Annotated in this window: 49 protein-coding genes (2 of these 49 only partly in view); 39 read left to right on the forward strand and 10 right to left on the reverse strand. The window is 57.6% G+C overall.

The window, feature by feature from the left end; genetic code table 11:
- From ybgF to ACWGXE_RS05710, 8 genes are all read left to right on the forward strand, one after another.
- On the forward strand, positions 1 to 89 hold the 3' portion of the coding sequence (gene ybgF / locus ACWGXE_RS05675; protein ID WP_447602011.1) for a tol-pal system protein YbgF. 694 nt of this gene lie to the left of the window's left edge; 89 of the gene's 783 nt are visible here — the last part of the coding sequence; its start codon lies off the left edge, out of view; the stop codon is at positions 87 to 89.
- A 67-nt stretch (positions 90 to 156) separates the two neighbouring features.
- The gene (gene mutL, locus ACWGXE_RS05680; protein WP_447602012.1) at positions 157 to 1,956 is read left to right on the forward strand and encodes a DNA mismatch repair endonuclease MutL; all 1,800 of its coding nucleotides are present in this window, start codon (positions 157 to 159) and stop codon (positions 1,954 to 1,956) included.
- A 22-nt stretch (positions 1,957 to 1,978) separates the two neighbouring features.
- Positions 1,979 to 3,016 carry a tRNA (adenosine(37)-N6)-dimethylallyltransferase MiaA gene (gene miaA, locus ACWGXE_RS05685; protein WP_447602013.1) on the forward strand — a complete coding sequence of 346 codons (1,038 nt, stop codon included), beginning with the start codon at positions 1,979 to 1,981 and terminating at the stop codon, positions 3,014 to 3,016.
- A complete protein-coding gene (gene mtnP / locus ACWGXE_RS05690; RefSeq protein ID WP_447602015.1) occupies positions 3,013 to 3,912 on the forward strand; it encodes an S-methyl-5'-thioadenosine phosphorylase in 900 nt (299 codons plus the stop codon). The genes miaA and mtnP overlap by 4 nt, the downstream gene beginning before the upstream one ends.
- Positions 3,913 to 3,917: 5 nt before the next feature.
- Positions 3,918 to 4,841: a PfkB family carbohydrate kinase gene (locus ACWGXE_RS05695; protein ID WP_447602017.1), complete on the forward strand. Its 924-nt coding sequence runs from the start codon at positions 3,918 to 3,920 to the stop codon at positions 4,839 to 4,841.
- A gap of 22 nt (positions 4,842 to 4,863) precedes the next feature.
- The gene (locus tag ACWGXE_RS05700) at positions 4,864 to 5,532 is read left to right on the forward strand and encodes a tetratricopeptide repeat protein (protein WP_447602019.1); all 669 of its coding nucleotides are present in this window, start codon (positions 4,864 to 4,866) and stop codon (positions 5,530 to 5,532) included.
- Between the two features lie 9 nt (positions 5,533 to 5,541).
- Entirely contained in the window at positions 5,542 to 6,465 is a 924-nt protein-coding gene (locus tag ACWGXE_RS05705) for a RodZ domain-containing protein (protein ID WP_447602021.1), read from the forward strand.
- A gap of 438 nt (positions 6,466 to 6,903) precedes the next feature.
- Entirely contained in the window at positions 6,904 to 7,356 is a 453-nt protein-coding gene (locus ACWGXE_RS05710; protein ID WP_447602023.1) for a c-type cytochrome, read from the forward strand.
- A 354-nt stretch (positions 7,357 to 7,710) separates the two neighbouring features.
- On the opposite strand, the gene ACWGXE_RS05715 is transcribed toward ACWGXE_RS05710, so the two are convergent.
- Positions 7,711 to 9,567: a caspase family protein gene (locus ACWGXE_RS05715; protein WP_447602025.1), complete on the reverse strand. Its 1,857-nt coding sequence runs from the start codon at positions 9,565 to 9,567 to the stop codon at positions 7,711 to 7,713.
- Positions 9,568 to 9,640: 73 nt separating this feature from the next.
- Here ACWGXE_RS05715 and ACWGXE_RS05720 point away from each other — a divergent pair, with 73 nt between their 5' ends.
- Entirely contained in the window at positions 9,641 to 11,422 is a 1,782-nt protein-coding gene (locus ACWGXE_RS05720) for a carbamoyltransferase family protein (RefSeq protein ID WP_447602027.1), read from the forward strand.
- On the forward strand, positions 11,422 to 12,957 hold the full coding sequence (locus ACWGXE_RS05725) for a hypothetical protein (RefSeq protein ID WP_447602029.1): 1,536 nt from the start codon (positions 11,422 to 11,424) through the stop codon (positions 12,955 to 12,957). Before ACWGXE_RS05720 ends, ACWGXE_RS05725 begins: the two co-directional genes overlap by 1 nt.
- Here the strand turns inward: ACWGXE_RS05725 and ACWGXE_RS05730 are convergent.
- The gene (locus ACWGXE_RS05730; RefSeq protein WP_447602030.1) at positions 12,938 to 13,780 is read right to left on the reverse strand and encodes a dolichyl-phosphate beta-glucosyltransferase; all 843 of its coding nucleotides are present in this window, start codon (positions 13,778 to 13,780) and stop codon (positions 12,938 to 12,940) included. The two genes, ACWGXE_RS05725 and ACWGXE_RS05730, sit on opposite strands and share 20 nt — an antisense overlap.
- 316 nt (positions 13,781 to 14,096) lie before the next feature.
- Here ACWGXE_RS05730 and ACWGXE_RS05735 point away from each other — a divergent pair, with 316 nt between their 5' ends.
- The 10 genes from ACWGXE_RS05735 to ACWGXE_RS05780 all read left to right on the forward strand — a co-directional run bounded on the left by ACWGXE_RS05735 (position 14,097) and on the right by ACWGXE_RS05780 (position 23,139).
- Positions 14,097 to 14,864, forward strand: coding sequence for a hypothetical protein (locus ACWGXE_RS05735; protein WP_447602031.1), 768 nt, complete (start codon positions 14,097 to 14,099; stop codon positions 14,862 to 14,864).
- A gap of 113 nt (positions 14,865 to 14,977) precedes the next feature.
- Positions 14,978 to 16,498 carry a Do family serine endopeptidase gene (locus ACWGXE_RS05740; RefSeq protein WP_447602033.1) on the forward strand — a complete coding sequence of 507 codons (1,521 nt, stop codon included), beginning with the start codon at positions 14,978 to 14,980 and terminating at the stop codon, positions 16,496 to 16,498.
- A gap of 82 nt (positions 16,499 to 16,580) precedes the next feature.
- The gene (tatC, locus tag ACWGXE_RS05745; protein ID WP_447602034.1) at positions 16,581 to 17,537 is read left to right on the forward strand and encodes a twin-arginine translocase subunit TatC; all 957 of its coding nucleotides are present in this window, start codon (positions 16,581 to 16,583) and stop codon (positions 17,535 to 17,537) included.
- 12 nt (positions 17,538 to 17,549) lie between these two features.
- Positions 17,550 to 18,047: a MogA/MoaB family molybdenum cofactor biosynthesis protein gene (locus ACWGXE_RS05750; protein ID WP_447602036.1), complete on the forward strand. Its 498-nt coding sequence runs from the start codon at positions 17,550 to 17,552 to the stop codon at positions 18,045 to 18,047.
- Positions 18,048 to 18,057: 10 nt separating this feature from the next.
- Positions 18,058 to 19,011, forward strand: a complete 954-nt coding sequence (locus tag ACWGXE_RS05755) for a P-loop NTPase (RefSeq protein WP_447602038.1) — start codon at positions 18,058 to 18,060, stop codon at positions 19,009 to 19,011.
- Between the two features lie 13 nt (positions 19,012 to 19,024).
- Complete coding sequence (locus ACWGXE_RS05760) at positions 19,025 to 20,323, forward strand: molybdopterin molybdotransferase MoeA (protein ID WP_447602040.1); 1,299 nt, start codon at positions 19,025 to 19,027, stop codon at positions 20,321 to 20,323.
- A 15-nt stretch (positions 20,324 to 20,338) separates the two neighbouring features.
- A complete protein-coding gene (gene mobB / locus ACWGXE_RS05765; RefSeq protein WP_447602041.1) occupies positions 20,339 to 20,848 on the forward strand; it encodes a molybdopterin-guanine dinucleotide biosynthesis protein B in 510 nt (169 codons plus the stop codon).
- Positions 20,838 to 21,545, forward strand: a complete 708-nt coding sequence (locus ACWGXE_RS05770) for a cytochrome c3 family protein (protein ID WP_447602043.1) — start codon at positions 20,838 to 20,840, stop codon at positions 21,543 to 21,545. Before mobB ends, ACWGXE_RS05770 begins: the two co-directional genes overlap by 11 nt.
- A 12-nt stretch (positions 21,546 to 21,557) precedes the next feature.
- Positions 21,558 to 22,286, forward strand: a complete 729-nt coding sequence (locus ACWGXE_RS05775) for an ABC transporter ATP-binding protein (RefSeq protein ID WP_447602045.1) — start codon at positions 21,558 to 21,560, stop codon at positions 22,284 to 22,286.
- 61 nt (positions 22,287 to 22,347) lie between these two features.
- Positions 22,348 to 23,139 (forward strand): ABC transporter permease, encoded by a 792-nt coding sequence (locus ACWGXE_RS05780; RefSeq protein ID WP_447602047.1) that lies wholly within the window; start codon positions 22,348 to 22,350, stop codon positions 23,137 to 23,139.
- 6 nt (positions 23,140 to 23,145) lie between these two features.
- Here ACWGXE_RS05780 and ACWGXE_RS05785 read toward each other — a convergent pair whose 3' ends face one another.
- The 4 genes from ACWGXE_RS05785 to ACWGXE_RS05800 all read right to left on the reverse strand — a co-directional run bounded on the left by ACWGXE_RS05785 (position 23,146) and on the right by ACWGXE_RS05800 (position 27,655).
- Positions 23,146 to 24,252 carry a DapH/DapD/GlmU-related protein gene (locus tag ACWGXE_RS05785; protein WP_447602049.1) on the reverse strand — a complete coding sequence of 369 codons (1,107 nt, stop codon included), beginning with the start codon at positions 24,250 to 24,252 and terminating at the stop codon, positions 23,146 to 23,148.
- Positions 24,253 to 24,411: 159 nt separating this feature from the next.
- Positions 24,412 to 25,815, reverse strand: coding sequence for an MFS transporter (locus ACWGXE_RS05790; RefSeq protein WP_447602051.1), 1,404 nt, complete (start codon positions 25,813 to 25,815; stop codon positions 24,412 to 24,414).
- Positions 25,781 to 26,515, reverse strand: a complete 735-nt coding sequence (locus ACWGXE_RS05795) for a hypothetical protein (RefSeq protein WP_447602053.1) — start codon at positions 26,513 to 26,515, stop codon at positions 25,781 to 25,783. Before ACWGXE_RS05795 ends, ACWGXE_RS05790 begins: the two co-directional genes overlap by 35 nt.
- 270 nt (positions 26,516 to 26,785) lie before the next feature.
- Positions 26,786 to 27,655, reverse strand: coding sequence for a tetratricopeptide repeat protein (locus ACWGXE_RS05800; protein ID WP_447602055.1), 870 nt, complete (start codon positions 27,653 to 27,655; stop codon positions 26,786 to 26,788).
- Positions 27,656 to 28,059: 404 nt separating this feature from the next.
- On the opposite strand from ACWGXE_RS05800, the gene ACWGXE_RS05805 reads away from it, so the two are divergent.
- The 3 genes from ACWGXE_RS05805 to ACWGXE_RS05815 all read left to right on the forward strand — a co-directional run bounded on the left by ACWGXE_RS05805 (position 28,060) and on the right by ACWGXE_RS05815 (position 32,205).
- The gene (locus tag ACWGXE_RS05805) at positions 28,060 to 29,535 is read left to right on the forward strand and encodes a molybdopterin-dependent oxidoreductase (RefSeq protein ID WP_447602057.1); all 1,476 of its coding nucleotides are present in this window, start codon (positions 28,060 to 28,062) and stop codon (positions 29,533 to 29,535) included.
- Positions 29,536 to 29,688: 153 nt separating this feature from the next.
- Positions 29,689 to 31,479, forward strand: coding sequence for a glycoside hydrolase family 15 protein (locus ACWGXE_RS05810; RefSeq protein WP_447602058.1), 1,791 nt, complete (start codon positions 29,689 to 29,691; stop codon positions 31,477 to 31,479).
- A gap of 357 nt (positions 31,480 to 31,836) precedes the next feature.
- The gene (locus ACWGXE_RS05815) at positions 31,837 to 32,205 is read left to right on the forward strand and encodes a PilZ domain-containing protein (protein WP_447602060.1); all 369 of its coding nucleotides are present in this window, start codon (positions 31,837 to 31,839) and stop codon (positions 32,203 to 32,205) included.
- Here the strand turns inward: ACWGXE_RS05815 and ACWGXE_RS05820 are convergent.
- Positions 32,202 to 33,647, reverse strand: a complete 1,446-nt coding sequence (locus ACWGXE_RS05820; protein WP_447602062.1) for an Rqc2 family fibronectin-binding protein — start codon at positions 33,645 to 33,647, stop codon at positions 32,202 to 32,204. The genes ACWGXE_RS05815 and ACWGXE_RS05820 overlap by 4 nt on opposite strands.
- Positions 33,648 to 33,845: 198 nt before the next feature.
- On the opposite strand from ACWGXE_RS05820, the gene ACWGXE_RS05825 reads away from it, so the two are divergent.
- Positions 33,846 to 35,441: an aKG-HExxH-type peptide beta-hydroxylase gene (locus tag ACWGXE_RS05825; RefSeq protein WP_447602064.1), complete on the forward strand. Its 1,596-nt coding sequence runs from the start codon at positions 33,846 to 33,848 to the stop codon at positions 35,439 to 35,441.
- Between the two features lies 1 nt (position 35,442).
- On the opposite strand, the gene ACWGXE_RS05830 is transcribed toward ACWGXE_RS05825, so the two are convergent.
- From ACWGXE_RS05830 to ACWGXE_RS05840, 3 genes are all read right to left on the reverse strand, one after another.
- A complete protein-coding gene (locus ACWGXE_RS05830; RefSeq protein WP_447602066.1) occupies positions 35,443 to 35,862 on the reverse strand; it encodes a hypothetical protein in 420 nt (139 codons plus the stop codon).
- 194 nt (positions 35,863 to 36,056) lie between these two features.
- Positions 36,057 to 37,157 (reverse strand): PKD domain-containing protein, encoded by a 1,101-nt coding sequence (locus tag ACWGXE_RS05835; RefSeq protein ID WP_447602067.1) that lies wholly within the window; start codon positions 37,155 to 37,157, stop codon positions 36,057 to 36,059.
- Between the two features lie 19 nt (positions 37,158 to 37,176).
- Positions 37,177 to 38,994: an APC family permease gene (locus tag ACWGXE_RS05840; protein ID WP_447602069.1), complete on the reverse strand. Its 1,818-nt coding sequence runs from the start codon at positions 38,992 to 38,994 to the stop codon at positions 37,177 to 37,179.
- Between the two features lie 308 nt (positions 38,995 to 39,302).
- Here ACWGXE_RS05840 and ACWGXE_RS05845 point away from each other — a divergent pair, with 308 nt between their 5' ends.
- From ACWGXE_RS05845 to ACWGXE_RS05915, 15 genes are all read left to right on the forward strand, one after another.
- The gene (locus ACWGXE_RS05845; protein ID WP_447602071.1) at positions 39,303 to 44,162 is read left to right on the forward strand and encodes a multicopper oxidase domain-containing protein; all 4,860 of its coding nucleotides are present in this window, start codon (positions 39,303 to 39,305) and stop codon (positions 44,160 to 44,162) included.
- Positions 44,163 to 44,297: 135 nt separating this feature from the next.
- Complete coding sequence (locus ACWGXE_RS05850) at positions 44,298 to 45,218, forward strand: carboxypeptidase-like regulatory domain-containing protein (protein WP_447602073.1); 921 nt, start codon at positions 44,298 to 44,300, stop codon at positions 45,216 to 45,218.
- Positions 45,219 to 45,239: 21 nt separating this feature from the next.
- Positions 45,240 to 46,193 (forward strand): carboxypeptidase regulatory-like domain-containing protein, encoded by a 954-nt coding sequence (locus ACWGXE_RS05855; protein WP_447602074.1) that lies wholly within the window; start codon positions 45,240 to 45,242, stop codon positions 46,191 to 46,193.
- Positions 46,194 to 46,224: 31 nt separating this feature from the next.
- Complete coding sequence (locus ACWGXE_RS05860) at positions 46,225 to 46,836, forward strand: hypothetical protein (protein ID WP_447602075.1); 612 nt, start codon at positions 46,225 to 46,227, stop codon at positions 46,834 to 46,836.
- Positions 46,837 to 46,848: 12 nt separating this feature from the next.
- On the forward strand, positions 46,849 to 48,276 hold the full coding sequence (locus ACWGXE_RS05865; RefSeq protein ID WP_447602077.1) for a HEAT repeat domain-containing protein: 1,428 nt from the start codon (positions 46,849 to 46,851) through the stop codon (positions 48,274 to 48,276).
- 203 nt (positions 48,277 to 48,479) lie between these two features.
- Positions 48,480 to 49,274: a hypothetical protein gene (locus tag ACWGXE_RS05870; RefSeq protein ID WP_447602078.1), complete on the forward strand. Its 795-nt coding sequence runs from the start codon at positions 48,480 to 48,482 to the stop codon at positions 49,272 to 49,274.
- A 239-nt stretch (positions 49,275 to 49,513) separates the two neighbouring features.
- Positions 49,514 to 50,503, forward strand: a complete 990-nt coding sequence (locus ACWGXE_RS05875; protein WP_447602079.1) for a methyltransferase — start codon at positions 49,514 to 49,516, stop codon at positions 50,501 to 50,503.
- 59 nt (positions 50,504 to 50,562) lie between these two features.
- Positions 50,563 to 51,276, forward strand: coding sequence for a DUF420 domain-containing protein (locus tag ACWGXE_RS05880; protein ID WP_447602081.1), 714 nt, complete (start codon positions 50,563 to 50,565; stop codon positions 51,274 to 51,276).
- A gap of 285 nt (positions 51,277 to 51,561) precedes the next feature.
- On the forward strand, positions 51,562 to 51,873 hold the full coding sequence (locus tag ACWGXE_RS05885) for a PCP reductase family protein (protein WP_447602083.1): 312 nt from the start codon (positions 51,562 to 51,564) through the stop codon (positions 51,871 to 51,873).
- A 110-nt stretch (positions 51,874 to 51,983) separates the two neighbouring features.
- Positions 51,984 to 53,063, forward strand: coding sequence for a hypothetical protein (locus tag ACWGXE_RS05890; protein WP_447602085.1), 1,080 nt, complete (start codon positions 51,984 to 51,986; stop codon positions 53,061 to 53,063).
- Positions 53,064 to 53,088: 25 nt separating this feature from the next.
- Entirely contained in the window at positions 53,089 to 54,948 is a 1,860-nt protein-coding gene (locus ACWGXE_RS05895; protein WP_447602087.1) for a cytochrome ubiquinol oxidase subunit I, read from the forward strand.
- 31 nt (positions 54,949 to 54,979) lie between these two features.
- Positions 54,980 to 55,624, forward strand: a complete 645-nt coding sequence (locus ACWGXE_RS05900) for a DUF3047 domain-containing protein (RefSeq protein WP_447602088.1) — start codon at positions 54,980 to 54,982, stop codon at positions 55,622 to 55,624.
- Between the two features lie 92 nt (positions 55,625 to 55,716).
- A complete protein-coding gene (locus tag ACWGXE_RS05905; RefSeq protein ID WP_447602090.1) occupies positions 55,717 to 56,043 on the forward strand; it encodes a hypothetical protein in 327 nt (108 codons plus the stop codon).
- Between the two features lie 18 nt (positions 56,044 to 56,061).
- Complete coding sequence (locus ACWGXE_RS05910) at positions 56,062 to 56,976, forward strand: formylglycine-generating enzyme family protein (RefSeq protein WP_447602091.1); 915 nt, start codon at positions 56,062 to 56,064, stop codon at positions 56,974 to 56,976.
- 12 nt (positions 56,977 to 56,988) lie between these two features.
- Positions 56,989 to 57,671: the 5' portion of a formylglycine-generating enzyme family protein gene (locus tag ACWGXE_RS05915; protein WP_447602092.1), read on the forward strand. The gene runs 217 nt beyond the window's last position; the window shows 683 of its 900 coding nt (coding positions 1–683); it begins with the start codon at positions 56,989 to 56,991; its stop codon lies beyond the right edge, outside the window.

The raw sequence follows: 57,671 nt of genomic DNA on the forward strand, positions 1-57,671 counted from the left end.
CGCGAAAATATCTCAAGCGCGTGATCGAAGAATACTCGACATCTGAAGAGGCGAAACTGGCCAAAGCGAAGATGGCCGAAATTCGATGACCCCGTCATTCTCCGCACCGCGCCACTCTCGCCGCGGGCCGCGCGTTTCAACAAGGATCGAAACGGTATGATGCTCGTCGGCGGGCCGAGCAAGATTCATGTCTTGCCTTCAGAGACCATCGGCCGGATTGCGGCCGGTGAAGTCGTCGAACGCCCCGCCGCGGTGGTCAAGGAATTGATCGAGAACAGCTTAGACGCCGGCAGCACCAGTATTGCGGTGGAAATTCAAGACGGCGGGCTCGGCCTCATTCGGGTCACCGACAACGGGGAAGGGATGAGCCGGCAGGATGCGGAGCTGGCGTTCGAGCGTCATGCCACCAGCAAATTACGGTCGGACGCCGATTTGGAGACCGTGCAGACCTTGGGATTCCGGGGCGAAGCCTTGCCGAGCATTGCCGCGGTCTCGCGTGTGAAAATCACGACGGCCGCTCCGGGCCAACAGGTGGGCACGAGGATGTCGATTGTCGGCGGTCGGGTGGAGGCGGTCGACGATGTGGCCGGCGTTCCCGGCACGCGTATCGACGTGCAGGCGCTGTTTTTCAATACCCCCGCGCGCAAGAAATTTCTCAAAACGGCCGCGACGGAATTCTCCCACATCAGTCAAGCCGTGCAACAGGCGTCGCTTGCGTGGCCCCAGGTGCATTTCAAGCTCATCCACAACGGATATGAAGTGCTGAACTGCCCGGCGGTGTCGCGCCATCGCGATCGTGTTTCTCAAATCTACCGCGAAGCCTTCGTGGATCGGACGTTAGAGATTGACGCCGAGCAACAGGGATTCGGCATCAAAGGCTACATTGTGGATCCCGTGCGGGCCCGCGCGACGAAAGCGCCTCAGGATTTATTTGTGAACCGGCGGCCCATCAGGAATCCGACCGTATTGCACGCGCTTTCGGACGGCTATAGCGCGTTTTTGGCGAAGGGCCATTACCCCGTGTTTGTGTTGTTCATGGACGTGGACAGCCGGCGCGTCGACGTCAATGTGCATCCGATGAAACGCGAAGTCCGCTTTGTCGATGCCGAGACCGTCCATCGCGTAGTCCGCTCGGCCGTGCGGGAGACGCTCGGAAGCCGGGGGACCGCGATATCGTCCCGCTCGTTCGATGTTCCGTTGGACGCCGGGAGCTTGCCGCAGGCCGGACGGCGGCCGGGCGGTGAACTCACGTCTGGGCTCGTCGATGTTGCGACCGAACGCCATGAGCGCCCCTCCATGCATGTTCCCGAAGGGGCCGATCTTCCTCGAATCCAACCCTCGTTGATTGCGGAAGCGTCCCCTGCTTATCAGCAATCTCACGATGCCGTTCTTCCCCTGGGACAAATGGCTCGGACGTTCCTCGTGGCGCAGGTCGGAGAGGAATTGCATGTTGTGGACCAGCACACCGCCCACGAGCGGGTTCTCTTCGAACGGTTGCGAAGGCAGTGGCGCGATCGATTGCTCGTCTCACAGCCGTTGCTATTGCCGCAACCTATTGAGGTCACGGCGCAGCAGGCGGAAATCATTCGGGCGCACGCGGCCGATCTTGATCAGCTGGGACTGTCCATCGAGCCCTTCGGTTCCGGAGCTTGCCTTGTCCGGGCGCTGCCCGCGATCCTCGCCCATGCGGATGCCGAAGCCCTGGTACATGATTTGGTCGAAGATTTGGCGCAATGGGATTCGCTGTCGTCCCTGGAACAGCGGGTGACGCCGATCATGGCGTCGCTTGCCTGCCATGGCGCCGTGCGAGCCGGCCGGTCGATGGCTCTTCCCGAGATCAAACGCCTGGTGGGAGAATGGGTCGAGGAAGGACGGATCATGACGTGCCCACATGGCCGGCGTGTGGCCTTCCGACTTTCAATGGATGAATTGGCTCGTATGTTCAACCGGACCTGACCGCCTTCCTCGTATAAACGCTATGCTGCGTCTTACAGATTATCATCTTGTCCATAGGCCGCTGGTGGCGTTGGTCGGACCGACCGCGGTAGGAAAAAGCGAGGTCGGCGTCATCCTTGCGCAGGCGCTTGGCACCGAGGTCTTGGCGGCCGACTCCCGACAGGTCTACCGGGGGATGGATATTGCCACCGACAAGCCGACGGTTGAACAGCGGCGGGCGGTGCCCCATCGGCTCATCGACCTGGTCGAGCCGGATCAGCGATTCAATGCGGGGATGTATCGAGAGGCCGCTTTGCGGGAGTTCGAACGCCTGTATGGAGAACGCAAGGTGCCTCTCGTGGTAGGAGGGACCGGACTGTATGTGCGGGCACTGGTCAGGGGATTGTGTGACGCACCGCCGAGCGACCCGGCCGTGCGCGCGGAACTGATCGATCACGCGCGCCGGTATGAGAAAGGGTTTCTGCATCGGGAGCTTGCCAAGGTGGATCCGGAACTGGCCCGGCTTCTTCATCCGCATGACGAAGTGAAGATCATCCGTGCGCTGGAGGTACAGCGCTTGTCGGGACGGCCGCTTTCCGACGTGCACCGGCGGCACCGGTCCGCCGCTCCGGCCCACTCACCATTGATCCTGGGGCTCATGCGAGATCGCCACGAGCTCTATAGGCGGATTGAACAACGAGTCGACACATTCTTCATGAACGGCCTGGTGGAGGAAACCATCGCGCTTCTTGCCCGGGGCTACGACCGGGAGTCTGCATCGATGAAGGGGCTTGGATATCGCCAAGTGACCGGATTTCTAGCCGGTGACTACGACCGGGCCGAGGCTGTCCGGCGTCTCAAGCGGGATACGCGGCATTTCGCGAAACGGCAGCTTACTTGGTTTCGGCGAGAGCCGGCGATTGTCTGGGTGGCCGTGCATGATGAAGAGCGACCGGAGACTGTGGCGGAGAAGCTTGGAGCACTCATTGAATCATTTCTTACCGAGTTGGCGGACCGACCGGTGCATGGGTCGGACGCAGCTTCAATTGAGGCTGGAAGGGGAGAGGTGACCGTCGGATGAGAAAGCAGCACCAAGCCGGGAAGCCCATGTTGGGCATCATCGGCGGAAGCGGCCTCTATGATATCGAAGGCATGGCGCAGATGCGCGAGACCGTGGTGCGAACGCCGTTCGGCCGGCCCTCGGATGCCGTCATCACCGGTATGGTGGGCGGGGTGCCGGTGGCATTTCTCTCACGGCACGGGCGCGGCCATCGTGTGAATCCGACCTCGATCAATTATCGGGCCAACTTATACGCCTTGAAATCTCTTGGCGTTCAGCGGGTGATTTCGGTCAGCGCGGTCGGCAGCATGAGAGAGGCGATCAAGCCGGGTGACGTGGTGTTGCCGGATCAATTCATCGATTTGACCAAACGCCGGGCTGCCACGTTTTTCGACGAAGGGATCGTGGCGCATGTGGCGTTTGCGGAACCGGTCTGCCGATCGCTCTCGGACTCGCTGGCCCAAGCCGCGCAGACGGTCGGGGCGACGTTGCATCGAGGGGGTACCTATATTTGTATCGAAGGCCCCCAATTCTCCACCAGAGCAGAGTCCCTGCTGTATCGCACGTGGGGAGTCGACGTCATCGGGATGACGAATATGCCGGAAGCGAAATTAGCGCGCGAGGCGGAACTCTGTTATGCCACGCTGGCCCTGGTCACCGATTATGACTGTTGGCATGAGACGGAAGGATGCGTCACGGTTGAGGCGATACTGGAAACTCTGCACCGAAACGTGACACTGGCCAAGCAGCTGTTGCGTAAGGTTATCCCGGAACTGGGAGAGCCGAGTCCCTGCGGCTGCAACGAAGCTTTGCGGAATGCGATGGTCACCCCGCCTAACCTGGTTTCCTCAACGGTCAGGAAGCGCGTCGGCCTGCTCATCGAGCGATATATCGCTAAACCTAAAAGGAGACGATGAACGTTATGGGCAAGTTATTGGTCGTGGGATCGGTCGCGCTAGATACGGTGAAAACTCCCTTCGGGGAGGTGGAGGAAGTGCTGGGCGGGTCCGCTACATATTTTTCCACGGCCGCCAGCTACTTTACGAGCGTCGATTTGATCGCGGTCGTCGGAGAGGATTTTCCGGACCGGCATGTGAAATTTCTCCAGAGCCGCGGAGTCGATCTGACGGGGCTCGAACGCCGTCCCGGGGCGACCTTTCGGTGGAAAGGCGAGTATTCGCATCAGCTCAATGAAGCGCGCACGCTGGACACCAGACTGAACGTATTTGAGACATTCCGGCCGAGCATTCCCGAGCAGTATCGCGCGCCGGAAGTGTTGTTTCTCGGCAATATCGATCCTGAGTTACAGTTGGACGTGCTCAACCAGGTGAAACGGCCGGCGCTTGTCGCCTGCGATACCATGAATTTCTGGATCAACGGCAAGCAAGACGCATTGTGGAAGGTGCTGGAACGAATCGATGTGTTGTTGATCAACGACGGCGAAGCGCGGGCATTGGGCGGTGATCCGAATCTCGTCAAGGTGGCCCGCACAATCCTTGCTCGGGGCCCGAAACATCTGATCATCAAACGCGGAGAATACGGCGTCTTGTTGTTCAACGACAAACAGGTGTTCGGCGCGCCCGCCTATCCGCTGGAGGAAGTCAGAGATCCGACCGGAGCCGGCGATACCTTTGCAGGAGGGTTTCTCGGGTATCTGGCGGCCACGGGCAATCGATCGCCGGAGGCGATTCGCCAGGCCATCATCTTCGGCAGCGTCATGGCGTCCTTTACCGTTGAAGCCTTTAGTCTTGACCGTTTGAAGATCCTGGATTACAAAGAAATAGAAGAGCGATTCCGCTCATTTAAGCAATTGACCCACTTTGAAGACATCAGCGGGCGCGAGTAACCTGACAGGCGGCGGCCGGAGCATGCTGGGGCGAGCGACCATACTCTCCCCAGTCTTTTGGGGTCTCGTGCCGGTCCTTATGCTGGCGGTTGGTTGCGCCAGCGAGGAAAATGTCCGCAAGTCCAAAGGCTATTATCAAGAGGGATTGGCACGGCTCGGGACGGATCAGCAACAGGCGTATGTTTCCTTTCAGAAGGCCGTCAAGCTGAACCCGGACAATAAAGAGGCGCACTACGGGCTCGGGCATGTGTATGCGACCCAGGGCAAATTCAAGCAGGCCGAAGACGAATTCCGGCAGGCTATTCGAATTGATCCTGATTATTCCGAAGCCCATACCTATCTTGGACAGGTCCTTGCCAACCAGGAAGAGTGGAAGGACGCGATTGCGTCGTTTCGTCGCGCGCTCAACAATCCGCTGTACGCGACGCCGGATTTAGCGCGATTTCATTTGGGCCGCGCCTTGCTTCACGAAGGGGATCCGCAAGAAGCCATGGAAGTCTTGGAAGATGCGCTGACGGTGAATCCTCCCAATATTCCCCAGGCCCGGCTTCAACTGGAACTGGGGCGCGTGTATCATCAGCTCGGCTTCGACGTGCGGGCTCGCGAGGCGCTCATGAAGGTGTCAACGCTCGATAAAGACGGCGAGTATGCAGCCGCGGCCAAAGAATTGCTCGCTCGAATCAAACCTTAGGCAGGATGTATGGAATCAGTCGGCGAATTTTTTCGACAAGTGCGGGAGACCAAGGGGCTGACGATCGACGAGGTTGCGTCGAAGACGAGGATCCGGTCCGATTTTGTTAAAGCGCTCGAAGACGGGAATTTTGCCAAACTCCCTGATCAGGTGTTTGCGCGCGGCTTTGTCCGCTCCTATGCGCGGTCGCTCGGATTGGATGAGGACGATGCCATTCATCGATTCGCAGAGTCGGCCGGCTCTTTCTACGACAAGCAGGGGGAGCGGGAACGGCTACGGCAACGGCAGATGGAGGAGGACCGGCGGCGCCGCGCTAATCGCAAAGCGGTGACGATCGCCATTATGGTCGCCGTGCTGACGTTGATCTTTCTCTTGAGCCGCGAACAGTCTTCTGTCGTCGTCCGCCGATCCGCACCGGACACGCCTTCGGCGAGTAAAAGGACCCAGCCGATAAAGGAAAGCCAAGGTCTCCAGCCGCGGTCCGAGCCGGAGAATCCACAAACGTCGGCCACAAGCAAACTGCCGGACCCGCCTCCGATCGCGATGAAGCCACCGGCCGAGAAGGCGCCGCCGGTCCCCACCCCGCAAGCGCCCCGTCCCGCTGACTCGACATCTGCTCCGGCTATTCCTGCCGCCGGCTTATCAGAGGGTCCCCTGGCGGGATTGTCCGTCGATGGGCCGGTCAATTCCGATGAGCCGCTCGTGCTTGACTTGGAAGCCACTGAATTGAGCTGGGTCGTCGTGCAAATCGATGCAGGCAGCCCACAAGAGACCCTTTTGCGACCGGGACAACGAGCGCAGTGGAAAGCTCAGGACCAGTTCATGGTGACGTTGGGCAATGCGGGCGGAGTCCGTGCGGAGCTCAACGGCAAGCCGCAACGACCCTTCGGCCCGAGCGGCAAGGTGGTGCGAGATGTGGTGCTGAAGCGCTGACCTTTTCTCTAGCTTTCCCGCCGTTCATTCTCCTCATCCTCATCAGCCGGTCCCTCGGTTCCTACGGCATTGTTCTTCTTGTGGCGAGTATGGAAAGATTGGGGCGCAAAGGTGTCGCTGTTTATCGGTCGGTGACATGTGAAGACATCATCAGCGTCGGTAACTATTTGGAAAATAAAAATGAGAGAGACTCGAGGCCGCTGGCACGAGGTTTGAGAGAAGCAGTTGTAGAAGAGAGCATTACGAGTCGGCTTCGCAGGATATTCCGGAGCGTCTACAGCAGTGAAGTGAGCGTGTTCCCTTGACAAAGTTGAAAAGTGATTGCTATAGTTCGCGCGTTTTGTTCGCTCTGTTCGGAAATTTTTTTGGCCATCGGACATCCGTCAGCCGTCATATTTTTTGTTCACGCAGTGGGTTCAACACAAAGGAGGAGTGGTGATGGGGTATCTTTCTAAGTCTTTGGGAGTTGCAGCGGCCCTCATGTTGTTGTCTGCGACGGTGGTTGGAGCCGAAGAGCGCGACCCGCTCAAGCCTCGCGTTGCTCCCGACCAGATTTCAGATGCCAAGGCGATGAAAAATCCGGTAGCTTCGACCCCGGAGAGTATTGCCAAAGGCAAGGCCTTGTACGAGGGCAAAGGCACCTGCTTTAACTGTCACGGAAAAGAGGGCAAAGGCGACGGACCTGCCGGCGCAATTCTAAATCCGAGCCCGCGCAACTTCACCAATTGCAAGTTCCACAAGAAGCGGAAAGACGGGGAACTGTTCTGGGTCATCAAGAACGGCAGCCCTGGCACGGGTATGGTGTCCTTGATTCCCGCCGCAATCACGGAAGAGGAAGCTTGGACCATCATCAATTATGAGCGGAGCTTCTGCAAGGGCGGGGAGGAATAGACCACTTCCCATCTGAGGGTCAGTAACGCGAAGGGGCGGAGAGGAAATCCTCTCCGCCCCTTCTTTTTTGCGCCGCGTCGGGAATGAGCACGGCTCGCCGTGCGCGGGGTGGATGGGTGAGATTGGGAAAAGGCAGCGTCTCGGCGCTGCCGGGGTGGGTGGGTGAGATTGGAAAAGGCAGCGTCTCGGCGCTGCCGGGGTGGGTGGGTGAGATTGGAAAAGGCAGCGTCTCGGCGCTGCCGCGGTGGGCGGGTGAGATTGGAAAAGGCGGCGTCTCGGGTAATCGGCTGCGGAGCAGCCGGTGCGCTGTGGAGGGTAAAAAAAGCTGCGCGGGTGAAATAACCCTCTCAATATCTATGGAAGGCTCGTTGCGGCACGGATCGGCGGCTTGGTCAGCACCGTGTCGGCGGATCGATCGCCGGCGCGCAGCGCAGGAATGACTTGAGGACGTTGGTCTTGATGAAACGAGGCACGTGCGGCGGGAAGGACCTTATCGTTCACATAGAGGGTCAACTCCCTGATCGTGACCTCCCCGTTGCGGTCGGTATCCGCTTCACCTCGGAGTCCCCGCAGGAGATAGTAGGTGTAGATGCCATGGCGCAGTTTGTCGGACTCAAAACTCTTGCCCGTTCCGGTTGTCCCGATCAGGCGGATAAGCGATCCGTTTGAGACCTGCCACTGCGGGGACGGACTTTTACCTTGACGGTCCGCCTCTGGTTTGAGCACCGATCCATCGAAAATAAACAATGTCTGTCTGACCTTGAGTCGCGTGAGGGCAGCCTCCAGATCTTTTAGTGAATACAATCGGGTCGTTGCGGTCAGACTGCCTTCATAGGGAATGAGAAATGTGTCTCCCGTCGGTGTGACTAACGCCTGTCCTGCAAAATAAAACATCACGGTGGAATCCCTGGTGACACGCGACGGCAGCCAATCGAGCAACGCTTCCTCGATGTCCGGTCGCAGCGCTTTCGAATCCTGCAGGACCCGGATGTTCGACGCCGGGACGCCTCCTAACGACTTAAAGTAAGTCGCCATCATCTCCGCATCCTGGGACGCGTACTTCCGCGCCGGCAGCCCCTGATCCCGGTAGGCGCTCAGGCCGACCGAGATCACATAATTGTGAGGTTGCCGGAATGCGGACGCCGCGGGAACGTCGTCGACGTCGCCCAGGACAAGGCCGGTTGAGCGTAATGTGACCGGCAGATTCTGTTCCGGCGATGCCGCTCGGGTCGTCCCGTCTACGACGGTCACCTTTAACTCGGCTTGTTGCGCCCGGATCGACTGCGGCAGGGTGGCGACAAAATCCAATGATTTGGACTCTCCCGGCTCGAGCCTGCCGACCGGCAATGTGGTGGCGGGAAATTGGGCGAGGAGCATCTCATGTCCCGTGAGAGACGCCGACACGTTGGAAAAAGCCTGGGTGCCACCGTTCACGATATCCAGATGGACACGCAGTCGCTCGCCGCCCTCGAACACCAGATCGCTGTTTTCATCAAGCACTGTTGCCTTGAAAGATAATCCGCTCGGCAGAGGCGACCTGTCGGCCGTCGTCGCCGGAGCGGGAACGGGGCTCGCCGCCGACACTGGTGGAGCGGCCTGAGCCGGAGACACGGCCTGATCCGACGGAACCAATGTGCTTCGTGTCTCAGCCGCGAACCGCAGTGCAAACTCCGTCATGGCGTTCGGCAGGAACGGATCCAAAATGTACTCGCAATTCCTCTGCATCGGCTCAATCCGCACCCGTTCCCGCCGGCTCACTTGAATTTCAGGTTCGCGCAGCAGTTTTCCTGTGGCATCGTAAATTTTTTCGACCCCGCTGAACCGCACCTCAGCCGGGGGCCGATCGTACTGGTTATCCATATGAATCTGAAAGGCCGAGTCGACAAGGTCAATACGGATCACCAGATCGGTCGGCGGCCCCTGTGTTACCGCGGTGCCGATATCGACCCTGGTGAATAATCGATGCGCGGCTTCGATTAGGACTTCTTCGAGATCCGCACCTACCCGGATAGGGCGGAAATGCCCGCAGTTGTCCATGTACTCGAACTTGGCGTCGGTCACGGACGGAGCCAGTTCGAGCTTTACGCTGTAGGGCAATGGCTGGCCCATATCCGGCAGGTCTACCCGCTTGGTGCATCCAACGGCAACCGTCGCTGCCAAGAGCCCGGCCAAGAGTAAGAAGGAGAGCGAGGTTTCGGCTGATCGGGTCATGCGGTGGTTCGTTCAGATGGATCGAATGCGGGTCGGCACTTGGGGAAGGCACCGTACCGGAATCAGGATGAGAATGCAACCGGCGCCGGCAATCTTGCCAGCCGGCGGAAGCTCATCTATTCTACGCCGCATGTTAGTGCTCGGTCTTTCCAACATGCGGGATGCTGCCGCGGCGCTCATGGAAAACGGCCGCATAGTCGCCGCAGCGGAAGAAGAGCGATTCGTCCGCCAGCGGCACGTGACGGCGTTGCCGGTCCAGGCCATGCGTTATTGTCTACGCCAGGCCGGTGTCTCCTTGGATCAGGTGCACGCGCTCGCGGTTCCTTGGAAATATTGGGTTGTCGGTAGGCGCGCGAGACTGGCGGTCGGGTCGATGGTTCGCTCGCCGCGCCTCTGCCTCGTGAAAGGCCGCCGGAGCGTGGAGCGGCTCGGGCAGGAGTGGAAGGAGCTGCTGTTCCTGCGCCGAGAGATTCGGCGCCGCATGGACAGCGCCGGCCCGCGGCCGGTTTTTCTCGATCATCATCTCTGCCACGCCGCCAGCGCGTTCTTGGTCTCGCCGTTCGAGCGGGCCGCGATCCTGGTGGTGGACGGCGCGTCCGAAGCCGATACCACGATGATGGCCATGGGCCACGATCAGGAATTGACGGTGCTCCAGCGCACGCCGCTCCCGCATTCGTTGGGGCAGTTCTACGCCTCGATCACGGCCTTTCTTGGTTTCAAGCCTGATCACGATGAATATATCGTCATGGGGTTGGCGGCGTACGGAAAGCCGGTCTATGCCGATCTTCTTCGGCGGCATGTGCTTCGGTTGATGCCGGCGGGGCGGTTTGAACTCAACACCACGCTGTGCGATTTCCATCTTGCCAGGGTCGGATTCTTTCCACGCGAATTCATCGGCTTGTTCGGCGGGCGCCGCGCTCCGGCCGATGAACTGACGCAGCGGCATCGTGACGTGGCGGCGAGCGCCCAGCTGGTGCTGGAAGAGACCCTGCTTCATCTAGGCCGCCATTTGCGGACGCTGACCGACGCGGATTCCCTTTGTTTGGCGGGCGGGGTAGCGTACAACTGCGTGGCCAATCGTCGGTTGCGTGATGAGCTTGGATTTCGGCATGTATTCATTCAGCCGGCGGCCGGCGATTCCGGCGCCGCGCTGGGCGCCGCCTTGCTGCTTGCGTCGCGCCGAGGGGATTTGCCGGAGCGCCGAGTGATGCGCCATGCCTATTGGGGTCCGGAGTTCAGCGAAGCGGATTGTCGCCGGGCCGTTGACCGTGCCGGGCTGACGGCCCGCAGGCTGGAGGACGCGGCGCTGTGCGAACAGGTCGCAGAAGAATTGGCCGCCGGCCGGCTCGTGTTCTGGTTCCAAGGCCGCATGGAATGGGGGCCGCGCGCGTTGGGTAACAGGAGTCTGCTCGCGGACCCGCGGAGGGAAGACATGCGGGCGATCATCAACACCAAGGTCAAACTGCGGGAACCCTTTCGCCCCTTTGCGCCGTCCGTAACCGAGGAACGGGCACAGGAATACTTCGACCTCACGGCGGAATCGCCGTTCATGGCATGCACGGCCTCGGTGCGCGCTTCGGCCAAAGGACTTCTTCCCGCCGTGACCCATATTGACGGCACCGCTCGAGTGCAAACGGTTGCGCAGGCGGTCAATCCGAAATTTCATCGATTATTGAACGCCTTTGGGGCTAGAACCGGGGCACCGGTGCTGTTGAATACCTCGTTCAATGTTCAGGAGCCGATCGTCTGTTCACCCGACGAGGCGGTGCGGTGTTTCCTCCGCACCCAAGTCGATTGGTTGGTGCTGGGTAATTTGCTTGTCTCGAGGCCGCAAGAGGGACAGAGCCATGAGTGATGCGCGCTGACGCTGCCGACATATCGGTTCCCCGCCGGGAAACCGATTCTCCTTCTGCTCTCGACCTTCTGTTGATCATTTTCATCGTCAATCTCACGCTGCAGCCGTTGGTGGAACCGGACTTCGGATGGCACTTGCGGGCCGGACTGGATTTTGTCGATCGCGGCGGCACCCTTCCGGCACAGGACCCCTATTCCCATACCATGCCGGACTGGCGGTGGGTCGAGCACGCATGGCTGACCGATGCGATTCTTGCCCTCGTCTACCGAGGCCTCGGAACGATCGGTGCGTTGGGAATCATGATGTTCTTTGCCGGACTGGCGATCGCGGCGTTTGTGATCAGCGCCGCCCGCGCGGAGGCGCCGCGGACCTCGCGGTTAGCGGCGATCATGGTGAGTCTCTGGGTTGCCCTGCCGTACTTGGGGGCGCGGACCCAACTGGTCAGTCTGGCGGGGATTGCCATCGTACTGTTGCTCTATCATCATATTGTGCGGGGGAAGGAAGCGTTTATCTGGTTCTATCCGCCGTTGTTCCTCATATGGGCGAACTTACACGGCGGATTTACCGCCGGATTGTTTCTTTTGGGTCTGATCCTGGGCGGCAACGCGATCCTGCGCGTCGTCGGCCGGCGATGGCCCAGGTTCTGTCGGTCGGATGAACCGCTCCTGTCCGGAAACCGGATTGCATCGCTCGCCTGCTCCTTTGTCCTGTCCTGCGCGGTGACTCTGATCAATCCTTATGGATGGCTGTTGCACCGGGAGATTTACGAGTCACTGACCGATCGGCTCATGCTGGAGCAGTTGCGAGAGTGGCAGGCCGTGTCGTTTGAAGGATGGGCGGGAACGGCGTTTTTGATTTATCTCATCACCGTCGCCGGTCTGGTGATGGCCTGGTATCGTCGAATCGAACCGATTCAATGGGCTCTGCTCGCCGTTACGCTGGTGTGGTCACTGTGGCACTGGCGGAACGTGACGATTTTCCTGATCGTGGCCGTCCCGTTGATAGCGGATATGTTTCAACGTTGCCGCCTATGGATTTTCCGGCTCTTGCCGCCTGGCCGGAGGGCCATGATGGCCTTTGGAATGACCGTGACCGTCGCATGCCTTCTTGTCTCACTCGATGGAGGTCATCTCCAACACCTGGTTTCAGCGGGGACGGAGCCGGCAGAGTACTTCAGACGGACAGAATATCCGATTGAAGCTGTGGAATGGATCAAGGCCCATCGGGATGAAGCTGGACGGCGGCTCTACAACGATTACGGTTACGGCGGATTTCTCCTTTGGTGGCTACCGGACGAGAAAATCTTCATCGACGGCCGTATGCCGGCTTGGCGGATCGGCGACCGCGCCATCTTCCACGACTATTTGATCATCAATAGGGGGGGACGCCCGGCGCTCGAACTCTTGGAGAAGTACGGCGTCGATTGGGGACTGGTCCAACGGGATTCGATCCTCGCGAGGAGCCTCGCCGAAGCATCAGCTTGGCAAGAAATCTACGCGGACGGCAAAGTCGTAATCATGCGGTGGCGTCCTTGATGCGGTTGGGTGAGACTATTGGAGCGAGGTCCGCTCGATCGGATTGAGGATCGGCTCCTGGAGAACGGTGAGAGGACCCGTAGAGGCCACGGCCGTGGCGCCGCCGGATCGATAGGAGACTACAGAGCATGGCTATCCCGTCGCGAAAAGGGTGGACTTTCGAACCGGGCTGGTCGAACCAGTTGATCGGCACCTCGGCGATGCGATAGCCCCGACGTGTCGCGAGGTAGAGCAGTTCCAGATCAAGCCCATATCCGTTTACAGTCGCCAAGGAGAACAGGTCCTGAGCCACCGGCTTTCGAAAGAGCTTAAACCCGCATTGGGTGTCCTGAATCCCGCGCAGCCCCATCCGTTGGACCACCGCGTTGAACAGGTAGCCGAGGATACTGCGGTGAAGGCGAGCATGCACAGTGTACCGGCTGTCCCGCGACGCCAAGGTACGCGAGCCGATCGCAATGTCGGCTCCTTGGGTCATTGCCTGTTCCAGCCGTTCGAACTCCTCAATCGGGGTGGCGCCATCCGCATCGGCAAACAATTGCAGGCGGCCTTGTGCCGCCTGCATGCCCAGCCGGATTGCCGCCCCCTTCCCGGCATTGCGGGCGGATCGGATCAATCGGAGGTGAGGCAGTTTGCAGGCCAGCGCCCCGACGAGTTCAGCCGTGTTATCCCGGCTGCCGTCATCCACCACGATGATCTCGTACGGCAGGCGACGGCCGACCAGATAGGCGACGGAAGATTGGAGAAAAGAGGGAAGGCGAAGGACTTCATTATATGCGGGAATGATAACGGAAAGATCGGGCCAGCTATGACTGAACCGTTTCACGGATGGCGACTCCGGTTGGACGCAGTCAACTCGTTTCGTCCGGTCCATTGTCTCTGGAGGCTCCGAGCGGAACCTAGCCCACTTTCAATTGGAAAGCAAGTTCTGATCGCAGGTCTTGACAGCTTTACAGTACGGAGGCGATCGTATGCTGTGATGATCCGATGGTTCCTTCATTTCCTTTCGGAGAAGTCACCTCATGTCGTTGTTCTTTCACCGTGCCACTTGCTTCAACACCGGTCAGGTCAGTTGCCAAAGATTTGACGGTCCTTCTCGAGGAAACTCCGTCGGATGGCAGGCGATCGCAGGGAGGTGTGCCATGAACTGGATGGGACTCTTTCTCAGTCTGGCCGCGTCGTTCGGATTGTTGTCCGGTTGCGCATCCAACCACCCGCCCAATCGGCTGGAGCAGTATCTGGGGCGGTCAGCAGTCACGTCATCGCCGCTTCCGCTTCCCGCGGAGCGTCCGATACGCGCTTCACTGATTGTGATTGAAGATAGATCCGGGCCGGATGCGGTTCCGGCCTTGCCCGACGAGGCGCATGTCCGCATTGCGGAGCAGATCAGGAACGAGATCAATGGCAGGTACCCGCTTGTCATCGACAAAGTCATCCCGTCCGCCCAGTTGACGCCCGGCAGCGGTCTGCCGGATTTGATTGCGTTCGGCAAACAACAGGGGGTGCAGTACCTATTGATTACCATTCTCTCGAGTGAGGAACAGCAATATCCGGTTTCCCTCTTTCTTGGGTGGACCACACACCGGCAACCAGGCTTCCGGCTGGACAATTGGTCTCTGGCCGAAGCCGCGCTTTTGGACGTGGCCACGGGACAAGTCGTGTTGCAGGCGGAGGGACGCGCCTGGGCCACGTTGGACAGCCCCACCGCTCCCGGCATCAATCAATGGTATCCCGTCATATATTTGCGGCCTCAAGATCCGGAACGGCGCATCTGGCCGCCGACCTATGAGGGGGCGCCGATTACATTGCGGCTGGTCTCTATGAGGGAAGCCGCGAAACGTCTGGTGTTGAACGTGCAGCAAGTCTGGATTGACAAACGGCAGCTCGAGATCGCCGGCATGCAACCATGACCGTATGTCCATTTTTCCTCTTTGAAGGGTATTCGATGATTAGTGTAGAATGACGTGTTCAACGGACGAAGATCTTCGGGAATCTTCAATTTTCAGCTTCCGGAGGAGAGAACATGCACAGACGTCAGCGCGGTATCCTTGCCCTTGCAGCCATCTTTCTTGCCACGGCGACGGTCCTCGGGGTGACGTTGTCGGTCGGGCCGAGCGTTGAAGCAGCGGGAGTTCCTCCCTCTCTGGCGCAAGGGTTTTCTGAAATTGTCAAAGCCGTCAATCCGGCTGTCGTGAACATTGCCGTGACCGGCGGAGGCGAGGGACGCCGGGAGGGCCGGCGGCCGCTTCCGCCGGGACCATTCGGAGCGCCTCCCGGAGGACCTCCCGGTGAAGAACCGCCCGGCATGGAGCCGCCTGGACCTCCAGGCGCACCTGGTCCACCCGGAGGCGGTCCGCATCGTCCCGAACAGAGCGCCGGGTCGGGTGTGATCCTTGATCCAAGTGGCTATATTGTCACCAACAATCACGTTGTGGAGGGTGCGTCGCAGATTACCGTCACCCTGTCCGATCGCCGGGAATTTTCCGCCAAAGTGATTGGAGCCGATCCCAAGACCGATTTGGCGGTCATTAAAATTGAAGCGAAGGATTTGACCGCCCTCAAGTGGGCCGACTATGACGAACTCCAGGTTGGGGATATGGTGCTGGCGGTGGGCAGCCCATTCGGACTCAGTTCAACGGTGACGCTCGGCATTATCAGCGCGTTAGGTCGCGGCAATGTCGGGATCGCCGACTATGAAGATTTTATCCAGACCGATGCAGCGATCAATCCGGGCAACTCCGGCGGTGCGCTGGTCAATATGCAAGGCAAGCTGATCGGCATCAATACCGCCATTTTCTCGAGAACCGGAGGCTCAGAGGGAATCGGCTTTGCGATCCCCAGCAGCATCGCCCTGGATATCGTGGAAAGCCTGACTAAGACCGGAAAGGTCGTCCGGGGTTGGATGGGAGTGGCGATCCAGGAAATCACGCCGGCGCTCGCCAAATCGTTCAAGTTGCCCGAGCAGCGGAAGGGTGTGTTAATCAGCGATGTCAATGAAAACGGCCCGTCGTATGCCGCCGGTATGAAGCGCGGTGATGTCGTGGTGGCGTTCAACGGTAAAGAGGTTCAAAGCGTGAGCCAGCTCCGAAACCTCGTCGCGCGGACTACCGTCGGGAAAGAAGCCGATATCAAGATCCTCCGGGACGGCAAGGAGCAGAGCCTGAAGATTAAAGTAGCGGAACGGCCGTCGGACGAAGTCTTGGCTAAGCGGGAGCCGGCGCCAAGCGGGCCGACCGAAACCGTCAAGCCGCCGGACAACGTCCTCGCGTCGCTCCGTGTCCAGACCTTGGACGCAGCGATGATGAGCCAGCTCAATCTTCCCGCTAAGACGACCGGAGTGGTGGTGAGTTCGGTGGAATCGGGAAGTTCGGCCGAGTCGGCGGGTCTCCAACGTGGAGATGTCATTCAGGAAATCAATCACGAGGTGGTCAAGAGTCTGGAGGATTATCAGAAGGCGTCAGCCAAGGTGAAAAAGGACGAAATGGTTGTGCTTCTGTTGAGCCGGCAGGGGAACAACCTCTTCGTGGCCGTGAATCCGAAGTAACAACTACTGTCTGATTTGAGGATTGGATCATTGTAGCAATGGTTCAATCCCAAATCATGACATGAAACAATTCCGGTAGTTCATGGCTGACGGGTTCAAACTGCAAGAGTGGCTGCAAGACACGATCTTCAAGCCGCTCGAAGATAAAAAAATGCCGGTCATGGAGCACCTGGTGGAGCTCCAGGTCCGGCTGACACGCGCGGTAATCGTGACGGCCATCGTGTTCGTCGGCACGTTTTTTTATGCCGACCTGTTGGTCAAATGGATCCGTGTTCCGCTTCAGAATATGTTCGTGCCGGGTTCCCTCACATGGGTCCCGACGGATCTGCCGACCGTTCCCTTCGTCTTTCTCGCCCCGGCTGAAGCCCTCTGGCAGAACGTCAAGGTCGCCGGTCTCTTTGCCCTGGTGTTCGCGACTCCGTACATCCTATGGGAAACTTGGCAGTTCGTCGTGCCCGGCCTGCATTCGCAGGAACGGCGTTTCGTGGGCCCGTTTGTGATCCTGAGCACGCTCGCATTTTATTTGGGCCTGTCGTTTTCTTTCTTTTTCGTGCTGCCGTTCGCGCTGAATTTTTTGATCTCGTACGGCGTCAACGCGGGGTTCATTCCGCAACTGTCAATCGCGCAATACGTCGGATTTGCCCTGTGGTTTCTCTTGGTTTTCGGCCTGATTTTCGAAGTTCCCCTGGCCATCACGCTGTTGGCCAAACTGGGCTGGGTGGACGCTCCCTTACTGAAGCGCTATCGGAAATGGGCCTTTCTCACGGCATTCATCTTTGCCGCGATCCTGACGCCGACGCCGGATCCGTTCAATCAATGTCTGATGGCTCTGCCGATGTACGTTTTTTATGAGGTCGGCATCATCAGCGCCGGAATCTTCAACAAAAAGGCGAAGGAGTCGAAAGAGAAGGCGGAAGACCTCAAGGCGGACGGCGGTAAAGCTTCTCCGTCGCCTGTGGGACCCACTGTTCCTCAGACGGCGCTGGCCGGCGAAAGCGAGTATGTGGGGATTACCGGGTCGTCCGGCCGCCGGCGGTAAACGCGGCGTATTATGGTGGACGTGGCGGTGCTCGTGGTCAGCAGCAAGATCGTATCGGGGCGTGAACCGGACGCGGGCCGTGCGGGCCTGGAGCAGGCGGTGAAGGAATTGCCGGGGAGAATCGTCGGGTATGTCTGTGTGCCGGATGACCGGGCTGCGATTCGGAGCGGGTTGGAGCAACTCTGTGATGCACAGGGGCCTGATATGGTGTTAACTGTCGGAGGGACCGGCGTCAGGCCCACCGACTGGACACCGGAAGCGACCAGGGAAGTCATCGAAAAGGAAATTCCCGGGATCGGGGAAGCGATGCGCCAGGAGAGCCTCAAGAAAATGCGGACCGCCATGTTGTCCCGCGGGACGGCGGGGATCAGAGGGAAGACATTGATCGTGAATTTGCCGGGCAGCCCGCGCGGGGTAAAGGATAATTTGGCCGTGCTGGCGCCGATTCTCGACCATACCATTGAAAAAATCAGCGGACGCATGAGCGCCGCCCGTGACCTTCAGCCATAGGAGTACCCAAATGCCTCGCGAACTCAACGTCATTTCTCATCCCGGTTCCGGACAGGGCGACAGCTGCACCTACATGTGGGCCTGCGCGATCTGTGACGAGAACGAGACCTGCCAGAAGGACAAAGAAGGCCATAGCCGGTGGCTCGTCGCCAAGCGGATGGAGCGGATCGAGTACAAGGTGCTCATCATGAGCAACAAGGGTGGCGTGGGGAAAAGCACCTGCACGACCAATTTGGCCGTAAGCCTTGCCTTGAAAGGCTGGCATGTCGGAATTTGCGACATGGATATCCATGGGCCCAATATTCCGAAGATGGTGGGGGCAGAAGGGCAGAAGCTCAAGATCAGTACCTCGGGAGGCATCATTCCTCATCAGGCATACAATCTCAAGATCGCCTCGATGTCGTTCTTACTCCAGAATTCGGACGATCCCATCATTTGGCGCGACGCCTATAAATATGAATTCATCAATCAATTGCTCGGCGGCGTGGAGTGGCAGGATTTGAATTTTCTTCTGGTGGATTTGCCTCCGGGGACCGGCAATGAATCCGTGACGACGATCGACTTGTTGGGACAAGTCAGCGGGGCCGTCATTATCACCACGCCGCAGGAAGTGGCTCTGCTCGATTCCCGCAAGTCGGTGACATTTTGCAAGGACAGCGAAGTGCCCATCGTGGGCATCGTTGAAAATATGAGCGGCTTGGAATGCCCGCATTGCCATCAACATGTGGACGTATTCCGCAAGGGCGGAGGCGAAGCCTCGGCCGCGGATATGGGCGTGCCCTTTTTAGGAAGAATTCCATTGGATCCCGAAGTGGTCACGCAGAGCGATGCGGGCGAGCCGTATGCGCTGTTCAATTCAGATACGGCGACGGCACAGGCGTATCACGACATTGCGAATCAGCTTGAGGCCTTTTGCAAGAAGAGCGGGTCACTGCTGAAAGTCGGGCCGCGCCATCAGCATTGAAGGGAGACGGACGGTGAAGGCGGCAGATGCGACAACCGGCTTGACTCCGCTCCAAGAGGCTCAACGCGTCGTCCTCGATGCCGCGAATCCGCTTGGCTTGGAGAAGATTTCCATCCTGGACACGCTGGGCCGCGTGTTGGGTGAAGATATTATTGCGGAGCGGGATAATCCGCCTTGGGATAATAGCGCGATGGACGGCTTTGCGGTCCGCTGGGAGGACATCAAACAGGAACAGGCAATCGCCAAGCCCGTGACGTTGAAAATCGTCGAAGACGTGCCGGCCGGCAAAATGCCGACGCGAAGTGTCGGACCGGGAGAGGCGATCCGCATTATGACCGGCGCGCCCATCCCAAACGGCGCCGATACCGTGCTGAAGGTCGAAGATACGGAGCACCAGCCCGATTCAGTCCGGGTGTTCAAGGCCGAACCGCGATCGTCCAATATCAGGCCACAAGGAGAAGACGTCAAGAAAGGCGATTGCATCATCGCCAAGGGGACCCAGATTCGCCCGGGCGAAGCCGGCATGTTGGCGATTCTGGCGAAGTCTTTTGTCCTGGTGTACCAACGCCCGCGGGTCGCCATTCTTTCGACCGGTGATGAATTGGCCGATCTCGATGAACGCTTCAGCGAGGAGAAGATCATCAATTCCAACAGCTATGGAATCGCCGCGGCCGTTCAGGAAGCGGGCGGCATTCCGATTCTGCTCGGGATCGCTCGGGACAATCTCACGGCCTTGAAGGAAAAAATCTCGCATGGGCTGAACGCCGATATTCTGGTGTTGTCCGGCGGTGTCTCGATGGGAGACTATGACTTCACCAAGGCGGTGTTCAAGGATCTCGGGGCCGACATGAATTTTTGGAAACTCGCCATCCGCCCGGGACAGCCCCTGGCATTCGGGAAAATCCACGACAAATTGGCCTTTGGCTTACCCGGCAACCCGGTTTCTTCGATGGTGACGTTCGAGCAACTCGTGCGTCCGGCTATGCTGAAGATGGGCGGATACCGCAGTTACGGGCGCCCGCTGGTTCAAGCCCAATTTCAAGAGAATTTTTCCAAACGCACCGATCGCCGGCATTTTCTCCGAGGTATCCTGTGGGCGGAAGACGGCGTGTTCAAAGTTCGCACGACGGGTGACCAAGGCTCGGGAATCCTCACGTCGATGGTGAAGGCCAACTGCTTGATCGACATTCCGGTCGAAACAGCCAAGGTGCATGAAGGGGACACGGTCACCGTGCAACTCCTCAGCGGATCTGCTTGGACCGGTCATCCGGACCACCGACCCTCCTCCGGGCATCGCCAATCTTGTTGCTGAGCAAGGATGTCACCTATGCCAGTGCCCATTCTTTCTTTTGTCGGGCGATCCAATAGCGGTAAGACCACCCTCATTGAACGGGTCATTCCTGAATTGGTCCGAGCCGGATACAAAGTGGCGACCGTCAAGCATGCGGGGCACGGGTTTGATCTGGATACCGAAGGGAAAGACAGTTGGCGGCATAAACAGGCCGGCGCCAGCAGCGTCATCATCGTGTCGAAAAGCAGCCTGGCGATGTTTGCGGACGTGCCGGACCATATGAATGTGGAAGATGTCCGCGATCGTTTTGTGGACTGGTCCTATGATTTGATCATCGCCGAGGGCTGGCGCAGCGAGGGATATCCGAAAATCGTGGTCGTACGGGATCAAATCGGCGAGGTCCCCGTCACAACGGAGGGATTACTGGGCATCGTCTCCAATAAGCCGGTCGAGGCTAAGGTTCCCTTGCTCGATCCGGACGATATTCCGGCCGTGGCCGCCTTAATCATGCGGCATTTCCCCCGTCGTTCCCGAGATGATGCGTAGGTCTCAGGCCATTGCGATCGGAGCGATTATCGCCGGCGCAGTGGCTCTGGGAGGGGCGGCGCTTCCGCTCACAAACCATCCGAAATTTTGCGCCAGCTGTCATACCATCAGACCCTCATACGAGAGCTGGGTTCAATCTACGCACAAAGAGGTGGAGTGCGTCAGTTGCCATGTGCGGCCGGGCGTCGAGGGGTGGCTGCATGATAAGGCGTGGAACGGTACGAAGGACCTTGCTATCTCACTGTTCGGCACGCCGACTCCGTCCCATGATCTCCAAGCCCATGTCGATTCTGCGGTTTGTCTAAGTTGTCACCGGAATATTCTGCGGGTCTCGGAAATCGCCGTGCGGGATCTGCCGCCGCCCGTCAAGGATGTCGGATTGATCATGAGCCATCGCAAGCATATGGAGGCTTTCGGCGAGCGGGGCAAAGGCGAAGGGTGCACCACATGTCATGCCGGCGTGGTGCACGATCAGCCCATCAAAGGATATCCAATCGTGATTCCCAGGGGGCATGTATCGGCGGACAGCAAATCCTGGGCGCCCGAGTATCCGGAAGGCTCGGTTTTGCGGGCGAGGGCGATGGCGGATTGTTTTCGCTGTCACGACAATAAGGCTGAACACAAGGGGATGGCCCTCAGCCGGAAATGCGAGACCTGTCACCTTCCCGAGAAATTGAAAGATTTTCTGTCCTTTTGATTCGGTATCGTCATGGCTTTTCCCGTCGTACAGGTTCGCAATCTGACCAAACGGTTCGGCGAATTTACCGCCGTCAACGGCGTGTCATTTGAAATACGTTCCGGGGAAATCCTGGGTTTGCTCGGCCCAAACGGCGCGGGGAAAACGACGACCATCCAGATGCTCCTGGGATTGGTCACTCCGACATCCGGATCCATCCATATGTTCGGCCGCGATCTGGCGACTCATCGCGAGGAAATCCTCCAGCAGGTCAATTTTTCCTCCACCTATATTTCGATGCCCTATGCGCTGACCGCCGAGGAGAACCTCAAGGTTGTGGGAGGACTCTACGGATTGACGTCCGTCCAGCAGCGCATCGATGATGTCGTGAAAAAGCTTGAAATGGAGGACATCCGGCACAAGCTCACGAGGAAGCTGTCTTCGGGACAGATGACCAGGCTGACCTTGGCAAAAGCCTTTCTTACCGAGCCGAAGATTTTATTCCTGGATGAACCGACGGCCAGTCTGGACCCGGACATCGCCTACAAAATTAGGGCGCTCCTTAAAGAAGAACGGCGCGCAAGCGGCGTGGCGATGCTCTACACGTCGCACAATATGCGCGAGATGGAAGAAATGTCGGATCGCATCATCTTTTTGCAGAAGGGCCGGATCGTGGCCGAGGGCACGGCGCAGGAGATTGTGACGCGGTTCGGACAGGCTGATTTGGAGGAAGTGTTTTTGAAGCTGGCCAGAGAACAATGAATGTGATGTTGGCGTCCAGTTCCCATGCCCTTCTGGTTGAATGGAGGGTAAAACGTAAAGAATGAAGCTGCATCGAATCAACGCTCTTGTGACGCGACATCTCTATCTATACCGGCGGAGCCTGCCCCGCATGATGGAGATTTTCTACTGGCCGTTCCTTGACCTGGTTATTTGGGGTTTCATCACCATGTATTTGATGAAATTCCAAGATTCGATCCCCGGCGCGGTGACCTTCTTCCTGGGAGCCTTGATCCTCTGGGACGTGCTCTTTCGTTCGCAGCAGGGGATCACGATTTCGTTTCTGGAGGAGATATGGGCGCGCAATCTGATGAACCTCTTCGCCAGTCCGCTAAAACCGAGCGAATTCTTGGCGGCTACCATGGCGATGAGTCTCTTCAAGGTGACGGCGGTCTCAATCGTCATGTCGGTCTGTGCACTGGTGTTCTATTCCTATAATGTCTTTACGATCGGTATGTGGCTCGTGCCGTTCGTGATTAACCTGGTCCTGACGGGTTGGATCATCGGGGTGCTGACGACCTCCTTAATCATGCGGTTCGGCCAGGAAGCCGAGGTGCTGGCTTGGAGCATGGTCTTTCTCTTTCAGCCGATTTCCTGCGTCTTCTATCCGATGGATGTCCTGCCGGCCTGGCTGAAGGTGATCGCCTGGATCAATCCGGCGGCGCATATCTTTGAAGGGATGCGGACGGTCCTAACGACTCACGCGGTCCCTGCGACCAATCTGGCTTTCGCTTCAGGCCTTAATCTGCTCTATCTCGCCGCCGTCGTCGGCTGGTTCCACTATACGTACAATGTGTGCAAGGAGCGGGGATCGCTGGTGCGGGTGGGGGAATAGAGGAGCTTACGAATAGACCGTATTGATTTCGATGACGGTGCCGGAACTATCATGGCCATCGTATTGCATTTCCCATCGGCTCCTTACCGTCATGCGAGAACCGTCGCGACGGATGTGCAATAACTCGCCCTCCCAATAGCCCTTGTGGACCAGTTCCTCCTCGATACTCTCCAGTGGCTGAGGAAAGATCGTTTGGAATAAGTTGTGCGAGCGTTTCCCCAGCGTATCCTGTGACTGCCATCCATAAAGATGCTCGGCGCCCTTGTTCCAGAATCGAATGGTCCCGTCTAAGCCGCGGACTAACAGCGCGTCGTGTTCGATGTCTACAAGGATATCCCGCTCATGCACGCCCCGCCGCTTGAGAATGCGCGCCGGATTGCCGGCTGCTATTGTGCCGGGCGGCACCGGTTTCACCACGACCGACCCCGCGCCAATGACCGCGCCCTTTCCGATCCGTACACCGCTCAGAATGATGGCCCCGGTTCCCAACCAGACGTCGTCTTCAATAACAATGGACCCTTTGGTCTTGAGTTGCTGTTCTTGCATGATGACATCGGGCTCCATTCCATGATCGTAGGAAAAAAAACGGCAATTGGAGGCGATCATGACATGCGAGCCGATCTGGATATCGGCCACATAGGCCGTCAATTCGCAACGGACTCCGACCGACGTCAGAGAGCCGATGGTGATGGCGCCGCCCTGTCCTGTCCTAATCAAACTTTCGGAACCGATCCATACGCGATTACCGAGCTTGATCCGGCCGCCGCCGGTATCCTGTTGGAATTCCACGTCACGGTCGATAAAGACATTGGACCCTAATTTCACATCGTCATGGTGAATGGTGACGGCCGGATCGACATATCCAAAGGCCGATAGAGCCGCTAGGCCTTGCTTCTCATAATATTCCTGATAGGGAAGCGGAAAGAAAACGGCCAGCCGGGTCGCTATCCGGCCGAACCACGTCAAACCGGCGTGCTGCATCCACCAGCGAGCCCACATCTCGTAAAGGCGAGTGACATATCGGGATCGGACCAGAGTCCACGCGCCTCTCAAGCCCGCCTCTTTCCACGCCTGACTCATTCTTGAGATGAATAACCCTATTCGATTCATCATTGCATCATCCGCTGGCCATAAGGGGCTTTACCGCCTCGCTATTGTAATCCTTAGACTCTTTCCAATCCACTAAAGCCCCTTAATCGTTCCGACATTAGCATATCAGGCATCGTAATTTCCCCAGTGCTAGGCGAACCCCTAGTCCTCGTGGCCAAAATATTAATCTTGAAGCGGGCGATCCTTCGTTTCAGGCGCCAGGGGGATGATCAGGAGGCCGGCGACATAGACGATGGCGACAGCTGAGGCGGCGCGTCCGAAGCTGCCGAAGGTCGCGACCAGTGTTCCGGTAATGAATGGGCTCACCGACGCCACAATCCGCCCCGCGTTATAACAAAATCCCGCTCCGGTTGATCGCAGCCTGGTCGGGAAGAGTTCCGGTAGGTACAGCGGGAATCCCCCGAATACGCCTTTGCTAAAAAATCCCAATATCGGAAGCAATCCCAGCACCGTGAGGTAGCTATGTGGAAAGTAAAACGTCAGCGGCATCATGGCGAGGCTCCCCGCGTTCATGAAGGCAAAGACGGGTTTGCGGCCGAACCGCTCGGCTAGGATTCCGAAAGTGAAGTATCCGAGTAATGCGCCGGCATTGAGCAGCATGACCGCAATGCTGACGCGTGCGGCCATCGCCGGCGGATCGAAGGCTCCCAATTCCGGCAAGGACTGGACCAGACTCGGAGTCCAATTCGTGGCGCCCCATAGGCCGAAAACGGCCACAAAGGCCAATCCGGTGCCGGTCCATGTCGATCGACGGAGGCCTTTTTGAAACAAGAGAGCGACATTTGAAGCGGCCCGGCCGGTGTCGGCCTGTTCTCCTGCATGGACCTGCCGCCATTGCGAGGAGTCGCGTAGATGCCGGGAGATGAGCCAGGTTGACCCTGCCGTAAGCAGGCCGATTGCGAACGAGGCGCGCCATCCGAAGTCTTTGAGGGCCAAGGTCACCGCAGCGGCAAGGAAGAATCCGAAACCCCATGCCGATTGAAGAAATCCCGCCGCCCTGGCGCGATCCCGATCCGCCCAGATTTCGGCTATTAATGCAGCCCCGGCTGCCCAGAGCCCTCCGATTCCAATTCCGGTAAGGAGACGAAGACATGCGAGATGCCACCATTGTTGCGAAAAAGCCGCCAATCCAGTGGAAAAGGCTATGAGTGTCGCCGCGATCATGAGGACTTTCGTCCGGCTGATTGTATCGGCCAATGCTCCGAGCGCGACCCCGCCGAAAGCCCAGCCGATCAGGAAGATAGAAAAAATGATTCCGCCGTACCAACCGACGAGGGATGTTGTCACCGACGCGCCGGGCATGTCGGGGCTGAGCAATTCTTGCAACGCAGGAATCAAAACCAAGGAGTAGAGCATGACGTTCATGGCGCCCAAGACCCAGACGATCCAAGTGATGATCAGGGCTTGTATCTGGTAGGCCGCGGCTCCTCGCCGGCCCGACCACCCTGCCGCTGCGGTGAGGAGTCGGTGAGGGAGTCGTAATTCATCGGGGGTAAGGCTCATGAAGTGGATGAAGGAAGGGGCGAGGCGATCATGATCCATCCAGAAGGCGGAGTTGCACATCATCAAAGTATGTCACGGCATCGGACTTTGTCCAGAGGCCGATGCGCCCTTGATCGAATGTCTGCTCACACAGCTGGAAGATCGGTTCGTCGTCGTATCGGATCTGCATCTCACAGCCGTGCTGAATGACTCTGAGGCTATGCCAAGCAGCCGGTCCGATCGGATGGTTGTGATTCTTGACCAAGTGGCGGACTCCTTTCACCACGCGATAGAGTCGAATATTTTGCTCAACGGCGCTGGCTCGCAATAAATAGTAGTTGCGATCGTCCCGTGCTCTCCAGATCAAGCCACCGCCGAGATCAGCCTTACCCGAGACGGCCAAGAACGATACCTCGAGATCCACATTCGAGCTGGTCGTGCCTTCGAACAACACAAGCTTATAGGCTTGGTCGGAACCTTTTGCTCCAATTTGGGCCAGCACTTGGGAAGCGCTCTTGGCTCGGCCCGTAATCAAAATTTTCCATTCTCCTGCCGGACGCCCGTCGAACAAGGTGCCGATCTTCAGTGATTCAGGCAGGGCGCCGGGCGGCGACTCATCGAAGGTCCACACCTTATCTTGAGAGAAACCTTCAGCAGCGGGCCGGCCTGTTTCGCCGTCTAGCAGAAAAGACAGAAGGAGGGCAACTAAACTTGAAACGATCGGGTGAACGGCGCGGAATCGCGACATTTTCTCCGGTGACGGACGAATGGACTCATTGCGCATGGCCTGCATCTGGGCTTGAGGACCCGCCCTGAGGCGGCCTCTCTCCGTGAGGTAGTATAGCGAGAACTACGGCGTGATTAAACTCTTGTAATCAACGGCCGGCTCGGCCCAGCCCGCATTATTCATGAACGCCTCTACTGCAACCGCCGTTTTGAGTATGCCTCGTTCTCTCACGGCTCCGCGCGCCTTTCTCGTCTGGCGTCTCGGCGGTTTCGTCGCGAACTGTCATGAATATTGTGGGCTAAGGCGGGAATCCGGCTCCCAAAACAATTACTGGCTCTCCAATTCGCGCAATTTGGCTTCCGCCTGCTCGATCCACTGCCGGGTCGCCGGTGTATCACGTTCAAGGCGTAAATACTGCTGGAATTCCTGGGCCGCCTCCACCCGTTTTCCGACTTTGGCCAAGGCCATGCCGAGGTTGAAGCGAATACCGCCGTCATTGGGGCGTAAGTGAAGGGCAGTACGGAATTCGGCCACGGCGGCCTCCATCTTATTCGTCTCCATCATGGCCAGCCCAAGATTGAAGTGCGCATTCACGTCGTTGGGTTGAAGCCCAATAGCTGTTTTGTATTCCGCGATTGCTCCATCGATATCCCCCATGGCCTTCAAGGTCGCTCCCAGATTGTTGTGCGCATGCACGTCGCCGGGGCGCAAGGCTAGCACGGTCCGGAATTCGGCGACGGCGCCCGGGAGGTCTCCCATGGATTTCAATGCCACACCGAGATCATTGTGCGCCTTGGCATCGGCGGGTTTCAGGCGGAGGGCTTCGCGAAACTCGGCGATGGCTTCACTATGCTGACTATGATCGAGCAACGTATTGGCAAGGTTCAGATGGGCGGCAAAATAATTCGGCTCGAGCCTCAAGGCGTGTTTGAATTCATCGATAGCCTCTTTTCTGTTGCCCTTGAAGACAAAAGCGACGCCGAGATCGTTATGTTGCATCGCTTCCGCGGCGCTGTCGCCGACGGGTTGAGTCTTGTCAAAGGGCGCGATAATTTCCATGTCCTCAGCTTGCGGCGCCACCGGTTCACTGGAACCATCCAACGCGCTGATTGACTGGGCCGATTGCGCGACAGAGCCGACGGGCGGCCCCAAGATTATGGAAAGGACAACGACCCGCAATCCGATGCGAAAGCTCATATGTCGTTTGAGGACACGAATAAAGGTGATTGACGATGCGAAGGAGTCACTTACCGCTAACGGTATAGAAATTCAAGCCAAAACCTTCCATGCCGGTACGGAGCAGAACGGAGCGGCATCGCAAATCCTTAAGTCCGTACAGCGACTATGTCCGTTAGCGTAATGCCGATCGAGAAGGAGGTGCGCGCAACCTGATCACACGCAAACTGTGTTCCTCGTAAAGACCCATGATGGGTAATCCGATCATTGTGCGGGAGTGATCTGTGCGGCCTGCGCGATGTTCTAGCTGTGGGCAATGCCTGTGATGTGGAAGGGCCTAAGGGCCTATTGTACGTCGGCCCGTCGCTTGCAAGGGAAAGGCATGCTGATGAGTTCTTGATAAATCTCTTCAAGGAGGAAGTCGTATGGATGACCTCGGCTTTCCCTTTTGGCTTCGCGCAGCGCACTTCATCAACCTGTTTTGCATGTTCCTATTGATCAGAAGCGGCATTCAGATTCTGGCCGATCACCCCAAACTGTACTGGAACGACGATGCAAGACCGGGAAGTGAATGGATCAAATTCGGTAAAAAAGTCATGCCGAAGGATCGGCTCTGGACGTCGATGGACGAGGCCGAAACGGTCAATTCGATTATCGCATTGCCGGGTGGTCATCATAATCTGGGCGCCGGACGGCGGTGGCATTTCTTGACCATTCTCGTGTGGGTGATCAACGGGCTCGTCTATGTGAGTCTGCTCTTTGCGACCGGTCAATGGCGGCGACTGATTCCCACGAGCTGGGATATCGTGCCGGCCGCATGGGACAGTGCTGTGACCTTCGCGACATTTGAGATCCCTCCCGAGACCGCCTTTCATCCTTACGATCCGCTCCAGCAACTCACCTACGCGGCAATCGTGTTTTTCGTGGCGCCGATGATGATACTCACCGGGCTCTGCATGTCGCCGGCTTTCATTGCTCGGTTTCCCTGGTATCCCAAGTTGTTCGGCGGGCGCCAGGTGGCCCGCAGCCTCCACTTTCTCGGGCTGGTCGTCCTCTTGAGCTATATCGTTGTCCATGTGACGCTCGTGCTGGTGGTGCATTTCTTCAACAATATCGGAAACATGGTGTTTGGCGACCCGCGTTTCCATCCCGAAATAGCCGCCGCCATCGCGGCCCTCGGCCTCATGGGTATTTTGCTGTTCCATATCGTGGCTACGCGGTGGACACTTGGTCACCAGCGGACATTCCAAGTTATGGGCGACCGCATTCTCGAACCGGTGTTGCGCTTCCTGTTCGGGCGGCTCCGCTCCCGCCAGCACTATGCCGTATCGGCTATTACGCCTCATCATCGAGTGAATGGCTATCCGCCGGTCAGTCCGGAATACCGCGATTTGGCCGAGCGAGGGTTTGACGGCTGGACACTCAAGATCTGCGGATTGGTCGAACGCCCCCTCAGTCTATCTCTGGACGACCTGAGACAGTTGCCGAAGCAGGAACAGATTACCAAGCACAACTGCATTCAAGGGTGGTCGGGTGTGGCGGAATGGGGGGGTGTGCCGATGCATGCGGTGATGAGCCTCTGCCGCCCTCTTCCTCGTGTTCGCTATGTCGCCTTTCACGCCTTTATGCAGGAGGAGTACGCTCCGAATTGTTACTACGAAGTGCTCACGCTTGACGAGGTGCTGGATCCTCAAACGATTCTTGCGTACGAGATGAACTGGAAGTCCTTACCTACACAACATGGCGCCCCCTGTCGGCTGCGAATCGAGACCAAGACCGGGTACAAGATGGTGAAGTACTTGACAGCCGTAGAATTCATCGATGACGTAAGCCGAGTTGGACAAGGCTATGGCGGATACCGCGAAGATCACCAATTTTATGACAAGGTGGCATCGATTTAGAACCAATTCGTTCGGAAAGGTTGTCTTCAATCGGACACAATGTCACTACGTTTCGAACGATCGGTGGATCGTCCGCAGCCACATCAGGCGATCCAAGAAATTGGGTGATGCGGCTATCTGAATAGTTCGTCGGGTAGGCCTGTGGGCGATTCCATGCGCATCGAAGACTATGCACTGATAGGCGATACGCACACGGCGGCCTTGGTAGGAGGCAATGGCTCCATCGATTGGTTATGTCTCCCGCGATTCGATTCGGCTGCATGCTTTGCTTCGCTCCTGGGCCACGAAAAGCATGGACATTGGCTTCTAAGTCCCGTCGAACCAGCTCACCGGACGAATCGCCGCTATCGAGACAACACGCTCATACTGGAGACCGATTTCGAAACCGATGGCGGAGCTGTACGCCTCATTGAGTGTATGCCTATTCGTCAAGATTACCCCGCTGTCGTGCGGGTGATCGAAGGGCTTCACGGAACTGTCCGCATGCGCATGCAGCTCATTATTCGCTTTGATTACGGCTCAGTGCTCCCCTGGGCGCAGAGGCACCCCGGCGGACTTCACTTTATCGCAGGTCCGGATGCAGTCTGTTTATCCACGCCGGTTGCAACCTATGGGAAGGAGTTCACCACTTTGGCCGACTTTCCCGTGCGGAAGGGGGATCGAGTGCCGTTTGTGCTGATCTGGCATCCCTCTCATGACCCTAAACCATCTGTGCCCGATGCCGACCAAGCTATTAAAGAGACGACAGCTTGGTGGTGCCAGTGGATATCCCAATGTAGTCCCGATGGAGAATGGCGGGATGCGGTAGTGCGCTCGCTGATCACACTCAAGGCACTCATCTACCAGCCGACCGGTGGTGTTGTTGCGGCTCCGACCACCTCTCTCCCGGAACGTCTGGGCGGTGTCCGGAACTGGGACTACCGGTATTGCTGGCTCCGCGACGCCACGTACACGCTCTATGCTCTCTTAACCGCCGGATACAAAGAGGAAGCGGCGGCATGGAGAGATTGGCTCATTAGAGCGGTCGCGGGAGACCCTGCACAATTGCAGATCATGTACGGTGTGGCGGGTGAACGCCGTCTGACTGAACTAGAACTCACGTGGCTTCCGGGGTATGAAGGATCGTCTCCCGTGCGTACGGGAAATGCAGCCTGGCATCAACTTCAACTCGATGTCTTCGGGGAGGTGATGGATACACTCCATCAAGCTCGCCGAGCCGGTATGGAAACGAATGAACGTGGCTGGGCCATTCAAACCAGCATCATCGAACATTTGGAAACGAAGTGGAAAGAACCGGACGAAGGCATTTGGGAAGTCCGTGGCCCTCGCAGACATTTTACGCATTCCAAGGTGATGGCCTGGGTGGCGATGGATCGGATGGTCCGAGACATTGAGACATTCCATTTGCCGGGCGATCTCGGTCGATGGAGGGAGATCCGGGCGGCCATTCATAAAGAAGTTTGCGAAAAGGGATTCGATGCATCGAGAAATACTTTTACTCAGTATTATGGGTCACGACAACTCGACGCAAGCTTGTTGATGATTCCTCTGGTGGGGTTTCTCACCCCGGACGATGCACGCGTCGCGGGGACGGTGAAGGCCATAGAGCAGCATCTTCTACACGATGGGTTGGTGCTGAGATATTCTGGAGAGGAGTCGGATGACGTCGATGGTCTTCCGGCCGGAGAAGGCACATTTCTCGCTTGCTCATTTTGGCTCGCAGACACCTATGCCATCCAAGGGCGTCGCAAGGAGGCGGAGACCCTTTTCCGGCGACTTCTGACCCTTCGAAACGATGTGGGCCTACTTGCCGAACAGTATGATCCCATCGAGAAGCGGCTCCTGGGGAACTTCCCGCAGGCTTTGTCCCACCTTGCCTTGGTCAATACCGCCTACAGTTTGTCGAAGGCGAAAGGGCCGGCGCAGCATCGACAGAGTACATAAATTGAATCGTGACTCGAGAGAACTCGCTCTCGGGCCCCCCGGTGTGGGTTCCCTCCGTTTCATAACTGCTCTACTTCCGCCTGAGATGATCGCTTGATTGACATTCGGGCCGGTCTCTCGGCCCAGCGTGATTGCATCTGCTTTCCATTCGGATGGGGCTGCGGACGCTGTATACTCACCAGATATCTCAGCTAACTGTGCCTAAGCAGTGTCCGCCAATCAGGGGAACTTCAAATCGCGATCCTTTAGCGGGTAGTTATAGACAATATCACTGACCTGGGGTACTTTGCGGGCAGGATATCGAAGGATTTCCGGAAAGCCGGAGACGGCTGTTACCGGTTCGGCGATATGAGGTCCATGGACGAGTCCAAGCCGTTCAAGAATAACGTGATCGAGCTGCGGCGACATCCGAGGTTTCGGATGTCGCCGCCCGTGGTCCTTTCATTTGCGCGGAGCGAGTTGTCGGTCTCTTTCGATGGAGATCACCAAGGGGAAGGTACGGTGGTGAATCTGTCCGCCAAGGGATGTAAGGTGCTCAGTCACGCCCAAGTCCGCGCCGGGGATCGGCTGTCTTTATCGTTGCATATCGCACAAAGGCCGGCCCCATTAGCCATCAATCCGGCTTATGTCCGCTGGGTTGATGTCGATTCATTCGGCTTGGAATGGACGGCTCTGCCGAGCGATGTCGAGCGAACGTTGCTGCGGCTGATTGCATCCAATCCTTAGCCCCGGGTCGCGGATCGATGCTTTAATGCATCCAGGCGGGCTTGGTCCAGGCGAATGAAGAGCGATTTTTCCTGCGTGACGGTCACGCTTCCCGCTGCTGCGCCCTTGGCTTTCCGTACCCACTTGCGTCTGGTGTAAATTACGTCTCCCTGTCCCGCCTTCTTGATGTCGCTGTATAACAGAGCGAGTGTCGCCGCATCCCGAAGTGTCTCGATCGGCGGGTCCAGCCCCTTCTCCAGACGGACGACGACGTGCGAGCCGGGCACCCCCTGGGCATGAAGCCAGAGATCCTCGCTCTTGGCGATGGCAAAGGTCAATTCATCATTTTCTCGTGCATTCCGACCGACATAGATTGGCAGGCCGTCGGCGGAGGTGAACCGCCGAAAGGGGCCCCGCCGGTCCGGCCGACTTTCGCGTTTCTGCAACCGGGCGAAAGAGCCTGGCCTTTCAGGTTGGGGCGACCCGGGGAGTACCCAGCTTCCTTGCCTGATTTGCTCAAGTTCCCCCTCCGCCTCATGGAGGGCATGTTGAATCGATTCGATTCGCGGGACGATCGCCTTCCTGGCCGTGAGAAATTTGCGATGCTTGGCGAAGTAGTCATCCATGTTGGCCTGCGGGGTTTTGGCCGGATCAAGCGGAATGCTCAGCTCCGGAAGCGTCTCGTCAAAATAATCCACGACTGTGGTTCTCGTCTGGCCCTTATGAAGACGGCCGAGGACGCTTTTCAGCAGTTCGCCATAGCGGGCGTACCGTTCGTATTGAGCCGCTTTTGCCAGGTCGCCGCCGAGCGCGGTGATGAGCCGGCGCTGCTTCTTGATCGCTTTGCGCAGGAATGTCTCGCGCGCAGCGGTGAGGCGGTGGGTCGCCAGTTCGCGTTCACGACGATCGTAGCGGTCCTCCAGCTTGGCGGAGACGGGGAATGGCGCGTCTGGGTCCTCCGCTATGGATGAGGATCGCGGTGGGGCAGTCCGAGGTGCGGCGGGTGCTTGAGTTGGCGCATAGGCCTGCCCCAACCGGTGTTCAGCGCCGCGATAGGTGATAAGTACCTGCTCCTTTCCGTCGATCACCAGGAGATCAGCCTGTCTGCCGAGGAGTTCAGCGACGAGGCCCCATGTTCCCGTCGCCGCCGTGAGATCCAGGCGGACGATGCGGTCATCGTTGATCTGCCGGATCCGGTCAATGCGTGCCCCCGCCAAACGGGCCCGCAGAAATCGGCAGAACGTCGGAGGAACGGAGGGATTGGGATGCGGTTTGGTGACTAGGTGGAGACCGGCCTGGTCGGGATCAATCGACATCAGCAGCCGCATCGTAGCGCCGGGAACTCTGATATCGAGCACAACGGTGTCGGCTCTTGGTTCCCCGATCTTTTGAATCCAGCCGCCTGTCACGGCGGGCGCCAGTTCACGGAGGACTGCGGCAAGTTCGTACGTCGTTATCGCCATATCGCGAGCGGTTCCCGTTCAATCCGATCCGTGCTCGACCGGCTTCGACCGGCTATGGTAAGTTTCATTCTTCCCGTTTCTGCGCACAGTTCACGCGAAATGCCGTCGCCTGCGGGTGTCCATGTGCACCCAGGACCGCGTGCTCGCGGCCGATTGCGCAGACAGATTTTACCGGGGATTCTGCTCACTCGGAAGCGAGTGCGTACTTCACGTATTATGACCCGCCTGAAGCTTTTTGATGACGCCTTTCTGCTTGCCCTCATGAAAGAATTCCAGCGGTCAATGAAGGGACTTCTCTCGGATCTCTGCGATGACCTGGAACAACAATATCCAGAAGCTGCTGCGCGATTACGGTTGCCGGTCGAATTGATCCAGCTGGTGGACAATGCCATAAGCCTCGACTGCTATTCTCACTGGCGGATCGTCGGATGGATCGAAACATTAAATGATCTCGTGTATCTCATTGATTTGCATGAGCAAGCAAAGCGGCACGGACGGGACATCGAATTTCTCGAACAATTGTATGCCGAATGCCGGCAGAGTTGGTATGAGCATGGTTATGCCGAGGAACTCTTTCCCGGCGGGGCTGTCGATGATGGTCGATTGGCCGAACGAATCGGGCGCCTCTGCCGGCGTCTGGCCGAAGATGTAACCAGACAAGCGTTATTGTGGGATCCGGCACTGACGTGCGAATGGGTCCGAAAGACGAGACGACGAAGTTGGGGAGCGGGCTGCGATCTCGCCGCCGACTTCGACCGGGCGGAACTTCCCTATACGCTCACAGTTGGGGCCGACGGCCCTGTATACCACGCGCCGCGATCTTTGCGCGAGGCCCTTCGAGGGGTTGCGCCAAGGTGCCGTTTCATCGTGACCGGCAGGCGAATGGAACTCAGGAGCGGCAGCCGTCGATTTCCCTTCTACACCGCCGGCGCAGAGGCACGTTGGCATTGGAGGCGGCAGGATCCCGTCGTCTTGTTGAGAAATGCCGGTAGGACTCTGACTTTAGGTCCCACTTTGGTGTACGGCCGAAATCGTGCCCCGGCACGCGTTTGTGCCACGCCGCCTCGGGTGGCCGTCCGCATGCGCCGCGCTTTATCGGTGCTCGAACAGGCATGGCCCGCCGGAAACGAGTGCTTGTCGATATTGACCTCGCGGATCATCCCGCTCAAGGCCAAGGGCGTGGTCAGCTTCAGCTATCGGCACCAGCCGGGGTTATCGTTTCTCAACTGCTTTGATCGAGATCGCCTCGACCTGATCGACGATCTTATTCACGAAAACAGCCATCATCATCTCAACCTCTTGCTGCGCAAGCATGTACTGTACCGGAATGATCGCAATCGCGAGATGTTTTATTCACCTTGGCGCCGGACGTTGCGTCCGGTTCGAGGCATTTTGCACGCAACTTTTACATTTACCATGGGCGCCCTCTTGTTTGAACGGCTCTCGACCTGGGGGGCCGGAGCTGAAGGATCCCGGAGATGGCGGCGTTCTGGCTTGTCGATGAATGATCTGAAGCGAGCGCGGTTTCGCTGTGCGGAGGAAATTGAGTCGGTCCGTTATTCATTACGAGACCTGCGTCAAGCCGAACGGCGCTTGGGGTGGATCACCAAAATCGGCGGTGTGTTGACCCGGCTGCTTGCCCGCACATTGACGGGGGTGCAGGGGCGGATGGAGCCAAAGATGGCTGCGCTATTGCAATCTCCGTACGGGGCGGAACTGGTACGCCATCGGCGCGAGCTACAGGCTGCCCGCAAGCGGTTTGGAACGGGTCTTCCTCCGGTTCGCGAAGGATAAGTTAAGAGCGCTCGATGTGAATGACGGCCGTCCTGGTAATGCCTCCCTTCGCATCCTTCGGATCCATCCAGATGTTGTATCGAACCAGGCCGGGCCGGACGAAGCAGAGGCTCACATAGTCCCGAGGCTTAATCGTCACGAAATCTTCCATGATGCCGAAGCTCTTGAATCCTTTCTCGCAGGTAGTCTTTTCAAGATCGACGCCGGGAAGCAGTCCGATTTTGACCGGTTCGCCGCGTAGATTTTGCCACCGCACCTGATCGCCGACCGATACATAGAGGTCCATGGGGGTGATGGTGTCCCTAATCTGGACGTAATGCACGTGCGAATCGGGTCGTTCTCTTTGTGTGGCGCAGCCGGTAACAATGATCGGGGTCACAAAAAACAGGACCGCGATCATTGATCGAACAAGGTGGTGCATCAGGTTCTCTCCTTCATCGTAGGGATGCGCTCTCGCCGCCGGTTGTCGGATTGTCGTGTGAGACCCAAATCAATCACGGACGGCAATTGGAATCGGTCAGAGCATGGCGAAGCTGCACGATCAGGCGGGAAAATGGAACTCGTGGATGTACTAAACGGCGCGGAAAAAATTACGGGGTCATCTTATTTCTTCGTTCACGGTTCAACGGTGACGTCCACGAACGAGGGGAGGCTGTCCGCTCCTTTTTTGTCTGTGACCCGCAATTTGAATCGAAATAACCTGGTCTCCGAGACGTGGGGCGCGATAAAGGAAGGCTCGGGCATGTTCACGTCGAGCAGCGCCACCTTACTGCCGCGGACCTGACTCCAACTATAATAAAGCGCTTCTCCCTCAGGGTCGGTGCTTTTCAAGCCGCTCAACCGCACCTTGGATCCGGCTTTTGCCGTTCGAGCCGGGCCGGCATCCGCGATCGGCGGGAGGTTCGGCTCTTCATTCACCTCGACCGTTACCTCGAGAGATGCCCGCTGGCCCCGGTTTTCCACTTCCAGCACAGTGGCGCCATTGCCGATAATCTGGAGCAGGCCCTTCTGCAGCACTTTGATGACCTGTTCGTTCGAGGAACGGTACGTCGTGCCGGCGCTTGGAGAAACCAATGAACGGGCGACACCATCCGCGAACTCGCCGACGACGGGAAGTTCAAAAATTTTGCCCATGGAATCGACGTGACCAAACGCCGAGGACTGGCCGGCTCGACCGAGCCGGAGGGGCTTATCCGTTTCAAATTCAATCGAGAGCAGGTCCGCCTTCGGTTGGACGTTTAGAAGGATCTCATCGAAAACTGATCGCGTACCGAGCCGGCCCTGAGAAATCTCTGCAACTGCGAGCAGCCTGGCGTTTCCGATGGCGCCGGCCGGCACCTTTAGCGGGCCGCCGAACGGAGGATTTCCGTCCGAGGTGGAAGTGAGCGGCGGGAGGGCGACGACCGGAGCGTCGGTGACACTGTCCCGCTGCCAATATTTTTCGTCCGCCAGTTTGTCCTGGGATGCCTTGCCGCTCGGTTCTTCATCCTGTTCGACCAGCGTATCGGCGGCTTCGGGATACCAGTAATAGCGCACCTTAACGATACCGGTATCGGACCCCACGTCGACTCGAGCGGTCACCGTCCCTCCGGATTCCACCGTGCCGCCGTCGGCTGGCTCCACGATTTTGAAGCCATAGCTCGGCATGGCGGTGCAGAGGATGAAGACAAGCGCCCAAGATTTGACGACGACAAATGTCCGGCGGGAATAAGTCATAGCGCCATGTCCTCCATGTTTATCGGCTGAGATGAAACGGCACGTCTGTCAGGATGACCCGCTCGCGAAAAAGCAGCGCGGCTTTCAGCATGAGCGCGCGTTGGTTATGCAGGATATTCTGCCACCAGCGAGCCGGCAGGATCTCAGGGATCACCACGGTGACCCATCCGTCCGGGTTTTTCTGCAGCAGTTCCTCGATGTAATCGAGCAGTGAGCCGAGGATCGATCGGTAGGGAGAAGGCAGCACGATCAACGGAACACCGCACCCCCACTGGGCCCACTGAATTTCAACTTTGGCCGTTTCTTCTTTATCGACATCGACCAGTACCGCTCGAATCTCACCGGCCCGGCTGCGCGCATAATCGACGGCCCGGACGACAGCCCGGTTCACGCCTCCAATGGGAATAAGCACGATATTGCGCCTCGGCAGGGGGGGGCGGTGATCGCGGGACAGCGACACTTGCTCCGCGACGGCTTTGTAGTGGGAAAAAATCGATAGAAAAAGAATGATGAATAGCGCGATGAGGAGGAACACGATCCAGGCGCCTTGAAGGAACTTGGTGCTGGCGATGATAACGGTCGCGACTCCGGTTGTGATCGCGCCCATACCATTGACGATAAGCTTTTTCCGCCAGTGCGGTCCCTTCTTGGTCAGCCAGCGGCGGACCATGCCGGCCTGCGAGAGAGTGAAGGAAACGAACACACCCACGGCGTAAAGCGGAATCAAGGCATGAGTATCGCCACGGAACAATATGATGAGCAAGCCGGCAAGCACCCCCAGGATGACCACGCCGTTTGAAAAGACCAGCCGGTCACCGAAGCTCGCCATTTGGTGGGGCATATAGCCGTCACGGGCGAGGATCGAAGCCAGAAGCGGAAAGCCGTTGAACGCGCTGTTTGCGGCGAGGATCAAGAGAAGCATCGTTCCGCCTTGGACCGAATAATAAAGGGGACCGGTCCCAAAGATGATCCGGGCCAATTGGGACACCACCGTCTCGTCCGCTCTGGGAACGACGCCGTAGTGATAGGCTAACACCGTGATTCCGCTAAAGAGCGCGGCGAGGATAAGAGACATGATCAACATAGTCGCAGCGGCATTCTTGGATTCCGGCCGGCGGAACGATTTGACGGCGTTTGAAATCACTTCCATTCCGGTCACGGCGGTGCAGCCGGCGGCGAATGAGCGCAGGAGCAGGAAGATGGTAAGGCTTTCAATGGCCACTCCCCCGACCGGGGGCGGAACAGTGGGGGCGTCGCGGCCCATCATGATCTGTAGGCCGCCGATGAGGACGGTGAGGCCCAATGCCCCTATCGCGATGTAGGTGGGGACGGCGAAGAAGCGGCCCGATTCGCGCACGCCGCGCAGGTTCATCACGACAATAAACAGGACGGCCACGAGTCCAATGGTTTCCCGATGAGGAAATAAATCGGGCACGGCGGACGTAAGAGCGGCGACGCCGGCGGCCACGCTGACGGCGACGGTCAGGACATAGTCGATCATCAAGGCTGCGGCTGCCGTCAGGGCCGGAATATCTCCGAGATTCGACCGGGCGACGGTGTAGGCACCGCCCCCTTCCGGGTACTCATAAATAATCTGGCGATAGGAGACGGTCAGCACGGAGACCAGAAATAAAATCGCCAGGCTTACCGGTATGGACCAGGCCATGGCGGCTGTCCCGGCCAGAACCAGGACAAGGAGGATTTCTTCCGTGGCATAGGCCACGGATGAAATGGCATTGGAGGAGAAGACCGCGAGAGCAACCGTTTTGGAAAGACGTTCATCGGCGGCTTGCGCCGTTTTAAGCGGCAGGCCGACGAGCCAGCGTTTAAGGTACATACCGGGGCATTATCGCACAAACGCACCCGCGATCAGGAAGATCCTTGTTTGGGAAATGAAAGCAGGCGCACTTTCTGCGCCACGGCAATGCGATCCTGACGGTTGATCCGATCGCGGAAGGGGTTGACATACAAAATCAAGTTGAGTATTGTGCCGTTCTCTTTAGGACTTTTTCTAATGTCATGGGCTTGCCCAATCGATCAAAGGAGTACATAAAAGAAGACACGAATCAAATATCTGCCACGGATTCCCTATCAACTTAAGATCCATTTCGATTTGTTCCCTAAATCATTCAAGGAGGCCGATCCATGAATAGTTGGGTAACTCATCTCACATCACGCAGTCTCAGCGTGATTGCCGGTGGAGCGCTCTTATGCATTCCACTAGCTGCGTCGGCTGAGACTTCCCCCCACGCTGAGCATCAGCCTCAGCATACCGCCATGTCTCACCAACTGCCGGCATGGGCCGAGCAATTGAAGGGGCAAACGATCATAGAGGACACGATGGAAGGCCGCGGAGACCGTGCGGCCAAGGTCGACCAGCACCACCAGCGCGTCATGGATCAGTTGAGCCGTGACCCGCAAGTGCAGCAGGTCAACACCGGGATGTTCAATACCGCTTCCATGTTGCACCAATATGGAGCGGGTGGTCAGGACATGTTGCTCATGTCCGATCCTCGTGTGGAGCCGGTTGCCGCCGCAAACGGGGGCCGCTGCCCCGCCTCGGCTCCAGTCAAACAGTACAACGTTTCAGCTATCAATGTTGAGATCACGTTGAATCAATGGCTCGATTTCTATCCTGGCTATATGTACGCCCTGGACGAAGACATCGACAAGATTCGGGCCGAAGAAGAAACGAACCGGGCCGCCCGCGATAAGGAAGGATATGACCCCGGCGCGGTGATTCCCGGTGTGCAGGCACAGTGGATCCAACCGCTTGCCATTCGGGCCAACCAAGGCGACTGTGTGAAAATGAAGCTGAGCAACAAGCTCGAGGGCGGGGAAGAAGTGAGCTTGCACATTCATGGCTCCAGCATGATCGTCAGCGCCAGCGGCGCGGCCGCCACCACGACCAATCCGGATTCGATCGTGGGCGAAGGCAAGAGCCAGGATTTTGAATGGTATATCCATCCAAGCACCCAGGAAGGGGCGCGCCAGTTCCATACTTTCAGCAACGATCGTGAATTGACCGTGATGGGGCTGTTCGGCACTTTCGTGGTCGAGCCTCGCGGCTCCGAGTATCTGGAGCCGCTCGGCAGCGGCGATCCGACGCCTGCCCGGAGCGGTTGGCAGGTGATCATCAAGAATGGAACCGGTCCGGACTTCCGTGAATTTGTACTCATGTACCATGAAGTCGGCGACGAAGCCTTTCGCCCGGTCAATAAGAAAGGCGACTTCCTGCCTCAGCGCGATCCGTTGACCGATGTCTATCGTCCCGGTGGACGGGCGATCAACTATCGCAGCGAGCCGTTCGGCATCAACAATATGCACGTGCAGCATGAGTATTTTGGATTCGAGGATGAGTCGATGGGGTACAGTTCCTACACCTTTGGCGATCCCTCCCCCACGATTCCCCGTTCCTATCTCGGCGACCCGGCGAAATTCCGCTTGGTCCATGGCGGCTCGGAAGTGTTCCATTCCCACCATCCGCACGGCGGCACGATTCGTTGGCCGCGCAGCCCGCGCGCCATCGACGACATGAATCTTTGGGCCACCGCGGTCAATGGTCCCGTGAAATATCCGGTCATTCGTCACAAGACCGACCGGGTTGACGTTGAAGTCATTGGTCCTTCCGAAGCGCTCGATCTCGAAACGGAGTGCGGATCCGGCCTCTGCCAGCAATTGGCCGGTGACTTTTTGTTCCATTGCCACGTGGCGCACCATTATGTGGCGGGAATGTGGGGGTATTGGCGGGTATACAACACCCTCCAGCAGGGCGACATGCGTAACGACGTGATGCCGGATCTGCGCGAACTTCCGGATCGGAAGGGTCGGATCAATGCCCCTGTGTCTTCGGACAAGCTGGTCGGAAAGACGGTGGATTGGTTCGGCAAGACCTTCCAAATTACCGACAAGGGGAAGAGCAATTGGAAGGGTAACCCGGCGGTCATCAATATCAAGGATTGGGTGGCCATGCAGTTGCCGACTCCGGGCAAGCCTGGTCATAAGGAGGACGAAAAGGGCCAGATTGTATCGTACGACGCGACCGTGCTCGACTGGACCTGGGAAGGCACTCGTGCCATGAGCGAAAAGGAAAGCACGATCGACAACCCGAAGTACAAGTCGACGCATCCGGGTAAACGCCACCCGATCACCTTTGAGCCGCTCACCGGTAAGGTGGCGTGGCCGCATCTCACACCTCATTTCGGCAAACGCGTCATGTTCTCGCCGAACCACGTGGGCGCACCCTGGTTGGAAATGATCCGCAGGGACGCGAACGGCGAGGAGAGCGAAGACCAGGCGATGCCTGGTGAAAACGGGATCTGGAGTCTCTGTCCGGAGAACGCGGGACGGAAGCACTACAACGTCCACTTCATCAAGCTTCCGATCAAGATCGCCAAGGCGCAGGGCAAGGAGCCGGCGGTCGTCGATCCGACGGGCCTGATTTACGTCTTGCACGAGGAAGAGGCGGCCATTCGCGCCAACGATGATTTGAAGTATCCATTGGTTGTGCGCGGCAATATCTACGATTGCGTCGATTGGACTTTGACCAGCGAGTGGGATGACGACGACTACACGAATTTCCAGGCGTCGAAGATCAATACTCACTGGCATTTCCTGCAGTTTGACAATCAGGCGTCGGATGGCGTGATCACCGGCTTCTCCTACGAGCAATCGGTTCGGCCGTTCACGATGCTGGAGAAGAAAAATAAGAAGGGACTGCCGGTTCCGATGAACACGGTGATGACCGCGGCCGCCAAAAAGGGTGCGAAAGACATCACTGTGAAGAATGCCAAACAGTACCATGTCGGCACCCTCATTCTCGTCGGCGCCGACAACGTGAAAGGAAATGAGATTGCTCGGATCAAAGAAATTAAGGGCAATACCATTACGCTGGCCAAGGGATTGAAGAACGATCATCCGGCCAACGACATCGTGACCGTGGAATTCGTTCGCCAACGGTTCTGGGTCGATGCGGATGTGGGCACCGTGTTTTGGCACGACCATGCATTCGGCGCGACCACGTGGCCGCACGGCGGGTTCGGGACATTTATCGCCGAACCGGTGGGATCAACCTATCATGACCCAAAAACCGGGAAGCAGATCCGGAGCGGGCCGGTCGCGGACATTCGCACAATCGAGCCGGTTGGGCATGGGGTGAACGGCAGTTTCCGTGAATTGATGGTGCAGGTGCATGACACGGTGCCGCATACGGTCAATATCGTCACGGCCGGCAATCCGCCGGGACAACCGATCGAAGTGGCTCTCGAAGCAGGCAAGACCGTGTCATTTATGATGCCGGAAAAGATCTATATGACGCCGATGCCGTTCTTGAATGGCGGCACTCATACGACCGGCAGCGGGCTGAATTTCAGGGCGGCTCCTATCGCACAGCGACTGGCGACCAATCCTGATGCCTCGCAGATCTTTAACAGCCAGATCCACGGTGAACCCTATACGCCGCTGCTGCGCGCGTATGCCGGCGACACCATGGTGTTCCGGCTGTTGCATACCTTAATGAATGAATCGATGGTGTGGACAGTGTCCGGACATACGTTCCTCAGTGAACGCTATGCCGGGGACGCAAACCGAAAGAACTCCATCCATATCGGCATCGCCGAGCGGTATGATCTGGTCGTGCCGCAGGCAGGTGGCCCGCGCTTGCAGGCCGGAGACTATATCCACTTCAATGGCCGCTCTTCCAAGTTTTCGGAAGGGGGATGGGGAATCATTCGGGTCTATGACAAGCCGCAGGCCGATCTTCAGCGCCTCCCTGTCGGCTTCTCCGGCCGTAGTGAGCTTCCTGCTCCCCGACCGGTCTGCCCGGCGGAAGCGCCTGTGAAGAGCTTCAATGTGGTAGCCATGGATTATCCGGGCATGAAGTTTAATTCGAAGGCGCCGGAGTCCATCGAAGTCGACTTCGAACGGAAGATCCTCATGGCGAATTCGGATGCGAAGATTTACGCTCTGGAAGAGGAAGTATCGAAGGTTGCCGGCGGCGCTCAACCAATGCCGCTGACGCTCCGGATCAACACTGGGGATTGTGTGAAGGTTCATTTGAAGAACAAGATGAAGGAAGGCAAGGCGTCGTTCTCTGCCATTGGCTTGGCCTTTGATCCGAAGGATTCTCTCGGCGCAAACGTCGGGAACAACCCTGGAGATCAGACCATCGCGCCCGGCGGCGAGCGCACCTATACCTACTATGCCGATCCATTCCTCGGTGAAACCACCTCGTTGGTGTGGGACTGGGGAAATGTGATGATGAATCCTCGGAACGGCTTATTCGGCGCGGTCGTCGTCGGACCGAAGGGCGCGAAGTATCGCGATCCCAAGACCGGCGCGGACCTGACGAATAAGAATGCCTGGGTGGCCGATGTGATCATCGACCGCTCGATTCCGGGAAACGAATCGCGTCCGAACTATCGTGACGTGGCGTTGTTCTTCCAGGACGAGGACAACATCATCGGGACCAGCTTCATGCCGTACGTGCAAAACGTGGCCGGACTGACCGGCGTCAATTATCGGTCGGAGCCGTACAAGTATCGTGAAGAATTGGGTTGCTCGCTGGGCAAGGTGTTCCAGCCTTGTGTGGCCGACAAGCCGGAAGATCCGGCGACGCCGATCATTGAGGCCCATGCCGGTGATCCGGTGAGAATCCATGTGATCGGCGCCAGCAGCGAGCAGAACGGCATGTTCAGCGTTGAGCAACATGAATGGCCGATCGAACCATTCATGCGTGGGGCGGATACGATCAGCGTCGTGGAATATTCCGGTTCTGAAGTGCTGGACGCGTTCATTCCGTCCGCCGGCGGTTTGTACCGCCTGGTCGGTGACTATGTATACAGCAACCAACGGTTGCCGTATTCCCAGTCCGGCCAGTGGGGTTATATGCGCGTGTTGCCAGCCGGAGATCAGCGGCTTCTTCCGCTGACCGGCGCAACGGCTGGTATGAAGAGCGCGGAACTGGAACGGCGTGATGTTCAGGCCGTTCCTGTTGCAGTGAAGTAATTTTTCGGTCTCAGTCCGGAGTGTCTTGGACGGAAGGGGGAACCTCTCGGGGTTCCCCCTTTTGCTTTCAGCGGAATCTTGTGTAAGATGTCCAAAGCTACGCGGATTGGTCCTTGAACTTCCCGGAGGAGTCGAATGCAAGTCATGAAGGTGAAATTCATTGCGACAGTGATCATGGCCGCTTTTCTGCACGCCGGGTCCGGATGGGCGTACGAAGAAATCCCCGTGACGGACGGAGGAATCATCACCGGCAAGGTGACCTTGACCGGCGGGAAGCCTACGCCGAAGGGATTCAATCTCATCACATTTCCGGACCCCGTGTATTGCGGGCGTATTTCTACAGGAACGGGATGGCGGGTTCTGGAGGAATTCACCGTGGGCCGGGACAGGGGCCTTAAGGACGTGGTCGTCTTGTTGACGGACGTCAAGAAAGGGAAGCCGTTCAAATTTGAACCGCCGACCATCGAAGCGAGGGACTGCCGGTTTCTGCCTTTCGTCACGGTGGTGAAAGACCAAGCCGAAGTGACGGTCATGAACATGGACCCGGTGATGCATGATATTCAGGCCTATGAAACATCCCATCTGGGCCCGCGTGTCTTGTTCAACACGCCGCTTCCGATGAACCCGCACCACAAGCGAAATGTCGATGCCGACACGCATGAACATCTAGCCGGCCAGCCGATGATCCAACAGATTCACATGACCAAAGGCAGGCGTTTCTTTGTCATGCAGTGCGGATTCCACGCGTACATGGAGAGCTGGGGCATGGCGGTCGATAATCCGTACTATGCGCTGACTGCTGCAGATGGAACGTTTTCGTTGCCGGACGTGCCGCCGGGCGAGTACACCTTGATGGCATGGCATCCCAGTGTCGGCACCACGATGGAATCCAGAGTGACGGTCTCGGCCGGACAATCGGTTCAAAAAGATTTTGCATTTATCGCTCCAATCGGGCGACGGAGCGCGCATGAGATCCAGGAGAATCCGCATTACGGCATGGAAGCGCTCGGCAAGACCGTGGACATCCGACCTACTCTCGAAGTACAGCAACCCTAATCCGAGGACAGAGGAGCTTCAATGAAGAACCGGCATGCTACGCACTCGTCATGGTGTGCATATTACCCGGCGGCGCTTGTCGCGGCTCTCGTCATGTGTGCGTCATTGATTATCGCGCCGGCAGCAGCCTATGAGGTCATCGAGGTGGAACAGGGCGGGACGATCGAGGGCCGCGTTACGTTGAACGGCGCGGTTCCTGAACCGAAAGGATTTAATCTCGTGACGTTTCCGGACCCGACCTATTGCGGCCGGATTTCTAACGGTAAGGGGTGGAGATTGTTGCGCGATTTCGTAGTGGGCCAGGATCATGGACTAAAAGACACGATCGTATTGTTGGAGGGGGTGCAGGCTGGAAAGCCGTTTGAGATGTCCGTGCCTCTGATTGAAGCGCGAGACTGCATGTTCTCGCCTTTCGTAACCGTTGTGAGAAACGGCCATGCGGTAGAAGTCGTCAATATGGACCCGGTCATGCATGACATTCAGGGCTATGAAACCTCGATTGCGGCGGGGGCTCGGGTTCTCTTCAATACGCCGCTGGTCATGAATCATCAACACCGCCGTGGCGACATTATGGCGACGCACAATCATGCGCCGGGGAACTCATTGGTCGGTCCGATTTATCTCAACAAGGGACGCCGGACTTTCTATATGCAGTGTGGATTTCACGCCTACATGGAAAGTTGGGCTATGACTGTCAATAATCCCTACTATGCCGTGACCGACTCGTCCGGTTCATTCCGTATCGATAATATTCCACCCGGTACCTATCAAATGGTGGTGTGGCATCCTCAATCCGGGCCGGGGTTGACCCGGATGGTGACGGTCACTCGGAACGGGAGCTTGGTGGAAGATTTTGCTATTTCCGCGCCTAAAGGAAACCGGAGCGCTCATAGGGTAATAGACAACCCGCGTTTCGGAATTGAGTCTCTTGGGTATCCGCTCGATATTCAGCCACTGGTGGAGCACCAGCACTAAGTCTTGGCGGACATGCGGCCGGGCGGTCGGTGTGTCGCGGCTCAGCGCGCACGTGCTCGTGATGGCCGCGATAGCAACCGCCGCCGGTGGAATGGAACCGTCGCTTTCGCCGGCTGCAAGAGAGCCGGCGGAGTTTTCCGGGTTGCTGGTCAAGCGTGTTGATGGACGTCGTTCGGAAGCCTATGTCTATGCGAAAGCGGATCGCATTAGAATCGAATACAAGTACGCGGTCCGGACGGAATTGGGGCTGTCCAGTATCGAAATCATCCGTCACGACAAACACGAATCTTGGTTTTTGCTCGCCCGTCTAAGGCAGATCTTGCCCGTCGCTATTCGGTCTCAGGACAGTCTGCCCCTCAAGGCCGCTCTTCCGGGGGAGCTGGAGCGGAAATTGCTGGGTGATGCAATCGTGGTAGGCAGGCCGGCCTCGCTCTATGAGGTGTGGACCGACTACAACGGGCGCCGCGAGCGGTACTACGAATGGGTGGATCGATCGACAGAGGTCGTGTTGAGGCTTGTCAGCCAGGATCGCGATTGGTCTATTGAATATCAACGGATTCACTTTTCTCCGCAGCCCGATGAATATTTTGAAGAGCCGGCCGGCTATATCCGCCAACCGGCCCCGTCCTCCAAAGGTGATTGAGGCTGATAAGGCATGAGACGGCATTGCTTTCCACAGTGGGGCCTATTGGCCATCGTCACCGGGGTACTGCTTGTTTTAAGCATGCGGTATCCCGATGCCGGCTATGCGGCCGTCAATGCCATTGCCTTTCCTGTCGCCGACACCGGCGCCTCCCTGTTGAAAGAGGCCCAAGCGGCCTTTAAGAAACACACATACCAAGAAGCCCTTGATCTCCTGGATCGGGCGGGCAAAGCGGGGCCCTTGCCCGCTGATGCCCTTCGGATGAAGGTGAGGGCTCAGCTCTATGTGGGCAAACCGAAAGAGGCTCTTCTCGACTACGAACGACTGGAGCAGGTATTGACTCACGATGACGCCGTTCTCCTTAAAGAGGTGGGGTTGGGATTCGTCGTCGTCCTGATCAAGGATATGCGCGAACAGATGAGAGGAGCGGCATACACCGCTCTTAAGGATTTCGAATCGGCTGAAACTGTGCCGTACCTGGAGGATGGGTTGAGCGACGGATCCGGGTTGGTACGGGCGCTGGCCGTCGAAGGTTTAGGAAAAACCGGCCAGGGACGTCGATCGGTCAAATTACGAAAAGCTCTGGACGATCAGGCCGGACTGGTAAAAGCCGCCGTCCTCAAGGTCCTGGGGCAGAGCCAAGATCGAACCGTGGTGCCATTGCTCGAGCAAGCCTTGAAGGACGATCAACCGGTCGTCCGGCTGGCTGCCGCCGGCGCACTCTATCATATGGGACGAAAGACCATGTGGGATCAAGTGCGGACAGCGACCTCCGCGGCCAATCCGGAAGAACGCGCCACGGCGTTGCGTTTGTTGGGAAATCTCAAGGATGACCGCAGTCTCGCCGTGTTGCTGGAGGCCATCACTGATCCTCAGCCTTCCGTCCGCGGCGCGGCGGCTTCGGCGCTCGGAGATCTTGGCAAGGTCGAGGGAATTGTGGCCGTGGAACAGGCATTGAAGGATAAGATTCCTGCTGTACGGACATCGGCTGCGATCAGCCTCGGCGAGCTAGGAGTAAAGACCTCAGGCTCGGTGCTGAAGCAGGCCCTGTCCGATCCGAATCCGGTCGTGCGAGCGGCGGTGGTCTCGGCATTGCTTCGAATCGGCGAGCCGGTGGAAGAGGTCATGTCCGCGGTGGATGGTCTTCTTCAGCAATCCGACCCGGGGACCAGGTCCGCTGCTGCGAAAGCGCTGGGGCGCGCTCAGGGCAAAAGCGGCGAGGCGGTGATTGGCATTCTAAGCGATTTACTGGCCGACCCGATTCCCCGGCCGCGCATTGCAGCAGTCAGATCGTTGGGACAGATAGGCGGGGAGAGCGCCATTCCAATCTTGAAGCGGGCGCTTCACGATGAAGACGATGCCGTGCGTGCGGCGGCCGGCGGGGCGTTGGGCCGGGTTTTGAATAGCGGGGCGAAATCAATGAAGGCCCCCAAAATATAAGGGATTTTGGCTGTGGATTTGCTGTTGACTCTCACTATATGATGCAGTATACAGTTAGCTTCGCTTACCTGAAATTCGGGTACGAATACCACCACACCAAGCTTTTATTTTCATGAGGGGGCAGGTCACCGGTCCTCTTCGCCCGAATCCGGTTGGTGACATGCAGCAATGTTCGTTAATGTTTATCACAAGGAGGCAGTGACATGAAGAAGGGTGCCACGACAGTTCTATTCGGTGTAGCAGCCGCGGCGTTGCTCGCTGCGCCTCTCACCTCGTTCGCGGGCGGGACGATCGCCGGGAAGGTGACGTACGCCGGGAAGTCGGACCAGAAAGAGTTCATGTTTTCCAAATTCCCCAATCCGAAATTCTGCCCCAAGATTCCGAACAAGGAGCTGATGGACGGAGACAAGCGCTTCTTGAAAACCATCGAAGTCAGTAAGGACGGTGGGCTCAAGAATGCCGTCGTTGCCGTGCTGGATATCGAAGATAAGGCGTTTGTCGATGGCTATAAGGGCACAGAAGTCGTTGCCGAGTTCTGCCAGTTCTTGCCGTTCAGCGGCGTCGTCGTTGCTCAGAAGAGTTTCAAGGTCGAAAATCATGACGCCGACCCGGATGATCCCAAGTCGACTGCCGGCGTGCTTCATAACCCGCATAGCTTTTTCGTCAAGGGATCCACGTCTTCGACCGATTTCAATATCGGATTGGCGAAGAAGGGCGACAAACTCGACAAGCCGGTGAAGTTCAAGGGCGGTGCGGAGAAGAAGGGAACGACCTATAGATTGCAGTGCGACCAGCATGAATTCATGCAGTCCTTCTTCCTACCTGTCTGGAATGCCCATTATGCAGTGGCGAAGGAAGACGGCACGTTCGAGATCAAGGATGTTCCGGCCGGGAAGCATCAAATTATCGCCTGGCATCCGTTCGCCGGCAAAATTGAGATGGAAGTGGATGTTCCCGAGGGTGGAAAGGCCGACGTGAAGGCGGAAGTGAAGAAGTAGTTTTTCTTTCAAGCCGAGCGGTTGTGAAGAGGGCAGCGGTGTGACAGCCGCTGCCCTCTTTATTTTTTGAGCGAGGCGGCGGTCCCAATTGTCTGCTTTTTTACGCGTCGTAGTTCATGCCGGATCACCACGGGAGACTCGAACTCGGCATTGTGCTGCGCGGCGCCGGCTCCTTGCGTTTCTCTTTCCGAACTGAGTAAGATGCCCACAATTCCGCAGGCTTGATCGAAGGAGATCGTGTGTCGCGAGAGTTGTCGCTCGCTGAGATTTTTCAGCTGGGCTATTACTGGGAAACCAAAATACTGCTGACCGCGGTGAAGTTGGACCTATTTTCCGCATTGGACCATCGGCCGAAGACGGCCGCAGAAGTGGCGGAAAAGATTGGCGCCGACAAGAGAGCGCTGACTCTATTGCTGAACGCTCTGGTGGCAGTCGGGCTACTTCGACACGAAGAGAGCGGGTATGTCAATTCCACCGCGGCCCGCGAGCATTTGGTCAAGCAGTCATCCCAGTATATCGGTCATTTATTGCTGTTGCACGATGCCGAATGGAGCAACTGGGGCCGGCTGGAGGAAGCTGTCAGGACCGGGCAATCGCCGGTGAAGCAACATGTCTTTGAGACCGATCCCAGTCTGGGCGCCAACGTGCTGACGGTGTTGCATCGGATCGGCCGGCAGAGTGGGCCGGAATTAGCCAAACGCTTGGCGCTCGACCAGGCTCGGACAATGTTGGATTTGGGCGGAGGCGCCGGCACGAATGCGATTGCCTTCTGCCAAGTGTATCCCGTGTTGAAGGCGACGGTCTTTGATCTGCCTGCCACGCTCGCATTGACAGAGCATACCGTGAAGCAGGCCGGGATGGAAGATCGAATCAGGCTTGTCCCCGGTAATTTCAATCAGGATGATTTAGGCGGATCATACGACGTTGTTCTCATGTCCGATGTGCTGCACTACCAGAATTACGAAGCGAATGCCCGCTTGGTCCGGAAGACGTTCGCCCATCTGACTCCGGGCGGACGCCTGGTGATAAAGGATCGATATCTTGATGCGTCAGGCACCAGTCCGGCTTGGACCACGGCGTTTGCGGTTCATATTTTCGTCAATACGGAACAGGGCGCCTGTTATCGGGTTGCCGAAGCCATGGACTGGATGCGGGCGGCCGGATTTGAGCGAATCGTCGAATTGGAACGGACTGCCGTCGTGGAAGGCATCAAGCCTTTCATGGCCTGAGGCAAGTGCGATGAATCGACGGACGGAGACACCGGCGGTAAGCGATAAAGGATATGACGATGGACTGGTTACGCGATCCCGGCTTCTTTGGAACCCATGCAACTTTGGGAGCCGATCTCAGCCAAGTAATGGCGACCTTGTTCACGGGCCTCTTCATCATCGGGTGGGTGCAGGCCAAGCGTCATCAAGGCCATGCGCATCATTGGTTGATGCTCGGCGGCATGGTGGCGATGGTGGGATTCTTCACCAGTTATTACTTGTTCCGCCAGCTTGGTGTGCTGGCTTTCGAAGGCAAGGAAGGATTCGGAGGGTCTCAAACTCTCTATGACTATGTCTTCATTCCGATCCTGACCATTCATATCATCCTGGTGATTATCGGTTTGGTCATGGCGATCTATATGATCGTGCTGGGCTTTCGTTCGCAGGCCGTGATTCAAGGGGCGCGCGTCCTTCGCGATTCGGTGCTCCAGACGACATGGCGGAAGGTGGGGTTTATATTTGGCGTCCTTACCGCTCTGGTCGCGGTGTTATTTCTTTCCCGCGTCATGTCGGCCGGTTTTTCCCTGCGAAAGATGGAGGTGTATGTCGGCCTCCTCGTAATCGCGGCGATCGTGTTCGCCGTTGAAATGGCCATCCAGCGTATCTGGCCCAACGGGGCGGACCGCCACCGGGCGCTCGGGCGATTTACCATGGTCATCTACTGCATCCTTTTTGTTACCGGCACGACGACCTATGCCATGCTGTACATTTTGTATCCGGGAAAAATCGGATAGGGCTGGTCTGGATCTAGCGAATGCAGGCGCTGGTTCATCCGGGCAACTTAGAATTTGTAGCTTAGAACTCATAACTCAGAACTCACCACTGGTTGCAGCATGCTGGTTTGCGGGTGCGGTCGATGGATGCACACGGAGGGCGTTGAGGAGCGCTCGCACGATGGAGGCGACGCCGTATGGCTTGTTCGCTCAGAATGTCGGGGGTGCGGGTTTCACGTCGGGGCCGAAGGCTCCGCTGTTCAAGTCGAATCACTCGTGGATCGAATGATGTGGACGGATGAAGCCATGCATCGACTGGAACGTATTCCGCCGTACGCCGCTCCGCTGGTTCGCAACCAGGTCGAAATGTATGCGCGGCGAAACGCGTGGCGGACCGTCACCTATGACCGTTTCATGCAGGCCGGGACGGGAGAAGTTGTCATATGGGATGCCGAGGCGGAGCGACGATTGGCCAACGTGCCGGCGCCGGTGCGCGCGATGGCCCGCGTGGAACTTGAGCGGACCGCCGCCGAACGCGGTGATTCGCGCGTGACCGTGGGGCTCATGGAAGAAGTCAAAGCGCGTTACTTTGGAATGGGACAGAAGCCAGAATTTTGAATGCTGAACTCGTGATGTTGAATTGGACCGAAAAAGTTCGCTCGCCGATCGGTCGACGCTGACGATCTTCAATTCACCAGTCCTCATTCAAAATTCAGAGTTGGGGTCGTATGTTACATCGCTTATCTCTTCGCGTATTGCCCAGTCTCACGCTGGCCGTGACGGAGGACGCGGTTCGCAAACAAAAGCGAATCGTCATGTTCGTGCCCGGGCTTGTGGCGTTCCTCCTGTACCGCGCGGCCAAATATATTGTTCCGCTGGCCGAGCCGATAAATCTGCTGCTCCTTAGCGGGTTGATCTCAGCCGTGACGGCGGCCTGCGCCTATCGAATCGGACGCCGGCTTCCATTCGGACATCTTCTCGGAGCGGACGGCATGTCCCGTATGCTGTGGCTAGTGGGATGGGTCGGATGCGTATACGGCGTCCAGCTTTCGCTCCTCGTGTTGGCCCTCTTGTGGCTCGTGGGCTATGACTACAGCCAACATCCTGATGGACCGGCCATGATGGCGATCATCATTTCGTGCACCGCCGTGGCGAGGGATGCCTTTGAGATCGGATATGTCCGATTTTTACAGGCGGCCGGCAGACCATTCACGACGTTTCCAGACGGCGCCGCACTCCGGGTGCTTCTTCGGGAATCCGGCCCAGTATCGATCAAGTGGACATTCGCGGGACTCGGCATCTCTGGCGGGCTCGCAGCGACCATGGTTCACCTATCCCCTTCGCAGCTTCAGATAATTGCTCAACTCCTTGTGGTGACATTGACGGCCGGCGCAGTGACGCTGTTCGCCTACTTTGATGGGCGGCAGAGGAACGGCGGATGGATGCTTGCCGTGATGGCCGTGCGTTGGGGGGAACTGCTGAAATTTTTGTGGTGGCCGGGATTTGCATTTGCCGCTACGTACTATCTCGTCCTGATCGGAGCGCTCCTCTTCCCACTCCGGCAGCCAGAGCCGTCCGGAAGCGCCCTCCTCCTATCGGCGGCCGGCGTAGGAGCGTTGATGGCCTTGTACGGGTATTACCTCGGATATCGCCGCGACGTAGAGGATCGAATCAGGCAGGAGGTTCCGGTATCCTTGTTGCGATGCCCCTTTGTCATGGGGATTCTTGGCCGGTCCGGCAATAAAGCGGCGACGGCCGGCGGGTCACCGGCAGAGACGACCTTGAAAAATTCCGGGCAAGAGGTGTGATGCTGTGAACAGAACGGTTGATTGTATGCGTATTGTTCGTGTCTGGGCCGCTCTCATGATGGTGGCGACCGCCCTCTCACTATCCGGCCCGGTCGGGAACCTGGCTCATGCAGACCAATCGAGCGATGTCTATTTCTCGACGCCCGGCCTGATCGCCGGTCCTGCCGCCCCGAGTCCCGCCGAGATTCATTATCCTCGCTACGGCTCTTTGGACAACCGTCTTCTCATTTGGTTTGTGACGCAGCAACATACGTACTTTGCTGGTTTCGTGCTGGCTCTCCCCATTTTCTGCGTGCTGTTGGAATTCATTGGTCTGATCACGAGGAATCCGGCGCTTGCGGCACGGTATGACGGATTAGCGCGGGATCTGATCCAGGTCGCCCTGTTGGCGCTTTCCGTGACCGCCGTTGTCGGAAGCTTCATGCTGGGCCTCTTCATTGCCTTGTATCCGAGCTTCATGAGCTACATGGGTTCCACGTTCAAGGTCATGATGCCGGTTTATGCCTGTGTCTTTCTCGGCGAAACGCTTCTCATGATCTTGTACTACTACAGTTGGGGTCGGATGGCGACACCGGCCCTCAAATGGGGCCACGCCACGATCGGAATTGTGTGCAACGTCTTCGGGACGGTATTGCTCTTGCTGGCCAATTCCTGGGCTGCGTTTATGATGGCGCCGGCCGGCGTGGACGCTCAGGGCCATTATTTGGGCAATGCCTGGCACCTTCTCCATTCGGCGCTCTGGAATCCGCTCAATGTTCATCGATTTCTCGCGGACATTATGTCTGGCGGCGCAGTCGTGCTCGCGTATGCCTGCTATCGTTTTTTCACCGGTAAAAGTCATGAAGAAAGAGCCTATTACGATTGGGTCGGCTATCTTTTTCTGTTTGTGACCGTGTGCGCCCTCTTGCCGATGCCGTTTGCCGGCTATTGGTTGATGCGGTCCGTATATGCGTATCGACAAAGCATGGGCGTGACGATGATGGGAGGGTTGTTGACCTGGCTCTTCGTCGTCCAGGCGTTATTGATCGGGGCGCTGTTTCTCGGCGTGAATTACTACCTCTGGCAAAGTATGGGGCGTATCAACGGAGGGGAACGCTACCAGGTTTATTTCCAGTATCTCGTCTTTGCCCTCATGGGATGTCTTTTCATCTGGCTCACTCCGCACACGGTTATCATGACGGGCAGCGAAGTGAAAGCGATGGGAGGCGCGCAGCATCCTGTGGTTGGAAATTACGGGGTCATGTCGTCCAAGAACGGCGCGGTGAATGTCATGATCTGCATTACAGCAGTGAGCTATATCCTCTACCGGCGCGCCAACCGAACGATGACTATTCCTTGGGTCAAAACCGGCAATGTGCTGCTCGGAGCTGTTTTTGGGCTGGGCGTCGCCTACATCATTTGGCTTTCGGTGTACGGGTTTTATCTTCCGGCAAGCGTCCGGGTCGGACTGTCAACTCCGCAAGCCGCCACCACATTGGGCGTCGTGATTTTCGGCATCGCGCTCAACCGTGCGATGCTGCGAGGCGCCGTATCGCATGGACCGATACAATGGGGCAAGATGCCGATGAGGGGAATGGTCGTGCTGTTCGGTCTGGCCGGGGCCTTCACGTGGGTGATGGGACTGATGGGTTATATCCGATCTTCCGGTCGTTTGGCCTGGCATGTCAACGAAGTGATGGCCGACGTGTCGCCTTGGTCCTTTACTCCCTCATTAGGCTTTGCGGCAAAAATGGTGACGGTGAACATGGTGGTATTCTGGGCGGCCGTCTTTGTTCTGTTTTGGGTGTGCCAGCGAGGACGGCAACCGGTCATGCGGGACGAAAGGGAAGAGATCCATGACGGGAAGGAAGGGGTATTCCTGCCCACTCCTTCGCAAGAGGCTTGATTTGGATGAAAGGATAATGATGAGATCGTACATGGCAGTCGGTCTTGTGGTGGCTCTTGTGCCTTTTTCTCTGATTGCACAGAATGCGGGATGGGTGGGCGCGGCTGAGCCGGCGAAATTGATGCTCGAAAATTTTCAATCCAAGGATCATGAAGGATTTCCCGTGGATTGGCAGCATGAGAGCCAGCGGAGTCATGCAAAGGGTCGCGAGGCGTACAGGATTCAATCGGAGAACGGGAGCAATTTCTTAGCCGCCAAGGATGCGGGACAGCGCATCAAGAACCGGAAAATCGATTGGGATCCAAAGGCCTACCCAGTCTTGACATGGAAGTGGAGGCTCCACAAGGCGCCCGCCGATTCAGAGCCTATTGCTGTGATTTATGCTTCGCTGGATACGGATCTTCTCTTCATTCCGGTGTTTACGAAGTATGTCTGGAGCGCGACCAAAGCCGAAGGCACGCTGACCGAGGGCGGGATGTTCAGCGGGTCGGAACTTGTCGTGCAGGGTGGCTTGACGCCGCTTAACGAATGGGTTGAAGAACGGGTCAACGTGTACGAGGATTTCAAGCGCATCCACCAGCATGAGCCGGCCGCCAAGGCCTGGGGTATTTCCATTTTTGCCGGCCCCGGCGTTGAGATCGATATCGGTCCGATAACGGCTGTCTCCGCTCATTGATCCTGGACGCCGGCCTCGTTTACTGAACCCATTTAGTTATGGCATCACTCCCTCTCAGCAGGATCGCGGATATCGTATTTGGCGTTGCGGTGATGGGTACCGTCGGTACTCTGATCGGCATGATCATGGGCGAGGCTTCAACCCCATTGACCGGTGGTCTTGGGGCTTTATTGGGGGCGGTCGTCGGATTTCTGGGCGGCCGGCGTTTCCTGATCAGTATTTTAATCGGGGCCGCGTCGGGTGGTCTGCTGGCATGGTTCGTCGCCGGGTTCGAAAAGATTTCCGTCGGCGCAGGGGCCGGGGCCGCAATGGGGGGATTCCTTGGCGTGCAAATTTCCATGCTGCTCGATATGCGTGCTGCACGCAAGGCCGAGGCGAATTCGTCCGGCCCGCATCCCGAACAACAACGTCTGACGTAAGGGTGAGGTTGCCAGATCATGGAGAATCGTGCGGTCTTGATCGGGTCTATCGTGTTTGTTTTCGCGTCATTCATCCTGATGATAGCCGGATTGGTGTATGAATCGTACAAGGCCAAGCAGATGCGTGAACTCGCCCTGTCCATCAAAACTGAAACGACCGTGCAGACGGCGGCTGCCACGCAGGATTTCTCCATGTACAAGACACTGGTGGGAGATGATGGGCGAGAAATGGTGCAGATCCCCGAAGGGCCCTTTGTGATGGGCAGTCGTGATGATGACAGCGATCCGGACGAAAAGCCCGAGCATCAGGTGTATCTCAAACCCTACTTCATTGATCTCAAGGAGGTGACGCAGGCTGAGTATGAACGATTTGCCAAGATGACACGTCGCGCCAAAGCGCGAATCGAGGTGTTTGAGGACGATCCTGCCAAACTGCTCAAACCGGAGTTGCCGGCCATCGCCGTGACTTGGAGTGATGCCGAAGCTTACTGCAAATGGGCCGGCAAGCGGTTGCCGTCCGAGGCGGAGTGGGAAAAGGCGGCGCGAGGCGAGGGCAAGCGAAGATACCCATGGGGAGGTGAATTCCTACCCGGTTATGCCAACATCGATGGCCACGAAGATGGATTCCGGTATTTGGCGCCCCCCGGTTCCTTTGAATCGGGACGCAGCCCGTATGGCTTGTACGATATGGCCGGCAATGTGGGTGAATGGGTAGCCGACTCTTACGAGGAAAAGTTTTACCAGAAATCTCCTTATCGGGATCCCAAAGGACCGGAACAGGGTGAACAGAAGGTGATTCGCGGGGGTTCCTGGCGCGAAACGAAAAAGAACGTGCGCCCCTCAAAACGTTTTCAAGCGAAACCATGGCGGCACGATATTACAGTCGGATTTCGTTGCGCCAAAGACCTTGAGACTGATGCCCCAGCCAAATAGTCAGCTTAGGCCATGCTCGAAACCAAATTTAAAGTGGCGTTGCTTGTGGCTGTACTCGCCGCTGCGAGTCTGCCGATCATTGGCATACTCAGGGGGACGGTGTTCACTCCCTATGAACAGGATACCGAGCATTTAGTGGCTTCAAATCAACCGGTTACTGAAGGTGTCCCTGACGAGAAGCCAGTTCGCGAGGAGATGGTATCCATCCCGGCAGGTCCATTCATCCGAGGAACCGACAAGGGAGGGTTCGACGAACAGCCGCAGCAAACGTTGTATTTGAGCGGCTTTCTTATTGATAAATATGAAGTTACAAATTTTCAGTATGCCGCGTTCGTCCAAGCCACCGGACATAGGAAATCCGGTCCGCCGTCGCGATATGCCAAGAACATGGACCGTATGCGCGGCGTGAATCAGCCGGTTGTGTATGTGTCATGGGATGATGCCGTGGCTTATTGCGCGTGGAAGGGCAAGAGATTGCCGACCGAGGCGGAATGGGAAAAGGCGATGCGAGGGACCGATGGCCGACTATGGCCCTGGGGCACCGTTGAAATTCCTCATGGCGCGAATTGGGCTCGTGTCGATGATGGGCATGAAGTATCGGCTGCTGTTGGTGCGGTGAAGAGTGATGTCAGTCCTTTTGGAGTCATGGACGGAGCAGGCAATGTCATGGAATGGGTCGAGGACTGGTATCAGGA

This window comes from Nitrospira sp. Nam80, assembly GCF_965152575.1.

Coding starts and splice junctions, on each gene's coding strand:
- ACWGXE_RS05710 (WP_447602023.1), top strand. CDS start 6,904: ATGGGGTATCTTTCTAAGTCTTTGGGAGTTGCAGCGGCCCTCATGTTG.
- ACWGXE_RS05890 (WP_447602085.1), top strand. CDS start 51,984: ATGTTACATCGCTTATCTCTTCGCGTATTGCCCAGTCTCACGCTGGCC.
- ACWGXE_RS05845 (WP_447602071.1), top strand. CDS start 39,303: ATGAATAGTTGGGTAACTCATCTCACATCACGCAGTCTCAGCGTGATT.
- mobB (WP_447602041.1), top strand. CDS start 20,339: ATGCCAGTGCCCATTCTTTCTTTTGTCGGGCGATCCAATAGCGGTAAG.
- ACWGXE_RS05780 (WP_447602047.1), top strand. CDS start 22,348: ATGAAGCTGCATCGAATCAACGCTCTTGTGACGCGACATCTCTATCTA.
- ACWGXE_RS05705 (WP_447602021.1), top strand. CDS start 5,542: ATGGAATCAGTCGGCGAATTTTTTCGACAAGTGCGGGAGACCAAGGGG.
- ACWGXE_RS05835 (WP_447602067.1), bottom strand. CDS start 37,157: ATGACTTATTCCCGCCGGACATTTGTCGTCGTCAAATCTTGGGCGCTT.
- ACWGXE_RS05790 (WP_447602051.1), bottom strand. CDS start 25,815: ATGATGTGCAACTCCGCCTTCTGGATGGATCATGATCGCCTCGCCCCT.
- tatC (WP_447602034.1), top strand. CDS start 16,581: ATGGCTGACGGGTTCAAACTGCAAGAGTGGCTGCAAGACACGATCTTC.
- ACWGXE_RS05910 (WP_447602091.1), top strand. CDS start 56,062: ATGGAGAATCGTGCGGTCTTGATCGGGTCTATCGTGTTTGTTTTCGCG.
- ACWGXE_RS05740 (WP_447602033.1), top strand. CDS start 14,978: ATGCACAGACGTCAGCGCGGTATCCTTGCCCTTGCAGCCATCTTTCTT.
- mutL (WP_447602012.1), top strand. CDS start 157: ATGATGCTCGTCGGCGGGCCGAGCAAGATTCATGTCTTGCCTTCAGAG.
- ACWGXE_RS05870 (WP_447602078.1), top strand. CDS start 48,480: ATGAAGAAGGGTGCCACGACAGTTCTATTCGGTGTAGCAGCCGCGGCG.
- ACWGXE_RS05700 (WP_447602019.1), top strand. CDS start 4,864: ATGCTGGGGCGAGCGACCATACTCTCCCCAGTCTTTTGGGGTCTCGTG.
- ACWGXE_RS05810 (WP_447602058.1), top strand. CDS start 29,689: ATGCGCATCGAAGACTATGCACTGATAGGCGATACGCACACGGCGGCC.
- ACWGXE_RS05785 (WP_447602049.1), bottom strand. CDS start 24,252: ATGATGAATCGAATAGGGTTATTCATCTCAAGAATGAGTCAGGCGTGG.
- ACWGXE_RS05895 (WP_447602087.1), top strand. CDS start 53,089: ATGCGTATTGTTCGTGTCTGGGCCGCTCTCATGATGGTGGCGACCGCC.
- ACWGXE_RS05855 (WP_447602074.1), top strand. CDS start 45,240: ATGAAGAACCGGCATGCTACGCACTCGTCATGGTGTGCATATTACCCG.
- ACWGXE_RS05905 (WP_447602090.1), top strand. CDS start 55,717: ATGGGTACCGTCGGTACTCTGATCGGCATGATCATGGGCGAGGCTTCA.
- ACWGXE_RS05775 (WP_447602045.1), top strand. CDS start 21,558: ATGGCTTTTCCCGTCGTACAGGTTCGCAATCTGACCAAACGGTTCGGC.
- ACWGXE_RS05820 (WP_447602062.1), bottom strand. CDS start 33,647: ATGGCGATAACGACGTACGAACTTGCCGCAGTCCTCCGTGAACTGGCG.
- ACWGXE_RS05865 (WP_447602077.1), top strand. CDS start 46,849: ATGAGACGGCATTGCTTTCCACAGTGGGGCCTATTGGCCATCGTCACC.
- ACWGXE_RS05725 (WP_447602029.1), top strand. CDS start 11,422: ATGCGCGCTGACGCTGCCGACATATCGGTTCCCCGCCGGGAAACCGAT.
- ACWGXE_RS05880 (WP_447602081.1), top strand. CDS start 50,563: ATGGACTGGTTACGCGATCCCGGCTTCTTTGGAACCCATGCAACTTTG.
- mtnP (WP_447602015.1), top strand. CDS start 3,013: ATGAGAAAGCAGCACCAAGCCGGGAAGCCCATGTTGGGCATCATCGGC.
- ACWGXE_RS05735 (WP_447602031.1), top strand. CDS start 14,097: ATGAACTGGATGGGACTCTTTCTCAGTCTGGCCGCGTCGTTCGGATTG.
- ACWGXE_RS05900 (WP_447602088.1), top strand. CDS start 54,980: ATGGCAGTCGGTCTTGTGGTGGCTCTTGTGCCTTTTTCTCTGATTGCA.
- ACWGXE_RS05750 (WP_447602036.1), top strand. CDS start 17,550: ATGGTGGACGTGGCGGTGCTCGTGGTCAGCAGCAAGATCGTATCGGGG.
- ACWGXE_RS05840 (WP_447602069.1), bottom strand. CDS start 38,994: ATGTACCTTAAACGCTGGCTCGTCGGCCTGCCGCTTAAAACGGCGCAA.
- miaA (WP_447602013.1), top strand. CDS start 1,979: ATGCTGCGTCTTACAGATTATCATCTTGTCCATAGGCCGCTGGTGGCG.
- ACWGXE_RS05850 (WP_447602073.1), top strand. CDS start 44,298: ATGCAAGTCATGAAGGTGAAATTCATTGCGACAGTGATCATGGCCGCT.
- ACWGXE_RS05815 (WP_447602060.1), top strand. CDS start 31,837: ATGGACGAGTCCAAGCCGTTCAAGAATAACGTGATCGAGCTGCGGCGA.
- ACWGXE_RS05795 (WP_447602053.1), bottom strand. CDS start 26,515: ATGCGCAATGAGTCCATTCGTCCGTCACCGGAGAAAATGTCGCGATTC.
- ACWGXE_RS05755 (WP_447602038.1), top strand. CDS start 18,058: ATGCCTCGCGAACTCAACGTCATTTCTCATCCCGGTTCCGGACAGGGC.
- ACWGXE_RS05800 (WP_447602055.1), bottom strand. CDS start 27,655: ATGAGCTTTCGCATCGGATTGCGGGTCGTTGTCCTTTCCATAATCTTG.
- ACWGXE_RS05830 (WP_447602066.1), bottom strand. CDS start 35,862: ATGCACCACCTTGTTCGATCAATGATCGCGGTCCTGTTTTTTGTGACC.
- ACWGXE_RS05885 (WP_447602083.1), top strand. CDS start 51,562: ATGCATCGACTGGAACGTATTCCGCCGTACGCCGCTCCGCTGGTTCGC.
- ACWGXE_RS05695 (WP_447602017.1), top strand. CDS start 3,918: ATGGGCAAGTTATTGGTCGTGGGATCGGTCGCGCTAGATACGGTGAAA.
- ACWGXE_RS05715 (WP_447602025.1), bottom strand. CDS start 9,567: ATGACCCGATCAGCCGAAACCTCGCTCTCCTTCTTACTCTTGGCCGGG.
- ACWGXE_RS05805 (WP_447602057.1), top strand. CDS start 28,060: ATGGATGACCTCGGCTTTCCCTTTTGGCTTCGCGCAGCGCACTTCATC.
- ACWGXE_RS05720 (WP_447602027.1), top strand. CDS start 9,641: ATGCAACCGGCGCCGGCAATCTTGCCAGCCGGCGGAAGCTCATCTATT.
- ACWGXE_RS05770 (WP_447602043.1), top strand. CDS start 20,838: ATGATGCGTAGGTCTCAGGCCATTGCGATCGGAGCGATTATCGCCGGC.